The following is a 44,078-nucleotide window of genomic DNA, read 5'->3' on the forward strand; positions in this document are numbered from 1 at the left end:
AAATGGTGATGCAAGAGATGTTGTGGTGCACGCTGACACCGTAAACTTCGTTAACGGCGCAGGCACAACAGCTGTTGTAGACACAGACGGAAAAACTTCAACCATCAAATACGATGTGAATGTGGATAACGACACCATCACAACGAAAACAGATCCAAACGATCCGACTAAGACTGTGATTACCGTTAACACCACACCACTGACTAACACAGATGGTAAAGTGAATACACCTGTTGCGCCAACAGTATTAGTTACGGCACAAACTGTGGCTAACGCGATTAACAACTCAGGTTGGAAATTGGATGTATCACAATCAGAAGGCCAAGCAGTTGGCACAGGTGAAGAACTGATTAACCCATCAGACAAAGTGACTATTGATGCAGGTAAAAACATCAGTATTACCCAAAGTGGCGGTAAAGTCAGCATTGCAACTACTGATGATGTTAATTTTAGCAGTGTTACCACCAATAGCTTAGAAATACCAACTGACAACGGCAGCTCGGTGAAGATTGACAACAACGGCGTTGATGTTGGCGGCAATGTAATCAGCAATGTAGCGGATGGCGATATTAGCCCGGTAAGCACAGATGTGATCAACGGTAAGCAGTTAAACAACTATGCGAAAGTGAACGGCCAAAACGTGAATACTACGCCGGATGGTTCTATCAACATCGTAAAGGGTAACGGCACAACAGTTAGCACCAACCAAGCAGGTGAAATTGCAGTGAATATCGGTGAAACCGATTTAACAGTGTCTAACGGTTCACAAACCAATGCTAATGGCTCTATTGCAGCGGACGGTACTTTAGTGGTACAAGATCCGAAAGATTCAGGTGCAAACTTCGTGAATGCAACTAACCTTGCGAAAGCCGTGAACAACGTAAGCTGGAAAGTAGATTCTGAAAAAGATGAAACCACAGCAAACGCAGCAACCAAAAACACTTATACTGCGGATAACAATAAAGTGAAAGCCGGCGATACTGTAAAAGTAAATGCAGGCCGTAATGTGGAAATCAGCGGTTCAGGTAAGAACATCAACGTGGCTGTTTCTGACAATCCGGAGTTCGATACTGTTAAAGTAGGCAAAGGTGCAAATGCAACCACGATTTCTTCAAATCAAGAAGGATTACGTGTAGCTAAAGCAGATGGCTCTGCACAACGTATTACTAATGTGAGAGCTGGTGTTGCAGATACCGATGCAGTAAACGTAAGTCAATTAAAAGGTGCGGTAAATCATCTTGATAATAAGATTAACCGTAACAACCGTAACTTGCGTGCGGGCATCGCAGGTGCGAATGCAGCAGCTGGTTTACCACAAGTTTACATTCCAGGTAAATCAATGGTGGCAGCGTCGGCAGGTACCTTCAAAGGGGAAAGCGCACTTGCAGTGGGTTATTCACGTGCAAGTGACAACGGCAAAGTTATCTTGAAATTACAAGGTAATGCCAATACCCGTGGTGATGTAGGTGGTTCTGTTGGTGTAGGTTACCAATGGTAATTATGTTATAATGTGCTCAAATCCCCTTCTTCGGAAGGGGATTTTTATTTGTGATAAAAAATAAGTGCAAGCGGTTAAATTTTTTTGAAATTTTGCTACTATGTAGCCAATTGCAAAAAATTGATTAAATTTGACCGCTTGTAATAAGGAGAGCGTATGAAAAAAGAAGACATTCAAAAAATGCAAGATCGCTATAATCAATGGGTGGAATTATTACCTGAATTGGAAAAAGGATTAGAGCAATGGAAAAAGGCAAACGAGCTTTTAGAGCCGTTAAGCCAATTTTATTATGATCCAAAATGGCGTGAGTTACACGATAGTTTTGATGAAGAGCTGGATACTAAAGGTAATTATAGTGTGTTATCAGAAGATGCATTGTGGAACGCATTATCGGATCAACATCAATTAGCCTTAGAGTGGCTGAAATTATCCACTGCACATATTACAAAAGAGTAAAGGTGAAATTTTCGCCCCAAAGCTATTCTCAGCCGATGTTGATTTATGGGCGTAACGGTAGGGGCGAAATATTTTTCGCCCCAAAAATTGCCGCAAATAATATTAACTTTACGTTTAACTCTAGGACAAATTATCCGCAACCGAAATTGATTTATGGGGAGATAGGTTCTTTCCATGCGAGAAATTTTATGATTTGGCGGCGTAGTATGCCGAACCTCGAATTAGCATTCTAAGCTGCATAATTACTCGCTGCTTGAGCTTTTCTCGCTCTTGGTTACTCATGTCAAGTGCGTGAGAGCCTGCGGTAAATACTAAAGTAACAAGCCCTTCTGCTTGAATATAGGCAAGTTCTCGATTGCTATGGTTATCTTTTCCCATAATATAATCCGCTAATTCAGCCACAAAATGCTGAATTTCTCGTGAAGCAGCAGTTCTGAAGGCTTGCGATGTGCCTGAACTTTCTCGCAGCAGAAGTCGGAAGACGTTAGGTCTGTCAGCGATCAGTTCAAAGAAGGTTTCAACTGAGACAATAACCACGCTACCGCCACTGGCAATACGTTTACGGGCTTGTCGCATTAATTGACGGAGCAATAAGCCAGATTCATCAACCATTGCTAAACCAAGCTCGTCCATATCTTTAAAATGGCGATAAAATGAGGTAGGTGCAACACCCGCTTCTCGAGCAACTTCTCGCAAACTTAAGTTGGAAAAACTTTTTTCCGGGCTTAATTGGTTAAAAGCAGCTTCAACTAATGCTCTACGAGTTTTTTCTTTTTGAACTGCTCGTACACTAACCATATTTGCCATTTTAAACCTCGGTTTTAATAATTTGTGTGATGGCGTGTGCTAAACGCTCATAACGCACACGAAGTGGCGAACCCGGTCGATAAACCATACCTACAGTACGGAATGGTTTTGGATTATCAAATGGAATATAGCAAATACCTTTTGTTGGCTTGGCAGCAAGTTTGGGGATGAGTGCCATACCTACATCTGCTGCTACCATATTGCGTAAGGTTTCTAAATTCGTGGCTTTAAAGTGTGGATTTTCTTTTGCACCGATAGACAGGCAGTAATCTAGCGTGTGAGTGCGTAAACAATGCCCTCCATCAAGGAAAAGCAGCTCTTTATTTTTCAATAAGCCGATATCTAATTTATCTAATTTCGCCCATTCGTGGTTTTCCGGTACAACTAAATACATTTCTTCGTTAAAGATTGGTACTTCAATGAAAGGTTCGCTCTCTTTTACAAATGAAAGAATACCACAATCTAATTGTCCGGCTTCAAGCTGAGCTAGTAATTGATTGGTTTGCAACTCGTAAAGATAGAGGTCTAGGTCAGCAAAATCTTTTTTTAATGCGGGAATAATCATTGGAGAAAGGTAAGGTCCAAGTGTTGGAATTACCCCAATATGAAGCGGGCCGGACATATCTTTACCTTGGTTGCTTGCCATTTCTTTGAGAATTTTAACTTCTCGTAATACTACTTTAGCTTGTTCTACTAACATTAATCCTGCCTGAGTAAACAACACTTTACGGCTGGTTCTTTCCAGCAATATAGTACCGAGTTCATCTTCTAATTTGCGTATTTGTCCGCTTAACGTTGGTTGGCTGACATTGCAAGATTCCGCAGCACGGCGAAAATGTTTGTAGTCTGCTAGGGCAATCAGGTATTCTAAATCTCGAATGTTCAATTTATTTCTCCAATTTGATATGTTCCTATTAATCCGATAAGTAAATTATGCCATATTCGCACGCATAATGTTTAACATTTTATAATATAACGCTATTGTTTGATAGGATTTTACGATTGATTTTTGTTTTTAATTTAATTAAAACAAATAAATAGAAAATAAAATACAGTAGGGAAAAACGTCGGGCATAAATGCCCAACCTACGTATTCTTGTTTTTCTTTGTATAATTAATATACGATATTAATGAACATTGTAGGTTGGGCATTTATGCCCAACACATTATCTTCAGGAGTTGTAACTTATTTTAATAAGTAGGCTCGTAATGTAGCAAAATCTGCTGGCATTTCATCAGATAACAACGGTAATTTGTTGTGTTTATCTAATGCTTCCGGCAGCGGTAATTCAATTTCTAAAATACGTTCAACCGATTCTTTAAACTTCGCAGGGTGGGCGGTGCATAAGAAAATGCCTGTTTCACCTGCTTGTAGTTGGTCTTTTAGGCTTTGGTAGGCAATCGCACCGTGTGGCTCGCATAAATAATCTTCTGCATATTGAGCTTTTAAAGCAGCTTCGGTTTCTTCATCATTTAATGCTGCTGAGCCTAAGTCTGATAAGCTCCAGCCGTTACGTTTAAATAATTCTTCAACTCGTGGCCAGTTGTTCGGGCGGCTTACGTCCATTGCGTTTGAAAGAGTAGCAACTGTTGCGTTTGGCTCCCATTTGCCTGATTGTAAATAGCGTGGAACAGTGTCGTTTGCGTTCGTTGAAGCCACAAAACGTTTGATTGGTAAGCCCGTTGATTTTGCAATTAAACCTGCGGTTAAGTTACCGAAGTTACCGCTAGGTACAGAAACCACTACATTATCACGTTTCTCTTTCGGCAGTTGTGCCACCGCTTCAAAGTAGTAGCAAACTTGAGCTAACAAACGGCTGATGTTAATTGAGTTTGCAGAGTTCAAGCCGATTGCTTGGCGAAGTTCAGCATCATCAAAGGCTTGTTTTACTAATGCTTGGCAAGCATCGAAGTCTGATTCAATCGCTACCGTACGAATATTTCCACCTAATGTGCAGAATAATTTTTCTTGTAATGGGCTGATTTTGCCTTTCGGGTAGAGGATCACCACATTGATATTCTCTAAACCATAGAAAGCGTGAGCCACTGCCGCACCTGTATCGCCTGAAGTCGCAGTTAAAATGGTAATTTTACCATCGCCACGCACGTTTGCGAGAGCTTGTGCCATAAAACGACCACCGAAGTCTTTGAAAGCTAACGTTGGGCCGTGAAATAATTCTAACGCATAAATATCATCATTTACTTTGGCAAGTGGGGCAGGGAATGTGAACGCATTTTTTACCATTGCATTTAAAGTTTCTTGCGGTAATTCTTCGCCGATTAAGGCAGAAAGAATTTTTTGGCTACGCTCAACTAAAGGTAACGCTAATAATTCATCAATGTTGTCTAATTTGGGTAAGACTTCAGGGAAAAATAACCCCTGATTTTTGCCTAAGCCTTGGCGTACTGCTTGGGCAAAATTGACTTGTTCTTCCGGGTGTTTGATGTTGTATAAGTTCATTGGGGAAAGATCCTTTATTTAAAATAGAAATTTTTATTTGATTTTAGCCATAAGCGATGATTAGTCAATGCAAAACCGAAAAATAAGCGGTATGATTTAGGAAAAATTTTGCAAAGGAGATAAAAATGAAAACCACAACTCGAACAATCACAAAACAAAAACAGATTGCGTTGGTTGCCCACGATAGCTGCAAGCACGATTTAATTCGCTGGACACAAACTCATAAATCGCAACTCGCTTCCCATAAACTTTACGCCACAGGCACAACAGGGCATTTGCTTGCCAGAGAAACAGGGCTTGCAATCACCGCATTAATGAGCGGCCCGATGGGCGGCGATCAGCAATTAGGCGGACTAATTGCAGAAAAGAAAATTGATATGCTGATTTTCTTTTGGGATCCGATGAATGCCGCCCCGCACGATCCTGATGTAAAAGCCCTAATGCGAATTGCAACGGTGTGGAATATTCCTGTTGCCATTAATGAAACTTCTGCAAATTTCTTATTAAATGCGGATTTATTTAATCAAGAAGTTGAAGCCATTGTGCCGGATTACGATGGTTATTTGGCGGAGCGTTTAGGGTAACATTTGATGTTCAACAAGTGGTTATATTTACTCGCAATGCTCGCTCTTTTGGAGCCGCAGGATTGTCAAGTTCTAAATAAATAATGATTGTGTGTAGGGGCGGGTTCAGTGCCCGCTCGTAAATAAAAATTTGCAAATAAAATATGAACAAATTTTTTAAAAACCTGCAAAACAGTTGGCTTTCAGAAAGTGTGATTAAAACCTTGCCGATGTTTATTTCGCTCAATATTGCAGCGGTAAGCATTTGGCAGCTTGGCATTTCACACTTTGCAATGCCGCTGGTGTTAGGCATTATTGCAGGTGGTTTGGTTGATTTAGACAATAGCCTTATTGGGCGAGCGAAAAATCTGATTATCAGCCTAGTGGCATTTTCGCTCTCCTCCATTGGGGCAAGTCTTTCTCTGTATTTAGGCTGGCTTTTTATGCCTGTGCTGATGATAGGAACGTTCTTTCTAGTAATGCTTGGAGCAGTTGGGCAGCGTTATAGTACCATCGCTTTCGGCACGCTAATTGTAGCCGTTTATAACAGCTTAACCTATACCCCTGAAGTATTGTGGTATAATAATGTGGTAATGATTCTGCTCGGCACATTGTTATATGGTTTAGTAGGGATTTTAGTCTATCTGATTTTCCCAAACCGAACGGTGCAAGAAAATTTAGCTTCTGCTTACCTCGCCTTAAGCCACTATTTGCTGGCAAAGTCCGCCTATTTTGACCCCGATGACGACTATCTCAACGCCAAACAGCTTGCCCTTGCCAAAGCGAATAGTGAAGTAATGGCAGCCTTTGATAAAACTCGAGTGTCATTATTTTATCGGTTAAGACGACAACACAAACAGCAACGTACACAACGAATGTTGCGTTACTATTTTACCGCTCAAGATATTTTAGAACGAGCGAGTTCCAGCCACTATCAATATCACGAACTGTTCCAACAATTAAGCAATAGCGATTTAATGTTCCGTTTTCAGCGAGTGATGGAATTACAAGCGATGGCGTGCCAAAAAATTGCGGTGGCGTTACGCCATCGACAACAGTATGAACACAGCGTGCGTGGCGAAAAAGCCTTGCAGGGGCTGCTTAACTCTTTGGCGTATCATCAAGAACGAGGCTTAAAAAGCATTTACCGATGGGAATCCGTTGCGGAGAATTTAGCTAATATTGAACGTCAATTAGCTCAAATTGAGCAAGGGGCAAGTCGTTCAGAGCATATTGAGCCATTAAGTAAAAATTTCACAAAATCTAACCGCTTGGTAGCCGAAAATATTACGGGTTTAGACAATATTATCCAAGCGATTAAAGGGCATTTAACCTTTGAATCTCAACTGTTCCGCCACGCCGTTCGCCTTTCGATTGTGGTGCTTTTATGTAGTGCTATCGTGCCGCTTTTAGGCTTCGACAACAAAGGCTATTGGATTTTGCTCACTGCGGTTTTTGTCTGCCAGCCTAACTATACGGCAACCAAAACTCGCTTAATCTACCGTGTGATCGGCACAATTTTTGGCGTAATCGTGGGTGGAATGTTTGAGTTGTTTAATGTAACGCTCAGTCCGGAAGCTCAGCTTGGTATTATTGTATTGGCAGGCTCTCTTTATACTTTTTTCCGTTTAGTTCATTACGGTTTCTCGACTTTCTACATTACTGTGCTAGTAATGATGAGTCTTGATATTGCAGGTGTAAGTGTTGAAAGTGGAGTGTCTGCTCGGCTATTAGACACTTTATTAGGAACAGCCATTGCGTGGTTAGCTGTAACATTTTTATGGCCAGACTGGAAATACCTCAATCTGCAAAAGAATTTGCATAATAGCCTGAAAGCCAGCGGAAATTATTTACGACACATTATTGCTCAACTCCAATTTGGCTATAACGAGCAACTGCCTTATCGCATCGCTCGCCGTGATGTACACAATCATTTATCGGCATTAAGCAATACGATTACCAATATGTACAGCGAGCCACAAAAGTACGCCAATGATTTAGCCTTCGCCCCGAAATTATTAGGCATCGGCTATACCTTGCTAGGTTATATTTCAACATTAGGAGCTTACCGCATCGCTAGCCGTGAAATTAACCGACAAGTGGATTTTTCCGCAATGTTCTTTTCACACGGACGAGAAGTAGCAAATATTATCGACAAAATCGCCGACGACAGCCGTTCATTTGCAAAATTATCGGAAAAATTGACCGCTATCGACCAAGACCTCGCCCAATTCGAGCAAGAACACCAGCAAAAACAAGATGAGTTAGCGTTGGTTTTGATTCAACAACTGAGGTTGATTACTCAGCTATTGCCACAGCTGCAGAGTTTGTTGAGGGTGGAATTACAGAATCAAATTTAATTAAATGCGGACGGGTCCTGTGCCCGTCCGAAAAATCTTGAATTATTATGATCGAGCTTTCTCATTATCATAATGAATCTTCCACAACATTCGGGCATCTAAATTAGCCGAAGCGAACATTGTCAAAAAGACCGCTGCACCAAAATAGAATGCGGCTTCCCCTACAGAGAAACTTAAGATTTGCCCTCGTTCAAGTAAAGACATCATCAACGAAAGTACAAATAAATCAAGCATCGACCAACGTCCAACGAAGTGAACATAGTGGAGAAGTTTCATTTGTAAGTGAATCGGGTGTTTCCATTTGTAGTGAATAGCAAGCAGTAGATATAAAATAATCGTAATTTTACTGACAGGCACAGCAATACTGGCAATAAACACGATGGCGGCAACCGTATAGCTGCCCATTTCCATAAATAAAATCACCCCTGACATTAATGAATCCCCCGAAGTTTGCCCCACCATTTCAGTCAAAGAGATCGGGAAAATATTTGCAGGGATCATCATAATTGTCCCTGCAATTAAACACGCCCATACTCGTTGAATTTTAGTATTATCGGCAACCGATAAATTGCTCTCGCAACGAGGGCAGCGTTGTTGCCCTTTCAGATCCAAAATGGTTTCATCAAAACAGTATTCGCAAGTAGGACAAAGTGTTGGTTTGCTTGCATGATCGAAAGGTAGCGAATGATATTCAGGGTAAAATCTTTCCCACGCTTGCTTAGGCTCTATTTTGATAAAAAGCAGTGTAGTTAAGATCACAACCAAGACAAAAGCAAGAATATTAATATCAAAAGAGAGATCTGCATAATCTCGAATTTTAAATGCGGCAACGGCGAGGGCAACTAAATACACATCAAGCATCACCCATTCTTTGATTTTGGTAAGGAAAATCAACGTATAACGTGGGCGTTGGCGGAGTATGCGTTGCAGCTGAATAGTGAGAATTAACAGCACGAATGCCACCGGCATGATAACGGCACACACTAATACCATAAATGCAGTGTAAGGATAGCCTGAGGTCGCCATTTTCCAAATACCGTCCCATACGGTTGCATTGATTTTCACACCAAGTAAATCAATGCTAAGTAGCGGAAAGCTAAGTGCGAAGGGGAGCAAAATTAAAATGGCTAGTGCTAAAAATGCGCTACGATGTAAGCTCCAGGTATTGCCTTTTCGTATAACATTATTACAAACAGGGCAAAGGAAGTCTCCTTTTTCGCTCAACGGAACTCTCACACTTTGTCCGCATTCAAGGCAGGTTTGTAGAATGATGCTTTTTATCTTCATTTGTATATATATCTTCTGTGAATTTAAGTAGTTATTTTCTACTTTATGACAGAGATTGCAAGCGGTTACAAAAAGCATCGCTTTTTGAACATTGGCTTTGCCAACGGCAGTGAAGCTATGAACACCCCTTACAAAGGGTTATGAATAAATTTTCAAAAATTTGCAAAATGATAATTCGTTGCGTATTTTGCAATATTAAATACTAATATTTTCAATTTACGCAATAATGCTTTAGTGTATAATCACTTCAAATATCATTCATTGACTCATTATAAGGATCAAACAAATGTCTAACTATTTCAACACATTAAATTTACGTCAAAAATTAGATCAATTAGGATGCTGCCGTTTTATGGACCGTAACGAATTTGCAGATGGTTGCGATTTTTTAAAAGGCAAAAAAGTGGTTATTGTAGGTTGTGGTGCGCAAGGTTTAAACCAAGGTTTAAATATGCGTGATTCGGGCTTAGATATTGCTTATGCCTTGCGTGCAGAAGCAATTGCGGAAAAACGTGCATCATTTAAACGTGCTTCAGAAAATGGTTTCGTAGTAGGTACCTACGAGCAATTAATTCCGGAAGCTGATTTAGTGATTAACTTAACGCCAGACAAACAGCACTCAAAAGTAGTGGCTGATGTAATGCCATTAATGAAACAAGGTGCGGCATTCGGTTATTCACACGGTTTTAACATCGTTGAAGAAGGTGAGCAAATCCGCCCGGATTTAACGGTTTTAATGACAGCACCAAAATGCCCAGGTACAGAAGTGCGTGAAGAATACAAACGTGGTTTCGGTGTGCCTACATTAATCGCCGTTCACCCTGAAAACGATCCGAAAGGCGAAGGTTTAGCGATTGCGAAAGCGTGGGCAAGTGCAACCGGTGGTGATCGTGCGGGTGTGTTAGAGTCTTCATTCGTGGCTGAAGTAAAATCAGACTTAATGGGTGAGCAAACCATTCTTTGTGGTATGTTACAAGCAGGTTCAATCGTATGCTATGACAAATTAGTGGCAGAAGGTAAAGATCCGGCTTACGCAGGTAAGTTAATCCAATTCGGTTGGGAAACCATCACTGAAGCGTTAAAACAAGGCGGTATCACATTAATGATGGATCGCTTATCTAACAGTGCGAAATTGCGTGCATTCGAGCTTTCTGAGCAAATCAAAGAAGAATTAGCGTTCTTATTTGAAAAACATATGGACGATATCATCAGCGGCGAGTTTTCATCAACAATGATGGCTGACTGGGCAAATGGCGATGCTAACCTATTAAAGTGGCGTGAAGAAACAGGCAAAACTGCCTTTGAAAACGCCCCACAAGCAGACGGCATCAAAATTTCTGAACAAGAATACTTTGATAATGGTGTGTTAATGGTTGCAATGGTTAAAGCGGGTGTTGAATTAGCCTTTGATACGATGGTTTCAGCAGGCATCTACGAAGAGTCTGCATACTATGAATCACTACACGAATTACCATTAATTGCAAATACGATTGCTCGTAAACGTTTATATGAAATGAACGTGGTAATTTCAGACACAGCTGAATACGGTAACTACCTATTCTCACACGTTGCAACACCGATTTTAGCGGAAAAAATTATCCCAACTTTAGAGAAAGGCGATTTAGGTGAACCAACGCCAGCGGTTGAAATCGACAACATAACATTACGTGATGTAAACGATGCAATCCGTAACCATCCAATCGAGTTAATCGGTCAAGAATTACGTGGTTATATGACGGATATGAAACGTATTTCATCTCAAGGTTAATTTGATTACGCTATGGGCAAATGGTGATTTGCCCCTACAAGCGGTCAGATTTTCGGAAAATTTTGCAAAAGTGCGGTAGAATAACCGCACTTTTGTTTTTTTGATTATATAAAATGGTTAAAATCACAGAGCATTAATTAATGCTTCGGTAGTTAAGTTTTACTCAATGGAGGCACTTGTGAAGAGATTCTTAAAATTAGTGGGGATATTTTCTCTTAGCCTTATTGCTGCTGTTTATGCTAAGGAAAAATTCCAGTGCGAAGGAAAACGTACTTGTAGTCAAATGGATAGCTGTGAAGAAGCACGCTTTTATTTAACGCAATGTGGTGTGAGTAACCTAGATAGAGATAATGATGGAATCCCTTGTGAGAGCATTTGTGGTAGTAAGCGAAAAAAGAAATAATTTAATGAAATTGAGATAGTAAATAACCTGCAGTGAGTGCTACTTACAGCAGGTTATTTGCAAAAAATCAATGAAAAATGACCGCTTGTAACCACTATTTCGTTAATAAATCTAACGCTTCTTGGTATTTTGCCACCGTTTTTTCGATTACCTCAGCAGGCACTTTCGGCGCTGGAGCTTGTTTGTTCCAACCGCTGTTTTCCAGCCAATCACGCACGAATTGTTTATCAAATGAGGGCGGATTTGTGCCTTCTTGGTAAGTTTCTACCGACCAAAAACGGCTAGAATCTGGGGTTAGCACTTCGTCCATTAAAGTTAATACACCATTTTCATCTAAGCCAAATTCAAATTTTGTATCACAAATAATAATGCCTTTGGTTAGGGCATAGTCTGCCGCTTCGGTGTAAAGTTTTAATGCGGCATCACGCACTTTGGCGGCTAATTCTGTGCCGATTTGGCGTTCGCACTCTTCATAGCTGATATTAATATCGTGATCGCCTACTTCTGCTTTGCTTGATGGAGTAAAAATAGGTTCTGGTAGTTTGCTGGCTTCCATCAAGCCTTCAGGCAATTTCAAGCCACAAATTGTGCCGGTTTGTTGATAATCTTTCAGCCCTGAACCAGTTAAATAGCCACGCACGATAGATTCAATTTTCACCGGTGTTAAACGCTTACACACCACCGCACGGTGTTGAATGGCTTCTGCTTCTTCTTTCGGTAACACATCAAATACGCTATCGCCCGTAAAATGATTCGGCATAATGTGAGCTAATTTATCAAACCAGAAATTAGAAATTTGCGTGAGAATTTCGCCTTTGCGTGGAATAGGATCATCTAAGATCACATCAAATGCTGATAAACGATCGGTTGCAACCATTAACATTCGTTTATCATCAATTTCGTAGAGATCACGCACTTTGCCAGAGTAGATTTTTTTTAAGCTGATTTGCATTTTCGCTTTCCTATGTGGTCGGGATTGAATTTGTAAAAAATTACTGAAATTATACCGCTTTGCGCAAACGTTTGCTATTGCTTGTTTATAGAACCCAAAAATTTATGAAAAAAGACTTGCTATTGACAAAATTTAGGCGTATCTTTTAAATAATTCATTTGGAGAATTAAAAATGACATTTATTCGTACTCATCATCACCATCATTTCCCTGAATAATCTTTCGGGCATTTGGTGTGTGCGGAAGATAAATCTTCCGAGTATGCATAAAGGCAAAATCTAACCCTCTCGGAAGTTATTTCGAGAGGGTTTTTTTCATATTGAAAAGAAGGAAACGACAATGGCAACACAAAATCGATTAAGAATTGCAATACAAAAAAAGGGGCGCTTAAGCCAAGAGTGTAGCGAATTGCTTAAACAGTGTGGGGTGAAAATTATTTGGAATGATCAACGCCTCATCGCTTATTCCGAAAATATGCCGATTGAAATTTTGCGTGTGCGAGATGATGATATTCCCGGCTTAGTGTTTGATGGCGTGGTTGATCTCGGCATTTTAGGCGAAAATGTGTTAGAGGAAGAAGAATTAGGGCGTTTAGCCGCGGGCGAAGAGGTTCAATATAAAAAACTTCGCCAGTTGGATTTTGGTGGCTGCCGATTATCGCTTGCTCTTGATCGTGATGCCAATTACCAGAACATCAAAGATTTAGAAAATGCGGCGATTGCTACTTCTTATCCAAACCTTCTAAAACGTTATATGAAAGAGCAAGGAGTGCCATTTAAGAGCATTTTATTAACAGGTTCTGTTGAGGTTGCACCAAGTGCCGGCATTGCTAATGCGATTTGCGATTTAGTGTCATCAGGAGCAACATTAGAAGCGAACGGATTAAAAGAAGTAGAAGTCATTTACCGCTCAACTGCTTGCTTAATCCAACGCCAGGAGCCTCTTTCGGCTGAAAAACAAGCATTGGTAGATAAATTACTTACCCGTATTCAAGGCGTACAACAAGCCTCAGAGTCCAAATACATTATGTTACACGCCCCAAAAGACCGCCTCGCCGACATCACGGCACTTTTACCAGGGGTAGAAAACCCGACTATTTTACCGTTGGCAAGCGATTCCAGCCGTGTGGCGATGCACGTGGTCAGCCAAGAAAATCTGTTCTGGGAAACAATGGAAAAATTGAAAGAGGCAGGAGCGAGCTCGATTCTCGTCTTGCCGATTGAGAAAATGATGGAGTAAAAATCAACGTAGGGGCGGGTCCTGTGCCCGCCCTAAAAGACGTGAAATAACGGGCGGGCACAGGACCCGCCCCTACAAAGGAAAAAATATGCAAACCCTAATTTGGAACACTCTCACTGAAGCCGAACAACACGAAGCCCTCACTCGTCCTGCAATTTCAGCCTCTGACGAGCTGAAAAGTGCGGTAGGAAATATCTTAGATTTGGTGAAAGCTCAAGGCGACAAAGCCTTGTTTGAGCTGACAGCTAAATTTGATAAAACCGAACTCAGCGGCTTAATTGTTCCTGCTGAGCAAATTCAATCGGCGGTCGAGCGTGTCTCGTCTGAACTCAAAGTCGCCATTCAAAACGCCAAGGCCAACATCGCCGCCTTTCACCAAGCCCAAAAACTACAGGAAGTGGATCTGGAAACCCAATCCGGTGTGCGTTGCCAAGTCATTACCCGCCCGATAAATAGCGTGGGGCTTTATATTCCGGGCGGATCTGCCCCACTTTTCTCGACAGTTTTAATGCTTGCTGTGCCGGCAAAAATTGCAGGTTGCAAGCACATTGTGCTTTGCACACCACCACCGATTGCCGATGAAATTCTCTATACAGCAAATTTATGCGGTGTTGAAACTATTTATGCCATTGGCGGCGCACAGGCGATTGCGGCGATGGCATTTGGTACGGAAAGTGTCGCCAAAGTGGATAAAATTTTCGGGCCAGGCAATAGTTTTGTGACAGAGGCTAAACGCCAAGTGGTGCAAGAAGGAACGGCAATTGATATGCCAGCTGGTCCGAGTGAAGTATTAGTGATTGCAGATGAATTTGCTGATCCTGCATTTGTGGCGAGTGATTTACTCTCTCAAGCAGAACACGGGGTAGATTCTCAGGTTATTTTAGTCACCCCAAGTAACTCATTAGCCAAAGCGGTTGATGAAGAATTGGAAAAACAGGTTGCGGTACTGCCTCGTGGTGAGACAGCAAGGAAAGCACTTGTTCACAGCCGTACTTTTATTGCAGAAAATCTGCAACAAGCGGTCGAAATTAGTAATAAATATGCACCTGAGCACTTAATTGTGCAAACTGAAAATGCTCGCTCATTGTTAGCAGAGTTAGATAATGCAGGCTCAATTTTCTTAGGAGCATATTCACCAGAAAGTATGGGAGACTATGCAAGTGGCACGAATCACGTTCTGCCAACGTATGGCTACACGAAAACTTACTCCAGTTTAGGCTTGGCTGATTTTAGTAAGCGAATGACGGTGCAAGAGCTAACGCCACAAGGTTTTTTAGCGTTAGCAGAAACTGTAGAGAGAATGGCAAGTGCTGAATTGTTAGAAGCCCACCGTAATGCAGTTAGCTTGAGAGTAAAGAAATTACAGGGCTAAAAGAAAAATAAGCGAACAGATTTGTTCGCTTATTTTATTTCTGTTTGACTTAAACCTTGCAAAATTTTATTCGGAATATCGCCCTTAATTTGCTGAATGGCATAATCAATCGCATAGTAAAAGGCATTAATGTTTGCTCCGCCGTGGCTTTTTACAATCACTTTTGATAAGCCGAGCAGTGTTGCCCCATTGTGTCTGTCTGGGTTGATTTCTTGCAGTTTGCGGTAGTAACGATAGAAAATCAATTTAAGCAAGTATCGTTTAGTATTGCGGCAAATGCTTGAGTCTGCTTTCTCTTTTTTAAATAAGGAAATAATATTTTTTGCCGCACCTTCCAACGCTTTGAGGGCGATATTGCCTGTGTAACCATCACAAACAATCACATCTGTTAAGTAACTGGTGAGTTTGTCGCTTTCAATAAAACCGATGTAGTTTAAATCTTGTCTATGTTTGAGCTGCTGGTGAACAGCTTGAAGTTGTGCTGTGCCTTTGTTCTCTTCTGTACCAATATTCAACAAGGAAATGCGAGGGTAAACTAAACCTAGCATTACTTGTGCAAACAGATTACCCATTTCTGCAAATTGTTGTAGCTGGTAGCCGCTTACTTCGATATTTGCCCCTAAATCTAACATTACCGTTGATTTTCCGTTCATTGTAGGAATGAGTGAGGTAAGTGCAGGGCGTTCAATGTTAGGGAGTGGCTCAATGAGTAATTTAGCTAGCCCCATTAATGCACCTGTATTTCCTCCACTTACACAACCTTGGGCTTTTCCCTCTTTTACTGCCTCAAGTGCTAAACGCATAGAGCTGTTTTTACTTTGGCGGATTGCTTTAGAAAAAGGAATATCAGCATCAATGACCTGTTCGGTATGATGAAATTGAATTTTAGGGTGATTCTGTAGAGTGTATTTTTGTAATAATGGAATTACTTGGTGCTGATTACCAAATAATAAAAATGTGAGATTAGCATTTTTTTGAAGAGCTTGTGATATAGCAGGAATAGTAACACGGGGACCGAAGTCCCCGCCCATCACATCTACTGCTAGAGTGATATCATTCAAGATAAACCTCGAAAGGAATTACTTGTTGATTACTTTACGACCACGATAGTAACCGTCTGCAGTAACGTGGTGACGGAAGTGTGTTTCGCCACTTGTTTTATCTACTGAAACTGCTGCAGTTGTTAATGCATCGTGTGAACGACGCATATCACGACGTGAACGAGATTTCTTATTTTGTTGAACAGCCACGGGCTTTCTCCTAGATCTAGTTTTTCTTTAAATTAGCTAATACTGCGAACGGATTTGGTTTGCTTGCCAGTTCTTCCGGCAATTCGCCAAATACACGTTCACTCACGGACACTTCACAGTGTTCTTCACTATGCATCGGGACTAGAGGTAATTCAAGAATAAATTCATCTTCAATCATATCTAGTAAATTTACTTCACCGAACTCGTTTACTTCGATAGGTTCATAAATTTCGGGCAAGATGTCCGCCTGATCCATGTTAGACACCGGACTGAAACAAAATGAACAGTCTAGCGTGTGTGTAAACGGGTTATCACATCGTTGGCAATCAAATTCCACATCAATTTTCGCTGTGCCTTTAATCACAGTTAAACGTTGTGGATCGATATATAACGAGAGTGTCACTTGTGCATCACTTAGCACATTACATACTGATTCACCCAAGCGTTTTAGAAGCTCACCTGAAATGTAACCTTCATAATCCACTCGACGCTGAGCGTCTTTGTAAGGGTCAATCGTAAGGGGTAGTTTTACCTTTTGCATAGGGTGTGCATATTACAGATAGAAAGCAAATTAGTCAAAGGAAAATTATTTTTTTGATGTAGAATATTCACTGAAATGAAGCGGCTTTTTTGACTTAACATAAAAAGCAATTACATTTCGGAATAATTTTTCATCTAGTTATCGCAAAAACTAGCTAAAAAGCCGACTTTTGATTAAAATTCTGAAAGTTATTATTATTTGACGAGATTCGAGAAAATATGTTACTTCCTATTTTAGCTATTGCAGCTTATGCCTTAACGTTGCTTTGGGTTGCCCCCACCTTAGTGAATTTGGAAAGTGCAACGGAAAATAAAAAGCCGAATATCACCCTTGTTTTTGGACTAGGTCTATTAGCGATTCTTCTGCATTGTGCCGTGTTATACAACCAATTATGGCTAATAGAAGGGCAGAATTTTACGGTAACGAATGTGATCTCTTTAATGAGTTTCATTATGGCGATTTGTGTAACCTTTGCGTTACTTAAATGGAAAACTGCGTGGTTTCCTCTGCTTGTTGTATATGCCTTTGCAATTTGTAGTGTGGCGGTAGCCAGTTTTGTGCAGGGAAGTTTTATCCGCAATATCGAAGAAAATGCTGGGTTTATTTTCCACTTAGGCATTGCATTATTTTCTTATGCGTTATTTTTCCTCGCCTTAATTTATGCATTCCAATTAAAATGGCTAGACAATAAACTCAAAAGCAAAAAAATGTTCTTTTGCTCAATTCTTCCACCTTTAATGTCAGTTGAACGTCATTTCTTTACCTTAACACTAGCAGCACAAGCAATGCTTACACTCACACTATTTTCGGGAGTGATTTATTTACATAACTTTTTTGAGCCGGAACATATTCACAAAGCCATTTTCTCGTTTTTAGCGTGGATTGTGTATAACATACAAATTCTCGGTCAATGGAAATTACGTTGGCGAGGAAAACGGGTGCTTATTTATTCGATTTCGGGTATGATGTTGCTCACAATCGGCTATTTCGGTAGTCGTTTGATCGTCCACTAATTGCTACAAGCGGTTAAAAAAGCCCGATTTTTTGCAAATCGGTTTTTTTAGGCGAAGTGAGTGATAGCAATTATCGAATAGCAATCACTTTATGATTAATTTATATAGGAATTGAATTTTGGACAGTATTCCCCTGAGTAGTTTATTTATTACCTTAGCTATTCTTTTAGTACTTTCAGCTTTTTTCTCAGGCTCAGAAACGGGCTTGATGTCTTTAAACCGTTATAAAATGCGTCATCTTGCTGAGCAAGGGCATAAAGGGGCAAAATTAGCGGAAAAACTCTTAGCACGAACGGATGTTCTACTTAGTCTCATCTTAATTTGTAATAACCTTGTTAATATTGCTGCTTCCGCGATCGCAACGATGATCGGTATGCAACTTTCCGGAGAAAAAGGAGTTGCGGTTGCAACAGGGCTGCTAACTTTCGCAATGTTGGTATTTTCTGAAATTCTACCTAAAACAATTGCTGCTACTTATCCTGAGAAAGTGGGGTTTTTTGCTAGCTTTATTCTTACGCCACTAAAAAAGTTATTAAATCCAGTTGTCTTTTTAATGAATTTAATTATTGCGGGGTTATTAAAATTACTGCGTATTCAACAAAAGGATAAACAAGGGTTAAGTGCTGAAGAATTGCGTAGTGCTGTGCTAGATGCAGGGAAGTTTATTCCTGCCGAACATCGTGAAATGCTCGTCTCTATTTTAGATATGGAAAAAGTAACGGTTGATGACATTATGGTACCTCGCAATGAGATTAGTGGCATTGATATTGATGATGATTGGAAAGCAATTATGCGTCAGCTTAATCATGCTCCTCACGCTAGAGTGCTAATTTACAAAGGCGATATAGATAACAATATTGTGGGTATTTTGCGTGTGCGTGAAGCATTTCGTTTAATGTTGGAAAAGAATGAATTTACCAAAGAGATGTTAGTGCGTGCAATTGATGAAGTTTATTTTATTCCTGAAGGAACTCCATTAACGACGCAATTAATGAATTTCAAAGCTAATAAAGAGCGAATTGGTTTAGTGGTTGATGAATATGGCGATATTAAAGGCTTAGTCACCCTTGAAGATATTTTAGAGGAAATTGTTGGCGAGTTTACCACTTCATCAGCTCCAACGCTTGAGCAAGAAGTTCAGCAACAATCAGATGGCACAGTGATTATTGAGGGTTCAGCAAATTTAAGAGATCTGAACAAACTATTTGCTTGGGATTTACCTATTGATGAAGCTCGAACATTTAATGGCTTGTTATTGGAGCATTTAGAAAAAATTCCTCATGAAGGAATGGAGTTCGAGCTATATAACTTAAAAGTTACTATTCTTGAAGTGAGTGAAAATATGGTGAAACAAGCGAAGGTCGAACCTTCCTCTATAGAAAAAAATGAGGCAGTAGAGTAACCTATCCCTTATAAAAATAACACATCATTGTAGTAATGGTGTGTTATTTTTTTGTTAAGAATTTAACCAAATTATTATGCTGGATGAATATATTCTTTTCAATTCATTTATCTAACAAATGCCATTTTTTAGATTTTATATCTGATAAATTTATACATATTGAAGTTTTATCCTGTTTTTGTGGCGTTTTTTACCTGTTTTTATTTTATTTTTCTGCTTTACTTTCATTTGGAATTTCGGCATATTTTGCTTCCAAAGTGTGAATAATCACATTTTATACAATTTAAAGTTATTTTTTATATAAACCGTTATAAGTTTGAGGTATCTACCGTGTCTATTCAATCATCATCTGCTCCACAAAGAGAGACCTTTGCCGGTCGTGGGGCATTTATTATGGCGGCGATTGGCTCTGCCGTAGGCTTAGGAAACATCTGGCGTTTCCCTTATACCACTTATGAAAATGGTGGTGGTGCATTTATTCTGCCATACATCATCGCATTATTAACCGCAGGCTTACCGCTGTTATTCTTAGATTATGCTATCGGGCATAAATATCGTGGCGGTGCACCGCTTTCTTTTCGCCGTTTCAGCCCTAAATTTGAAACCTTCGGCTGGTGGCAAGTGTTAATCAATGTGATTATCGGTATTTACTATGCAGTGGTTTTAGGTTGGGCTGCAAGCTACACCTATTTCTCGCTGAGTGGTGCGTGGGGCGATAAACCTGTTGATTTCTTTATCGGTGAATTTTTGAAAATGGGCGACATCTCTCAAGGTGTTAGCTTTGAATTTGTCGGTGCGGTAACGGGGCCATTAATCGCGGTGTGGTTAGTGGCAATTGTAGTATTAGCACTTGGTATTAAAAAAGGGATTTCTGCTGCTTCAAACTTGTTAATGCCATTATTAATCGTAATGTTCCTAGTGTTAGTGGGCTATTCATTAACTCTACCGGGGGCAGCAAAAGGTTTAGATGCACTATTCACACCAAACTGGGATAAACTTACAGACCCAAGTGTGTGGATTGCTGCTTATGGTCAAATCTTCTTCTCGCTCTCTATCTGTTTCGGGATTATGATCACTTACTCTTCATATCTCAAACCAAAAACAGACTTAACAGGTTCAGGCTTAGTAGTGGGTTTTGCTAACAGTGGTTTTGAATTATTAGCAGGTATCGGTGTATTTGCAGCACTTGGCTTTATGGCAACAGCGGCAGGTCAAGAAGTGAATGAAGTAGCGAAAGGCGGTATCGGCTTGGCATTCTTCGCATTCCCAACCATTATTAACCAAGCACCAATGGGATCGTTAGTCGGCGTGTTATTCTTCGGTTCACTAACCTTTGCTGCATTAACCTCATTTATTTCTGTGGTTGAGGTAATTATTTCTGCAGTACAGGATAAATTGAATGCAGGACGTGTAAAAGCAACGCTATTAGTGGGTATTCCAATGATGGCTGTATCAGTAACTTTATTTGGTACAACTACAGGCTTACCAATGCTTGATGTAATGGATAAATTCGTGAACCAATTTGGTATTGTAGCGGTAGCGTTTGTTTCATTAGTGGTGATTGTAACCAGTGAAAAACTCAGCACGTTAGAAAGACATATTAACGAAGTTTCTTCATTCAAAGTTGGCTTTATCTGGCGCTTATGTATCGTAATTACCGCAGGTGTACTGGCATTTATGCTATTCAGCGAAATTGCAAAAGTATATCGTGAGGGTTATGAAGGCTACCCAAGCTGGTTTGTAAACACCTTTGGTTGGGGTATGGCGATTGGTTTAGCGGTAGTTGCTTACCTACTTTCAAAATTAGCGTGGAAAAATGAATCAAAAGGAGAACTATAATGAGTACCGCAGCAATTATTACGATGGTAGTTGCAATGACGATCATCTGGGGCGGTTTAATTTTTGCAATTAAACGTTTGCCGAAAGAAGAGCAATAATTTGTAAAAAACTAACAAAGAAGACCGCTTGCAGGCGGTCTTCTTTTCATTAAATAATGCCAAATTTTTCTTTCACAAAAGCTTGGAAATCAGTACAGCCACCAACGTGAGCATCATCAACAAAAATTTGTGGTACGGTGGCAACAGGCTTGCCAACACGAGGTTCTAAATCTTCTTTTGATAAACCCTCTGCGATCATATCAATAAATTTAAAATCAAAATCGCTTAATTCAGTTTTCATTTTCTCGGCTAATTGTTTAGCACGCACGCAGTACGGGCAAGATAAACGCCCATAAATTTCAACAAACATCTTTTTTCCTCTCTAAGTTGTGAATAACAAGAAGTCATATTTTACCAGTTTTTTGCAAATCAAGCATTGTTTTATTCGCCTCACGCCAACCTTTTAATGTGATATACTTTACCAAAATTATTGATGAGAACAGAATATGTCCCAACTAATGACCTTTGAGGAGCTTGATTTAAGCCCTCAACTTCTAAAAGCCTTAGCGAAAAAAGGCTACAGCCGCCCTACCGCAATTCAACAAGCAACTATCCCTGCAGCCCTTGAGGGGCTTGACTTACTCTGTTCTGCTCCAACAGGTACGGGGAAAACAGCCGCATTCTTACTGCCTGCTATTCAACATTTATTAGATTACCCACGCCGCAAACCGGGGGCTCCTCGCATTTTAGTGCTAACACCAACCAGAGAGCTGGCAATGCAAGTGGCGGAACAAGCTGAAGAGCTGGCACAATTTACCAACTTGAGTATTGCGACCATCACAGGTGGCGTGGCGTATCAAAATCACGGTGAAGTGTTTAACAGCAACCAAGATATTGTGGTGGCAACGCCAGGTCGCTTAATGCAATACATCAAGGAAGAAAATTTTGATTGTCGAGCGGTTGAAGTACTGATTTTTGACGAAGCAGATAGAATGCTGCAAATGGGCTTTGGGCAAGATGCGGAGAAAATTGCGGCAGAAACCCGCTGGCGCAAACACACTTGGTTGTTCTCAGCCACGCTTGAGGGCGAATTGCTAGAAGATTTCTCTGAGCGATTATTAAACGAACCCATTAAAGTAGATGCAGAGCCAAGCCGCCGTGAGCGTAAAAAAATCCAGCAATGGTATTATCATGCCGATAACGTAGAGCATAAAACTAAATTATTGGCGAGACTGATTAGCGAATTTTCGATTGAAAAAGCGATTGTGTTTGTCCGCCGCCGTGAAGATGTGCGAGAGTTAAGTGAAACCTTGCGTAAACGGGGCTTGCGTTCTACTTATCTGGAGGGCGATATGGCACAAACCCAACGTAACCAAGCGATTGCTCGCTTAAAAGAGGGCATTGTGAATGTGCTGGTAGCAACGGATGTGGCGGCTCGAGGTATTGATATTGATGATGTGGATTTCGTCATTAACTATGACTTGCCATATAGTGCGGATACTTACCTCCACCGCATTGGACGTACCGCTCGTGCAGGCAAAAAAGGTTCGGCTGTTTCTTTAGTTGAAGCCCACGACTACAAGCTACTCGGTAAAATCAAACGTTACACCGAAGAAGCGTTAAAACCTCGTATCATTGAAGGCTTAGAACCTCGCACCAAAGCCCCGAAAGACGGTGAGTTGAATGTCACCAGCAAAAAAGAAAAAGCCCGTATCAAAAAGAAAAAAGAGGCAAAAAAAGAATCTGCGAAGCAAAAAGTGAAAGTTCGCCACAAAGATACTAAAAATATCGGTAAACGCCGTAAACCAAGTAGCGAGTCGGCATCGGTTAAACAGGCATAATGAAACAAGCGGTTATTTTCTGAAGATTTTTTGCAAAAAGTTCATCAAAAATAACCGCTTGTTTCATATCTATCTTACCGCCATTTGAAATAAGATTACTTCTGCTTGGCAACTGAAAGTTATCCACATTTTCATCAGAAAGCCATCTATAATGGGTGTGATTTCACTTTGAATGTCGCAAGGCTCGGTTTCTACCGATTTTGCTTTTTGTGTGAAAAATTCGACCGCTTGTACAGCTATTTCTTCACTATCATACACTGCGTCAAAGGCAATTTGGCGGTCTGAGTTATCTAACATAGAGTCGCCTTTTAGCTTACACATATTATGTGCATCAGCGGCTTTTTGTTGCATTGTTTTGCTCATATCACACCTTATCTGCAATCTCTTTTAACCAAGTATAGGATTGATGCTGTTTTTGCTCATCGAAAATATAACTCACCGCCATAATTTCATCAATTTCAATGCGTGCTTTTAATGACTTGAGCTGTTGTTCAACGCTCTCTCGGCTACCGATAAGTGAACAAGCAGTCATTTGGCGAACAACGGTTTTCTCTTGGTTGTATAACGCATTTTGTTGGAACGCAACAGGCCCGAAATGCGGTACGATTTCCGCTTTCACAAAATTTTCCCACACTTTATCATCGGATTCGACGGGCGGTTGTAAATAGTTTTGGGCATTGGTAACAACATTTAAGAAAAACTGAGTCTGAGTGGTAGCAAGCTGTTCTGCCTCTTGGTCGGTTTCTGCCGCAATCGCATTCACACCTAAAATCACATAGGGTTTATCTAACACTTCAGACGGCTTAAAGTGTGTGCGATAAATTCGCACCGCATCGTCCATAAAACGAGGAGCGAAATGTGAAGCAAAGGCATAAGGCAAGCCACGTTCTGCTGCTAAATAGGCACTTTCAGGGCTTGAGCCTAAAATATAAAACGGCACACTCAACCCCTGTGCAGGGTAGGCAGACACAGGATTTGTGCCTTCAAAATAACCTTTTAGTTCACTGATTTCATCAGGAAATGGCAGACTTTGTGCATTACGGCGTAAAGCGGTAGCGGTTCGCATATCGGTGCCTGGTGCTCGCCCAAGCCCAAGTTCTACACGGTTAGGGTAGAGTGTTTCAAGCGTACCGTATTGCTCTGCCACAATATAAGGACTATGGTTAGGCAACATCACGCCACCTGATCCCACTCTTAATTTTTCAGTGTGAGAAAGGGCATGCTGAATGAGGAGCTGTGTTGCCGAGCTGGCAAGGTTTTTCATATTGTGGTGCTCTGCAATCCAATAGCGTTCAATGCCGATACTTTCCGCGTGTTTTGCTAATTTCATCATAGAATCAACCGCTTGTTTGGCAGTTTGCCCTTCACGAATAGGTACAAGGTTTAGGATAGATAACTTTGTCATTTTGTTCTCCGAGTTTGCATATAAAAAATGCTGAATAGGATTTACCTACTCAGCATTGTAAAACCCTAACTATTTTAAGGGGTTATTTCTTACTTAAGAACACAACCGCATCAACATAACGTTTGATGAAATCATTCGTTGATGAAGAATCTGCAAAGCCTTCTAAGTTGAGTTGGTATTGACCATTTACGAAGAATGCAGGCACACCACGAATTTGGAAGTCTTCCGCTAATTGAACTTGTTTATTCACTAAGCCATTTACCGCAAAGCTATTAATGCCGCTATCAAACTGTTCAGCTGTAATGCCGTTTGCTAAGAATACAGAGCGAATATCGTCCATTGATTTGAATGCGTCTTTTTGAGCACCTTCAAATAATGCGGTTTTTACTTTATCTTCCGCACCTAATGCCATTGCTAATGCCCAAGCACGAGTTAAATCTTCAGATTGGCGACCTAAGAAATTAACGTGATATTGCACTAATTTGCTATCGCTTGGTAATTTTTCTTTGATTTGGCTTGGGATTTTGTAGCTTAATTCAAAATCATAACAGTGTGGGCAGTAGAATGAGAAAAATTCCACCACTTCTTTTTGTGCAGAAGGTGCTTTACGCACTTCGATATATTCTTTGCCTGCGGTTGGATCAGCAGCGATTGCCGTTGAGTTAAATGTAAAAAGGGCAGAAAGTGCAACAAATGCCGTTTTTAATGCCAATTTTTTCATAATGATTCCTTCAAAATGTTGATAAATAATAAATGCTAAACTAGTTAACGGATAAGACAATCTTAATCGTTTAAAATTCCACGAGCTCGCAATAAAGCCGTTTTAAAATCATCTTCATAATCTTTTTTTATGCCGGGAATAGGCTCAAATTTGCCTGCATTTCGCATTTTAAGCTGATAGATTAACACCTCATCGCTTAACGCTTTGAAATTATCAGGCTCGCCCACTTCAACAGAAAGCTGCTGCAAAATATCAATGAGGTGTAAGTCAGGATTTTTACGCCAATGTTCGCCAAGTAACTCTAATAACTCTTCTAAACGTTCGCATTTCATCTTTTACCCCTTAAAAAACTTGTTGGAAATTAAACGAAATAATATACTTTTACTCCTATTTTTGCAAAATTTTAAGGGATAAAGCTGTGAGTAAAACAATAGAAGAACGCATTTCAGCCGTGATTTTAGCGGGCGGTTTAGCTCGTCGAATGAATGGGGTAGAAAAAGGGTTACAACTTTTTGAAGGAAAACCGCTTATTTCACACATTTTAGCCCGACTTTCACCACAAGTTAGTGACATTTGGCTTAATGTCAATCGTTCTATTGAGCAATATCAGCAGCTTTATCCTGCTTTTTCTTACTATCAAGATAGCTTGCCTGATTTTCAAGGTCCACTCAGTGGAATGCTGGCAGGATTTGAGCAAATTGAAAGTGACTATTTGCTTTTTGTGCCTTGCGATACGCCCTTTATGCCTGAGCTGTTATTGCAAAAATTAAAAACTGCTTTGCGGATAAATAACGTACAAATTGCATATGCCCATGATGGAGAACGTCCACACCCAACTTTTGCATTAGTTCATCGTTCTGTTAAGGAGAAACTTATTGCCTATTTAGCATTGGGCGAACGCCGATTACTTTGGTTTTTTCAATCGCAAAAAAGTGTGGCAGTCGATTTTTCCGAACAAAAATCGGCATTCACCAACGTGAATACATTGGAAGATTTAAGCCGAGTAAGCCAATTCCCTGTAAAAAACCTTGCAATTACAGGCTACAGCGGCACAGGTAAAACCACCTTATTGGAAAAATTAATCCCAAAATTGACCGATTGCGGTATTCGGGTTGGGCTGATTAAACATTCCCACCATAACGTTGATGTAGATAAAAAAGGCAAAGACAGCTACCGCCTACGTGAAGCGGGAGCAAATCCAACAATGATCGTGTGCGATGAACGTTGGGCGTTAATGACAGAAACCAAACAAGCGGTCGAATTTTCTCAATTAATTGCAAAATTCAACCCACAAGAGGTTGATCTCGTTTTCGTAGAAGGCTTTAAACACGAAACCCTACCGAAAATTCAACTCCACCGCAAAGACATTGAAAAACCATTGCCAGAGCTAGACCAATGGACGATTGCCACCGCAACGGATTACCCGCTTGAGAGAGAAAATTGGTTGGATATTAATGATGTGGAGCAAATTGCGGAATTTATAAGAAACTGGATTAGGTAAAATTAAGGCGAACTTGATGTTCGCCTTTTGTTTTAGATAGCGTTCTATTTCGCAAATTCTTGCATAAATTCGTCCGCTTGTTTTACCATTGAGCTTGAGCCTACAAAGAATGGTACACGTTGGTGGAGTTCGGTTGGTTTGATGTCTAAAATTGGGTTAAAGCCATCGGTTGCCATTCCGCCTGCTTGTTCTGCTAAGAAGGCAATAGGGTTGCATTCATAGAGTAAGCGTAATTTGCCTTTTGGGTAAACGGTTGAAGTTGGGTAGATGTAGACTCCGCCTTTTAATAAATTGCGGTGGAAATCTGATACCAATGAACCGATATAGCGTGATGAATATGGGCGTTTGGTGGCTTCGTCCGTTTCTTGGCAATATTTAATAAAGCGTTTTACTCCTTGAGGGAAGGTGACATATTGTCCTTCGTTGATGGAGTAATATTTCCCTTCCGTTGGGGTTTTGAGATCTGGGTGGGAAAGAATAAATAAGCCTAATGATGGATCGTAAGTAAAGCCGTTCACGCCATTGCCCGTGGTGTAAACCAACATTGTTGATGAGCCATAAGTGACATAGCCTGCGGCAACTTGTTTACGTCCTTCTTGCAAGAAATCTTCTTTGGTTACAGGTGTGCCAATAGGCGAAACACGGCGGTAGATCGAGAAGATCGTGCCAACAGATACATTCACTTCAATGTTAGAAGATCCATCAAGCGGATCGGTCATTAAAATATATTTTGCATTGCGACCACGTTCGGTATCAAAAGCAACAAAGTCATCATCTTCTTCTGAGGCAAAACCAGCTACATCTTCACGGGCAAGCAAGGCTTTTTTCATTGTTTCGTTTGCGAAAACATCAAGCTTCATTTGAGCTTCGCCCTGCACATTTTCAGAACCTGCGGTGCCTAAAATATCTTGGCTTAAGCCCGCACGGTTGATTTCACGATGAATAATTTTGGCGGCTAAACGAATTGATGACAAAATACCACTTAATTCGCCTTTCGCTCCGGGATATTCGGCTTGTTTTTCAATAATAAATTCGCCGAGGGTTTTCATAGTTTTCTCCTTATCTATGTTAGAATATAGGATATTATAGCGACTACCTAAATGGGGTAGAAAATTAATGCTTGATTTTGTGATCTAACTCACATTTTTGTTGCTTTTCAATCATTTTAGTCATCAAAGGAAAATATTATGAACTTGAGCAATGAATTAAAATTAACCAAATATAATGAATTGGACGTGCTGGAAGTGAATCACAGCAAAGTCAAAGCCAAAATTGCGTTGCAAGGGGCTCAACTGCTAAGTTGGCAGCCATATAATGCGGAGCAAGATGTATTGTGGTTAAGTGAAATTGAGCCTTTTAAAGCAGGCTCAGCTATTCGTGGTGGCGTGCCGATTTGTTACCCTTGGTTTGGAACAGTAAAAGAACCTGCCCACGGCACGGCTCGTATTCGAGAGTGGAATTTAGTTGAACATTCTTGTTCTAGTGAAAGCGTTCGTTTAGTGTTCGCTTTAGAACAGGAAGCCAAAATAGAGATGATTTTAGGAGAAACTTGCGGGCTATATTTTACACATTTAGGCTCAGAGGCTGCACAGTTAGCATTGCATACTTATTTTAATGTTGGCGATATCACAAAAGTGGAAGTGCAAGGCTTGCCAACGCGCTGTTTTGATAAGCTAACCGATCAAGAAGTTGAAGTGCCATCTCCTCGCCAAGTCGATCAAAACATAGACTGTATTTATGCAGCGAACCCAACAAATATCATTCAGGATTTCACTTACCAAAGAGCTATTGTGGTTGAACATCACAATGCAACAGAAACAGTTTTATGGAATCCTTGGCATAAACCAATAGGCGGAATGAGCGAAAATGCTTATCAGAAAATGGTTTGTGTTGAAACTGCTCGGCTGAATATCTTACTTCAGCCACAAGAAGTGGTAAGTGTTAAAATTTCGGTTCAATAAATTCACAAGCGGTTGTTTTTAGTAAAAAAGTTACCAAAAACAACCGCTTGTAAAGTCTATATATTTCTCTATTTTCACGCTATAATAACGGATTACTATTTTAATCGATTGAGAATAATCAAAAATATGAACAGCAAGATTTTAGCAACGGGAAGCTATTTGCCGGGTCAAATTCGCACCAATGCTGATTTAGAAAAAATGGTGGACACTTCTGATGAGTGGATTGTAACTCGTTCGGGCATTCGTGAACGCCGTATCGCCGCAGCTGATGAAACTGTTGCAACAATGGGTGCAAAAGCGGCTCAACAAGCGTTAGAAATGGCAAAAATTGATGCTAATGAAATTAGTTTAATCGTGGTGGGTACAACCACCAATTCTCACGCTTACCCAAGTGCGGCTTGCCAAATTCAAGGCTTATTAAATATTCAAGATGCGATTGCCTTTGACGTAGCCGCAGCTTGTACAGGTTTTGTGTATGCGTTAAGCGTTGCCGATCAATTTGTGCGTAACGGGCAAGTGAAAAAAGCATTAGTAATCGGTTCAGACATCAATTCTAGAATGCTAGATGAAACTGACCGCAGCACCGTTGTGCTATTTGGCGATGGAGCAGGGGCAGTGATTTTAGAAGCGAGCGAAGAGCAAGGAATTATTTCCACCCACTTACACGCTTCACCAGATTTGGATAATAACCTGACGTTAAAAGGTCAAAAACGTGGCGAAGAGCGTTCGGGCTTTATCGAAATGCAGGGCAATGCGACTTTCAAAATTGCGGTTAACCAGCTTTCAAGCGTGGTAGAAGAAACGCTTGAGGCAAACAATTTACAAAAATCTGACCTTGATTGGCTCATTCCACATCAAGCGAATTTACGCATTATCACTGCAACGGCGAAAAAATTAGAGATGGAAATGGATCAAGTGGTGGTTACCCTTGATAAATACGCCAATACCAGTGCGGCAACTGTGCCTGTTGCCCTTGATGAAGCGGTACGTGATGGGCGTGTGAAACGTGGTCAATTATTACTCCTCGAGGCTTTCGGCGGCGGCTGGACTTGGGGTTCTGCATTAGTGAAGTTTTAAGGCGAGAAAATGTCAGAAAAGCAAACTTTTGCAGATAAAAAACGTAAAACGGTTGAGCAAGCTGAATTTACCGAAGATGGTCGTTATTTAAGAAAAGTGCGTAGCTTCGTGTTGCGTACTGGTCGTTTAAGCGATTATCAACGTGATATGATGAACAACAACTGGGCGAATTTAGGGCTAGATTATCAGCCAACCCCGTTTAATTTTGAGCAGATTTTTGGTAACAACAACCCTGTTGTGTTAGAAATCGGTTTTGGAATGGGCAAATCGCTAGTTGAAATGGCAGAACAAAATCCAGATAGAAACTATATTGGTATTGAAGTGCATACCCCGGGCGTTGGGGCTTGTATTGCTTATGCACTAGAAAAAGGGATAAAGAATTTAAGAGTGATTTGCCACGATGCAACCGAAATTCTACGAGATAGTATTGCCGATGGCTCATTGGGCGGATTACAGCTCTATTTCCCCGATCCTTGGCAGAAAGCAAAACACCACAAACGCCGTATTGTTCAACCTGAATTTATCACACGAGTGATTGAAAAATTAAGCCCGAACGGCTTTATTCATTTTGCAACCGATTGGGAAAATTACTCAGAGCATATGCTCGACGTGTTACGCCAATTTGAAGATAAATTGCAAAATACATCAGCAACCAATGATTTTATTCCACGCCCAGATTTTCGCCCTCTAACCAAGTTTGAAGAAAGAGGACATAAGCTAGGACACGGTGTGTGGGATTTATATTTTGTAAAAAAATAGCAATAGTTTATTTAATAGAGGAGAGAAAAAATGGCAGTTCAACGTAATGCTCGTCAGCGTAAAAAAATGCACTTAGACGAATACCAAGAGTTAGGTTTTGCAATCAAATTCAGCTTTGCTGAAGGTACGGGTATTGACCAAATTGATGAAACGGTTGATCGTTTCATTGATGAAGTTATTCGTCCAAACGGTTTAGCCTTAGAAGCAAACGGCTACTTAAATTGGGAAGGTTTAATTTGCTTAGAAAAATTAGGCAAATGTGATGAATCTCACCGCCAATTAGTGAAAACTTGGTTAGAAAACAACGGCTTACAAAATGTACAAGTAAGCGAGTTATTCGACATTTGGTGGGATTACCCAGCACAAGCTTAATTGATTAACACAGATACAAGCGGTTATATTTTTCTGAAAATTTGCAAATTTTTTCGTAAAAACGACCGTTTGTTTTTTAATTTTAAGTATAAAAGAGAGAAATAAATGGAATTTTTAGCCCCTGTTATTTCATTAGTTGTTGGCTTCTTTAGTTTTATTTTAGTGTTAAGAACGTGGTTACAATTTTGCCGCGTTGATCCACGTTTACCTATTTCACAAACTTTGCTCAAAATCACTGAGCCTTTAGTCGCTCCAGTTGGCAAATTAATTCCAACGGTTAAAAACATCTGCTTTCCCGCACTCTTCATTGCAGCGGCATTAGTCACGTTACAATTTATCTTATTTGGCGTTGATGTACCTCGCTCCGTTTTAATCGGCTTATTAAGTTTAGTGAAAACCTTTGGACAAATTCTCTTTTTCACTACCTTAATTCGAGCATTAATGAGCTGGGTTACACAAGGCAACCACCCACTTGATTATACCGTTGCCCAAATTACTGAACCTGTGCTTGGCTTTATCCGCAAACTGCTACCAAGAACAGGAATGTTAGATTTCTCGGTAATGGTGCTAGGCTTCGGCTTATTACTGCTAAACAGCTTGTTCTACCAAGTTTTTGGCGGGTTATGGTCTGCAGCTTAATAAAAGCTACAACTATAAAATTTAACTCAAGGGCTATTTTTAGTTATCCAATAGAAATAGCTCTTGATTTTTAGTTTTAGAAAAATAACTTTCTTCTTTATCTAATCTTTTCTATTTCCCTCTCTATGCTCATAAATTTCAGAATATTAATCAAATGGAGTATTTTCTGCATTTATGAGTATTTCACTCTCTCTAAAAAATAGATTACGAAATTCACTATTTCCAGAAACTTGATAATTTACTGTACATCAAAAACTTTCACATAAGATCCATTATCAGAAGTTCGACAATCTAGGCAGGGTTCGTGAGGTGTTGGTGGATAACGATGCCAATAAAAACACCGAAGGTAAAATACGCCCAACCGATAATAGCGGCAAAACCGTACAAGGCATAGACCAAGTATTGAAGTACAGCTATAACGAAAAGGGCGAAAGAGCCTCCCTTGAGCGTGATAACAACGTAGATGATAAATTTGATTATCGTGAAGAATATACCCTAGATGCAAATGGTCGTTGGGTTGGTAAAAACATCGACTTAACTAACGATGGTACTTTTGATAGAAAAGAGATTTACACCAAATCGCCTTCGGACGCTTATGTGAAAACGGAATTCTATAACCTTGTGCCAGAAGGCAGCGGTACAAAAGACATCTTAACCAAGATTGAGCATTATGAAAATAATGCTAATGGTCAACGCACTGCATTAAGAGGGGATATGCAGGGTGACGGCTCAATTGATTATGTTTCTACTTATGACTTAGATGCATCAGGTAGAACGTATAAATCCTATGCTTATGAGAGAGATAATATCACTGTTGCACAAGTGACTACTTATACTCGTGATGCGAATGGGGATGTAACCCGAAGCGAACTCACTGATGCAAATGGTTTATTGTTGTCTTCAACTAACTATGAAAGAGATGCGTTAGGTCGTACAGTAGTCTCAAGAGTAGATAGCAATGGTGATAATGTAGTAGATAGAAAATATGAGTATACTCACGACGACTACGGTCAAGGAATTTTGAGAAAAGAGTATGCTTATAATCAACCTAATCAAACATTAGAACTTTCATCTACGACAGAACAAACGTTCAATTCAAGTAATTACGTTATTAGTAATAAAATAACTGCAGCTGATGGCTCTTTCATAGCAAACGTATATGAGCGTGATGAATATGGTCGAATCGCTAAAGGAACGGTAACGGGAAGAAGTAATTTCTCATGGGAAAATACTTATAATCCGGATAATACAATAGATATACGGACAGAATATCGTCTAGATGGTACTTTTGCTTCTAAGTTAGCTTATTCTGACTATGATCTTAATGGTCGAGCTAGTACGGTTCATCGATACAATGCTAAAGATGAATTAACCCAAATAGACTCAGTCATAAGAGATACTCAAGGTACCCAAATTCATACTATTATTGATACTGTGAGTAATGGTATTGGTGCAGATCGTTTCACATTTGGTACAGTAGGTGCAGGTTTATCCTTCCACTTTACACAAGATTTAACAACGTGGAAAGAAGAAGAGCTTGCTAGACTGGGAACATCTCTGAAACAGATAAACTTAGCCATAAACTCTATCTCGACACTTACACTCAATGCTGAAACTGTAGCGAAAATCAGTGAAGGTGGATTAAGAGTAGTAGGTGGTACAGATAACAACGATATTCTGAACCTCTCCGGCTTTGAAAAAGCAGCGAGCAGCACAGTTCGTAACTACGACCTGTATACTGCAACGGTAGATGGGGAGGCATTGAACTTGTATGTTCAAAACAACGTTGATGTGAATATCATCGGTGGTTAATCGTTAATCTTTTAACTTCAAAATGAAATAAAGCCTCAGCAGCAATGCTGAGGCTTTTTTATCTTTTAAATTCTTCGTATTATTTCCAAAAACAAGCGGTTAAATTTCCCTTGTTTTTGCAAAATTTTCAGGAAATTTAACCGCTTGTCACCATATTATAAGCGAGCAATATCAAACGCGACTTCTCGGCTATCTTTATTAAACTCCACCCCAATTTGGTAAATCGTTTTGCCTTGTCCTTGATATTTCTTCGCATAATCTCGGTCGATAATCTGTGCTAACGCTAACCCAAGCGGGCTTTCTTTCACATCTTTCCCTACTACTTTAAACTCAAAAATATAGACGTGGTTGTTCACCAGTAATGTCATATCAATATTCCCCACGCTGGTTGCATCTTCGGTAATAATCGGCAACCCCAGGCTGGCAAAATAGGCATAAAACACACTCGCCCAATAGCCCTCATAATAAGCAATATTGTTATTTCTATGCCAATCGTGCGGAATACTGGCGAAAAAGGCTTTGAGAACAAGCTGCATTCTGGTTATGTCGTGTTGAATTAAGGTATCGTATAAATAAGAACTTAGCTCTAGTCCTGAATCGTTTTTATGTAAAAAGCGTCTCAACAATAAGGCATTCAGGCTCTGCTGCACCTCTTTATTAGGGAATTTTAGCGTATAACCCGCTCTGCCCATTTTTTCAATTTGTTGGTTAATCGTAAGATAACCAGTCTGGAACATAAGGGCGATAGGGCTAATATCGCCCACATCGAATTTGGATAACAATAAATTATCCGAAATTTGCTGGGAGATTCTACCCAAATCCACATTTTCATTGATGAGTTTGTCAATCAAAAAGGTGGGCGACCCCGTTTCAAACCAATAAGGCTCGTAAATCCGTTTTTGGAAAAACAACAAAATATCAAACGGATTATACACACTCTCACCAGACCAGTTATAGCCGTTGTACCAATTTTTCAGCTCGTTTAAATCCACGCCTGATAATTCAGGAGCAAACACCGCTTCAAGCTCGGATTGGGTATAGCCGCAGAGGTTGGAGAACTGTTTGTCTAATGTGGCATCGTAGAGGTTATTCAAGCCCGAAAACAGGTTGATTTTACTGAATTTGGACACGCCGGTGAGCATTGCAAAGCGGATATTCGCATCTTGCCCTTTAATTACCGAATAAAAATCCCTTAGAATATCCCGCATTTGTAGGGCGGTTTCGGCGTGTTCTAAATTATCTAAAATCGCTTTATCGTATTCATCAATTAAAATAACTGCTTTTTGTTGGTGCTTTTCGGCAATTTTATTAATTAAGTCATCAAACAACGTCCCCAACCCCGAAAAATCAGCCAATTCCACCCCATATTGTTTGGCATTTTGTTGTAATTGCGAGGTGAGTAACTCTGTTATTGTAGCTTTGGATTTTGCTACCCCTTTGGCAAAATTAAAGCGAATAACAGGAAATTTAGCCGACCAATCCCAATGCTTTTCAGCATACAACCCAGAAAACAATGCCTTATTCCCTGAAAACAGCTCGGCAATGGTATCCAACGTTAAACTCTTGCCAAACCGACGGGGACGGGAGAGGAAAATAAATTTTCCGGTTTCAATCAATTCCAAGATTGGTCGGGTTTTATCCACATAGTAATAGCCCTCTTGAACCAATTGGGCAAAAGTTTGAATACCGATAGGCAGTTGTTTTTTCATCTTTTCTCTCCGAAAAAGGGCGTGTTGATGAGCCAAATTATAGCAGAATTGCAAATTTTTAGGAAAAAATGACCGCTTGTAACGGCTTTAAGGTAGGAAAAAAGCCCCCATATTTCTATGGAGGCTTTGGCTTGGACATTCTTTAGACAAGGTCAGAAATGTTAATATCCGCATCAATAATTAACTTGTAAGTTGAATTATCAATTTGCGTTGAATATTGATTATAGAGTTGCTTATCAATAGTTATTGGGCTATTGAGATTTTTTAATTCAATGTCTTCTAAACGTACAGTATCTGTTGAATCACCTAGAATACGCACCTCTTTTGATAATGCTTTTAGTGCATTTTTATCTAATGTTAAAGAAGATTGTGTTGATTCATCAGATAATTGAATGAACCTTACATTAGCGAGTTTAGACAGTTTTTCAGCTGTCCAATCACTACTGTCCGTCATATCTAAATGGAAGGATTTATCCGCTTGACCTCCTGCATTACCAATAATTATTTGATCAATACGACCATTTCCTCCAAAATCTATCATTGTTAATTTTGTACTACCAAATGCATCATGTTCAAAATACTCAATGCGAGAAGTTTTCCCTAAGCCATTAACAACTTTCCACGAGGTTACTTTATTAAACGCCTGAGAATTCAAGTTATTGCCATCGTAATCATATGAGAAATACCTCGTTGAATCTCCTTCTTTATTAATCTTTCCGTCTCCATCCCTGTCCACTTCCCAAATTGTTAATCTTCCAAAGTCATCGTAGTGATTTGTACGGATATAGCGTAATGCTGCTTTATTTGGGTTATCAATTTCTAATGGTGACTTGATATACGTTCCGGCTCGTGAAAGATCATACTCAGTAACGGTATAGAACTGACCATAGTTCGTAGATGTAAAGTGATATAAAGCATCATCAGCAGTAACACCATTGCCCGTTCTATCAACATAAACTCGTTCACGATTACCTAACGTATCATATGTTATTGTCTCAATATAGTCAGGAGTATCTAAGTTGTTATCTGAATCTCTACGTTCACTGGTTACTCGACCATAATTATCATATGTATAATGAATGGCTGAATCCGTAGAGCCATTATTATCACTATCTTTTTGTAACATAGTAATTCTACCAAGAGCATCTCGGATATAGGTTTCGGAAGAATCTATAGAACCGGTGTTACCAGTGTCTATTTCTTTTTTCTTCAAGTTTCCATCAGGATAATACTGATAAACTTCCCTACGGTCGATTGAACCATTTCCATCAACATCAAAGAAAGCTTCGGAAGCACGACCATACTCATTCAGCCTATATGTTGTTTTACTATTAATGGTAGTGTCGCCGAGAAGATCTGTTTTAGTTACCTCAGTTTGATTATTTGCATTTAAGCTATACTCCTCAATCTTCGCTATAACTTCTTCCAAAATCTCATATTTATTTTTAATGAGATTATAGAAGTGGGTTTTCTCTATAGCACCATCAGCCTGTAAGGTGTAAACCTCTTTCTTATCAAATTGATCATCATTTGTTAAATCAATCTCTTTTTGAGTAACTTTACCGTTCGCATCTAAGGTATAGACTTCACGGTAATCAGGCTCGTCGTCTACGTTATTATCCCGTTGCATAGAGATTTTTTCGCCTTTCACGTTATAGTCATACTTCAACACTTGGTCGATGCCGGCAACAGGTTTACCGCTGTTATCAGACTGTGGTTTACCTGTAGTTTCTTTAGCGTCATTGTCCACTAATACCCTTACAACCCTGCCTAAACTGTCGAAGATCTGATAATGGATCTTATCAGGAAAACTGACCATTATTCCTTTCTAGATTTATATACTCAAAAATAGAATTTTTCCCTACTGATCATTTTTAGCTATTTTTTCCATTTTTACTCAAATGGAGTATTTGATTGTTTTTTGTGCTAAACAATCAACAACTTAAATTGGTTATATTTTAGCCTTTTTAGTGCTTGGCTTTATGCGTTAAAAATAAGATGGTTTTCCTGATAAGATCCATTATCAGCAGTTCGATAATCTGAGCAGGGTTCGTGAAGTGTTGGTGGATAACGATGCCAATAAAAACACCGAAGGTAAAATACGCCCAACCGATAATAGCGGCAAAACCGTACCAGGCATAGACCAAGTATTGAAGTACGACTATAACGAAAAGGGCAAAAGAACCTCCCTTGAGCGTGATAACAACGTAGATGGTAAATTTGATTATCGTGAAGTTTATACCTTAGATGTGAACGGTCGCCAAACAGCGAAAGAAATCGACTTAACCAATGACGGTAAGTTTGACCGCAAAGAGGCGTACACCAAAGAAGCGGATGATGGTTTAGTGCAAACCCACTTCTACAACTTAGTAGATGACAAAGAGGTCTTAACGAAGATTGAGAATTATGAGCTGAATGCGAATAATCAGCGCATACATCTTTTAACTGATGTATTTGGTGATGGTTCATCAATAAACGGTGTATCTTATGAGTTAGATGAATATGGACGTGTTGCGAAAGCTTATTTTGATATGGCTAATGATGATGTGATTGATAGAATCGAGACTTACACTCGTAATAGCAATGGTGCTGTAACTCAAATCGTTAAGACTGATAGTCAAGGTAAGATAACTGAGATTCAAGACAGGGAATTGGATGCTTTAAATCGTATCACGAAATACACCTATGATTATACTGGTGACGGCCAGCCTAATCGTATTGTTGAGCAGAAATTCAACCAATGGAATCTAGTAAGTGAGCAATTTACCGATAGAACAGGTAATGGGCTCACAAACGATGATATCATTTATGTTCGTGAATATAATCCGCAAGGGCAGATTGCTATTCAAAAGGGTATTAATCCTGTTACGAATAAAACAGTGTCGGTTACATATATGGAGTATGATGAAACAGGCTTTACTACTGTAAATAAAAACGACATAGATTTAGATGGTAAGATTAGTTCAGCACGTGATAGGATTGTTCTCTTTACTCAAGATCCTGTTTCGGGTTCGAAAAATGGAGAGACTGTATACGACGGCACAAATAAACTCTTACATAAAGAATTTGTTGAGCGTGATAATAACGGTATTATCACACTAACCTTCCGAGATAATTTCAATGATGGCACAATTGAACGTATGGAATTCGGTAACTATACTGGACAATATACGAAAAACCATGCGGAAGATTTAACAAATTGGACTCCTGAGCGTATTGACTATATCAAAGGATTAAACTTGATTATGTTAAGTAGTGCTAGCTTTGAATCCACTTTAACCTTAGATCGTGAAACGATTGCTAAGATTGCTCCAGCGAATAATTCAATTCGAATTATGAATGGGGATGCGAACGATACAGTGAATTTACTTGGTTTTACCCAATCAGAGACCAGCTCTCGTGTGGGACATAACCAATATACTACTGATATTGATGGCACAACTTACATCGTACATGTGAATGATGGCACAGAAGTGATTCTTGGCTAATAGCTAGAGAAGCAAGAATCCTGCTTATAAAGGTGGGATTCTTGTTAATCAGGTGAGCAATCACCATTTTACAAGCGGTTGATTTTTATAAGAAATTTGTAAAATTCTCTATAAAATCAACCGCTTGCTACATTTAAATTATCTGACAAAAAGATTATTTGTAGAAGATCAAGTCTGATCTTCTACAGCTAAACTCAACCGCTTGTCACCACATTATAAGCGAGCAATATCAAACGCGACTTCTCGGCTGTCTTTGTTAAACTCCACACCAATTTGGTAAATCGTTTTGCCTTGTCCTTGATATTTTTTAGCATAATCTCGGTCGATAATTTGGGCAAGAGCTAACCCGAGCGGGCTTTCTTTTACATCTTTACCCACCACTTTAAATTCAAAAATATAAACGTGGTTATTCACAAGCAATGTCATATCAATATTGCCGACATTGGTGGCATCTTCGGTAATAATCGGAAAACCAAGACTAGCAAAATAGGCATAAAACACGCTCGCCCAATAGCCTTCGTAATAAGCAATATTGTTATTTCTGTGCCAATCGTGCGGAATACTGGCGAAAAAGGCTTTGAGGACTAACTGCATACGGGCGATATCGTGTTGGACTAGGGCATCGTATAAATGAGAACGCAGCGTTGAGCCTGATTCATACTTATGTAAGTAACGGCGTAGCAACATCGTATTTAGACTTTGTTGCACCTCTTTGTTAGGGTATTTAAGGGTATAACCCACGCCATCAAAGGTATTTACCACCTTATCAATGGTTAAATAGCCCGTTTGGAACATCAAGGCAACGGGGCTGATATCGCCCACATCAAACTTGGAGAGCAAAATATCATCAGAAATATCTTGCGAGATTTTGCCTAAATCGATGTTCTCATTGACTAATTTATCAATCAAAAAGGTTGGCGAACCCGTTTCAAACCAATAAGGCTTGTAAACTCGTTCTTCATTAGAGAAAAAAAACAACACATCAAAAGGGTTATAGACACTCTCCCCCGACCAATTATAGCCGTTGTACCAATTCTTCAACTCGCTTAAATCCACACCCGATAATTCAGGGGCGAACACAGTTTCTAATTCAGACTGAGTATAGCCACATAAATCGGAGAATTGTTTGTCGAGTGTCGCATCGTACAGATTGTTTAAGCCTGAAAAGAGGTTGATTTTGCTGAATTTGGAGACGCCTGTGAGCATTGCAAAGCGCAGATAGGCATCGCTTTCTTTTAGCACGCTATAAAAATCTCTTAAGCGGTTTCTAGCTAAGATAGCTTGTTCTGGGGTGGAGAGGTTATCTAAAATTGGCTTATCATATTCATCAACTAACACCACCACTTTTTGCTCTGTTTGCGTGTAAATATGCTTGATAATCCGCTGAAAACGAGCCGCTTCCGATAAATGTGATTTTTCAGACAAACCGTGAATTTCTTCAAGTTCCTCGAGCTTTTCATTCAGAATTTGAATTAAACGCTCTTCATCAAAGGTCACATTTGTACCAAAGCTAATACGGATAACAGGATATTTTTTCCCCCAATCCCAATGCTTTTCCGCATAAAGCCCATCAAATAAGGCTTTGTTGCCCGAAAACAGCTCGGCAATGGTATCTAAGGTTAAACTTTTGCCAAAACGACGAGGGCGGGAGAGGAAAATAAACTTCCCCGTTTCAATTAATTCAAGGATTTGGCGTGTTTTATCTACATAGTAATAGTTTTCTTGAACTAATTGCGAGAAAGTTTGAATACCAATAGGGAGTTGTTTTTTCATATTCTCTCCAAAAATGGGCAGTAAGGGTTGATTGGAATTATAGCAGAATTGCAAATTTTTCGGGAAATTTGACCGCTTGTAGGGAGTTTGAAGCGAAAAAAAGCCCCATATTGCTATGGGGCTTTGTTATGTTACAAACTCAATAAATTAACCTAAAACAGTATCAACAGTATCCGTTATAAATACGGTGTAAGTTGTACCATCTACATCAGCGGTATATTGGTTATGTCCTGCTTGGCTACTGCTATCTGCTTTAGTAAAGCCTTCAAGGTTTACCGTATCAGTACTATCTCCTGTAATACGAAGAGTATTGGTTTTAGAAACTAAATTTGCCAGTGTTTCTTTATCCAAAGTTAGCTGACTGCTAGTAAGCGTATTACTTAATACAACGGTTTCTAACCCTTTGTTAAATCGAGCAACTTGATCTGCAGACCAAGCACTCATATCGACGTGGTGATTATTTACCGCTATATTTCCTGAATAGTTACCGAAAGCAAATAGGTTAATTGTACCGTCAGCACCATTATCACGATAATAATGTAGTGGATTGCCAAGATCACCCACCTCAATCTCTGCGACTGTTGTTTTGATACCTTTATCATTAAAGACAGTTATCTTAGATACAGCTCTTGACCAAACTTTGTCATACTCAAGATGCTCAAAAGTTTCACCATTATCCACAATACCATTCTTATTTCTGTCTAGATGTTGATAACTTCTACTGCCTTTATCATCGTATTTAACAAGCAGATCGTAATTTTGCGAACTACTAATATGATAAATTTTAGGATTTCCATATTCATCATATTCTACGGTTTCGTAATATTCATTGCTATCAGGTTTGCCATTAAGAGGTTTATTCTCATCAATCCAATAAACAATCTGTCTATTTGAACTATCAAATTCACGATAAGCTACTCTTTCAAAAATACCATCTCCGTCATAGTCTGTGCTATACTCCTGCGGATTACCATATACATCGTATTTATAATAATCGGTTCTATCTATACTACCGTTGTTATCAGTATCGTGTTTTATAGATATTCTTCTACCTAGATTATCATAGGTGTAAGTAACTACTGAATCAATCGACCCATTATTGCCGATATCAACTTCCATTTTAATGATATTGCCTTGCATATCACGAGTATAGCTTTCAGCACGGTCAATGGTTTTATCGCCATCTGTATCAAAATACGCCTTCGCTATTCTGCCTAAGTTATCTAGGTCATAACGAGTAATTGAGTTGATAGTGTTATCGCCTAAGATATCTACCCTAACTTCAGTACGTTGATTATTCACATTATTTTCATAATGCTCAATCTTGGTTAAGATGTCTTTTGTACCGCTGCCTTCTGGCACAAGGTTATAGAATTCCGTTTTCACATAAGCGTCCGAAGGCGATTTGGTGTAAACCTCTTTTCTATCCATTGTGCCATCATTGGTTAAATCGATTCGTTTTTCCTCAATATTACCATTCGCATTTAAGGTATATTCTTCACGATAATCAAATTTACCATCTACGTTGTTATCACGCTCAAGGGAGGTTCTTTCGCCTTTGACGTTGTAGTCGTATTTCAATACTCGGTCTATGCCTTGTACGGTGTTGCCGCTATTATCGGTTGGGCGTATTTTACCTTCGGTGTTTTTATTGGCATCATTATCCACCAACACCTCACGAACCCTGCCCAGATTATCGAACTTCTGATAATGGATCTTATCAAGAAAACAAGCTACTAACTTATTCAGATTTGATTTGTTAAAAAGCGACTGTTTTATCCATTTTTACTTTGAGTGTTTTTTCTTCTAATTTTTATCAAATGGAGTATTCGATTATTTTTTAGACTAAATAATATAGGAAACAAGTTGGCTAGATTTTAGCCTTTTTAGTACTTGGTTTTATACGTTACAAATGAGATGGTTTTCTTGATAAGATCCATTATCAGCAGTTCGATAATCTGAGCAGGGTTCGTGAGGTGTTGGTGGATAACGATGCCAATAAAAACACCGAAGGTAAAATACGCCCAACCGATAATAGCGGCAAAACCGTACAAGGCATAGACCAAGTATTGAAGTACGACTATAACGAAAAGGGCGAAAGAACCTCCCTTGAGCGTGATAACAACGTAGATGGTAAATTTGATTATCGTGAAGAATATACCTTAAATGCAAATGGTAATATTCTTGAAACTGGGGTTGATTTACTCAATGATGGTAAGATTGAGAAAATAACAAAAAATACCTTAAATGCTCAAGGTAATATAGTTTCATCAGAATACTACAACCAAACAGCAGATGGTACACAAATTTACACTGGTAAGGGTGTGTATAAATTAGATAATAATGGGAACTATACTGAGAAATCTACATATTCTGCTATAGATGCATTACATCAAATTGAAACATATGAACTGGATGCAAAAGGTAACATAGTGAAGAAATTCATTGATAACTATGGTGATGGTACAATTGAACGCGCAGAAATCTATAGCTTAGATGCTTATGGACGTATTGCGAAGATCGAAAATGATGTTGGAAACGATGGCATAATCGATAGTCAATCAGTTTCAACATATAATGCATTAGGCAGAAGAACCAAATTATCTGCTGATAATGATAATAATGGTGTATTTGACCGTATCTCTGAGTATAAATATGATGTTTATGGTAATAACTATCATACTATAAACTTTAATACCCTAGGAGATAAAATCTCTGAAACTATAGTTTACTCTTATGACTCTCATGGTAGAAGGCTAGAGCATTATATTGATAGACTTGGTGATGGTCCTTCAAGAGATGACACTTTCTATAAGTCAAGTTATAACGATGTTACTGGCTTATCAAGAGTTGACTATTATCGAGGCGATAGTAAAGAATGGTATGGTGCAGATATTCAGGTAGGGAAAGACAACTATGGTAGAGTAAATGTGATCGCTAGCCCAGTAGCTGAAAATAGTCAAGAAATAGCATCTTACTATAATATCGCTCATGAAAATCCAATTTATATAAATGCCGAAACTCAAATGAAGAATTTCTTGGGTGGAACTATGCAAAGTGATGGTTCTATTTCTGGCGGACAACTTAATTGGACTGCTGATTTCATTATCTCTGAAACAGGTGGTACTCTAAAAACCTTTATCGATAATGTTGGCGAAAAAGATGGAAGTCAATATGAACAGCTCATTTATGGCAATCGCCAAAATAATGGTGCTCTAGACTTTATTGATGATTTCACAACTTGGTCTACTGAAGATGTTAATCGTCTCAAAGGTTTAAGAGTTATAACATTAAGTAAGTCAGATGCTTCTACTGAGATTACTTTAGATAGTGCAATTATTGGAAAAATGGCACCTACAAATAGTGTTGGTACTGTCCAAGATGCATTGATTATCAACGGTGATGCAACCGACAAAGTTAATCTTAAAGGCGATAGTTTTACAAAATTAGCAACTACATTTACAGGCAGAGATGAAGAATTCGATATGTATTCAACAGAAGTTGATGGCAAAACTTACACGTTGTACATTGATAATGACATTCAAACTGTTATTGCTTAAACAAGCTAGATAAATCAATGTTATAGCAATGTCCTAGCTCTAAAAGTTAGACTGGCTTAATTAAAGTTACTTTCAGTTAAGTGTTTAACTGTAGAAGATCAGACTTGATCTGACAATTCACTCTAAAAAGTGAGAGTTTCCCGTTTAGAATATGAGTGTCAAAAATCAATCTAAACAAAAAGGAAACTCTCATGTTTTATTACTTACAACCC

Annotated in this window: 40 protein-coding genes and 1 other annotated feature; of the genes, 22 read left to right on the forward strand and 18 right to left on the reverse strand. The window is 39.4% G+C overall.

From position 1 onward, the window contains the following. Positions 1–1,498, forward strand: a 1,498-nt coding sequence (locus ACERCG_RS09410; RefSeq protein WP_373611787.1) for a YadA family autotransporter adhesin, incomplete at its 5' end; no start/stop codon positions are given. A gap of 156 nt (positions 1,499–1,654) precedes the next feature. Further along, positions 1,655–1,954, forward strand: coding sequence for a DUF4298 domain-containing protein (locus ACERCG_RS09415; protein WP_373611788.1), 300 nt, complete (start codon positions 1,655–1,657; stop codon positions 1,952–1,954). Between the two features lie 186 nt (positions 1,955–2,140). Here ACERCG_RS09415 and fabR read toward each other — a convergent pair whose 3' ends face one another. From fabR to thrC, 3 genes are all read right to left on the reverse strand, one after another. Continuing rightward, complete coding sequence (fabR, locus tag ACERCG_RS09420) at positions 2,141–2,761, reverse strand: HTH-type transcriptional repressor FabR (RefSeq protein ID WP_373611790.1); 621 nt, start codon at positions 2,759–2,761, stop codon at positions 2,141–2,143. Position 2,762: 1 nt separating this feature from the next. Further along, on the reverse strand, positions 2,763–3,647 hold the full coding sequence (oxyR, locus tag ACERCG_RS09425; protein WP_373611791.1) for a DNA-binding transcriptional regulator OxyR: 885 nt from the start codon (positions 3,645–3,647) through the stop codon (positions 2,763–2,765). A 300-nt stretch (positions 3,648–3,947) separates the two neighbouring features. After that, positions 3,948–5,222 (reverse strand): threonine synthase, encoded by a 1,275-nt coding sequence (gene thrC, locus ACERCG_RS09430; protein WP_373611792.1) that lies wholly within the window; start codon positions 5,220–5,222, stop codon positions 3,948–3,950. 125 nt (positions 5,223–5,347) lie between these two features. Here thrC and mgsA point away from each other — a divergent pair, with 125 nt between their 5' ends. Further along, positions 5,348–5,806, forward strand: a complete 459-nt coding sequence (gene mgsA, locus ACERCG_RS09435; RefSeq protein WP_373611793.1) for a methylglyoxal synthase — start codon at positions 5,348–5,350, stop codon at positions 5,804–5,806. 143 nt (positions 5,807–5,949) lie between these two features. Next, positions 5,950–8,145, forward strand: coding sequence for a YccS family putative transporter (yccS, locus tag ACERCG_RS09440; protein ID WP_373611794.1), 2,196 nt, complete (start codon positions 5,950–5,952; stop codon positions 8,143–8,145). A 45-nt stretch (positions 8,146–8,190) separates the two neighbouring features. Here the strand turns inward: yccS and ACERCG_RS09445 are convergent, their stop codons facing one another. Continuing rightward, entirely contained in the window at positions 8,191–9,432 is a 1,242-nt protein-coding gene (locus tag ACERCG_RS09445) for a PqiA/YebS family transporter subunit (protein WP_373611795.1), read from the reverse strand. A 286-nt stretch (positions 9,433–9,718) separates the two neighbouring features. On the opposite strand from ACERCG_RS09445, the gene ilvC reads away from it, so the two are divergent. Together ilvC and ACERCG_RS09455 are read left to right on the forward strand one after the other, a co-directional pair. Then, on the forward strand, positions 9,719–11,200 hold the full coding sequence (ilvC, locus tag ACERCG_RS09450; protein ID WP_373611796.1) for a ketol-acid reductoisomerase: 1,482 nt from the start codon (positions 9,719–9,721) through the stop codon (positions 11,198–11,200). A gap of 178 nt (positions 11,201–11,378) precedes the next feature. Then, positions 11,379–11,603, forward strand: coding sequence for an excalibur calcium-binding domain-containing protein (locus tag ACERCG_RS09455; RefSeq protein WP_373611797.1), 225 nt, complete (start codon positions 11,379–11,381; stop codon positions 11,601–11,603). Positions 11,604–11,697: 94 nt separating this feature from the next. On the opposite strand, the gene ACERCG_RS09460 is transcribed toward ACERCG_RS09455, so the two are convergent. Further along, a complete protein-coding gene (locus ACERCG_RS09460; RefSeq protein ID WP_373611798.1) occupies positions 11,698–12,555 on the reverse strand; it encodes a phosphoribosylaminoimidazolesuccinocarboxamide synthase in 858 nt (285 codons plus the stop codon). 192 nt (positions 12,556–12,747) lie between these two features. Then, positions 12,748–12,871, forward strand: a sequence feature (His leader region). Positions 12,872–12,893: 22 nt separating this feature from the next. Here ACERCG_RS09460 and hisG point away from each other — a divergent pair. Continuing rightward, positions 12,894–13,793: an ATP phosphoribosyltransferase gene (hisG, locus tag ACERCG_RS09465; protein ID WP_373611800.1), complete on the forward strand. Its 900-nt coding sequence runs from the start codon at positions 12,894–12,896 to the stop codon at positions 13,791–13,793. Between the two features lie 88 nt (positions 13,794–13,881). Then, positions 13,882–15,165: a histidinol dehydrogenase gene (gene hisD / locus ACERCG_RS09470; protein ID WP_373611801.1), complete on the forward strand. Its 1,284-nt coding sequence runs from the start codon at positions 13,882–13,884 to the stop codon at positions 15,163–15,165. A 29-nt stretch (positions 15,166–15,194) separates the two neighbouring features. Here the strand turns inward: hisD and plsX are convergent, their stop codons facing one another. The 3 genes from plsX to yceD are packed head-to-tail and all read right to left on the reverse strand — an operon-like array spanning position 15,195 to position 16,956. After that, positions 15,195–16,226, reverse strand: coding sequence for a phosphate acyltransferase PlsX (plsX, locus tag ACERCG_RS09475; RefSeq protein ID WP_373611802.1), 1,032 nt, complete (start codon positions 16,224–16,226; stop codon positions 15,195–15,197). An 18-nt stretch (positions 16,227–16,244) separates the two neighbouring features. Next, entirely contained in the window at positions 16,245–16,415 is a 171-nt protein-coding gene (gene rpmF, locus ACERCG_RS09480) for a 50S ribosomal protein L32 (protein ID WP_006251723.1), read from the reverse strand. Between the two features lie 16 nt (positions 16,416–16,431). Then, positions 16,432–16,956 (reverse strand): 23S rRNA accumulation protein YceD, encoded by a 525-nt coding sequence (yceD, locus tag ACERCG_RS09485; protein ID WP_373611803.1) that lies wholly within the window; start codon positions 16,954–16,956, stop codon positions 16,432–16,434. Between the two features lie 218 nt (positions 16,957–17,174). Here yceD and ACERCG_RS09490 point away from each other — a divergent pair, with 218 nt between their 5' ends. The 4 genes from ACERCG_RS09490 to ACERCG_RS09505 all read left to right on the forward strand — a co-directional run bounded on the left by ACERCG_RS09490 (position 17,175) and on the right by ACERCG_RS09505 (position 21,308). Then, positions 17,175–17,969, forward strand: coding sequence for an inner membrane protein YpjD (locus ACERCG_RS09490; RefSeq protein ID WP_373611804.1), 795 nt, complete (start codon positions 17,175–17,177; stop codon positions 17,967–17,969). A 118-nt stretch (positions 17,970–18,087) separates the two neighbouring features. Next, positions 18,088–19,371: an HlyC/CorC family transporter gene (locus tag ACERCG_RS09495; RefSeq protein ID WP_373611805.1), complete on the forward strand. Its 1,284-nt coding sequence runs from the start codon at positions 18,088–18,090 to the stop codon at positions 19,369–19,371. A 330-nt stretch (positions 19,372–19,701) separates the two neighbouring features. Next, a complete protein-coding gene (locus ACERCG_RS09500; protein WP_373611806.1) occupies positions 19,702–21,210 on the forward strand; it encodes a sodium-dependent transporter in 1,509 nt (502 codons plus the stop codon). After that, complete coding sequence (locus ACERCG_RS09505) at positions 21,210–21,308, forward strand: methionine/alanine import family NSS transporter small subunit (RefSeq protein ID WP_373611808.1); 99 nt, start codon at positions 21,210–21,212, stop codon at positions 21,306–21,308. The genes ACERCG_RS09500 and ACERCG_RS09505 overlap by 1 nt, the downstream gene beginning before the upstream one ends. Positions 21,309–21,357: 49 nt before the next feature. Here the strand turns inward: ACERCG_RS09505 and ACERCG_RS09510 are convergent, their stop codons facing one another. After that, complete coding sequence (locus ACERCG_RS09510) at positions 21,358–21,618, reverse strand: GrxA family glutaredoxin (RefSeq protein ID WP_373611809.1); 261 nt, start codon at positions 21,616–21,618, stop codon at positions 21,358–21,360. A 136-nt stretch (positions 21,619–21,754) separates the two neighbouring features. Between ACERCG_RS09510 and srmB the strand changes: the two genes are divergently transcribed. After that, positions 21,755–23,089, forward strand: a complete 1,335-nt coding sequence (srmB, locus tag ACERCG_RS09515; protein ID WP_373611810.1) for an ATP-dependent RNA helicase SrmB — start codon at positions 21,755–21,757, stop codon at positions 23,087–23,089. Between the two features lie 69 nt (positions 23,090–23,158). Here the strand turns inward: srmB and ACERCG_RS09520 are convergent, their stop codons facing one another. From ACERCG_RS09520 to ACERCG_RS09535, 4 genes are all read right to left on the reverse strand, one after another. After that, positions 23,159–23,452, reverse strand: a complete 294-nt coding sequence (locus ACERCG_RS09520; protein ID WP_373611811.1) for a YfcZ/YiiS family protein — start codon at positions 23,450–23,452, stop codon at positions 23,159–23,161. A gap of 1 nt (position 23,453) precedes the next feature. Then, positions 23,454–24,494, reverse strand: a complete 1,041-nt coding sequence (locus ACERCG_RS09525; RefSeq protein WP_373611812.1) for an LLM class flavin-dependent oxidoreductase — start codon at positions 24,492–24,494, stop codon at positions 23,454–23,456. Positions 24,495–24,576: 82 nt separating this feature from the next. Next, positions 24,577–25,215, reverse strand: a complete 639-nt coding sequence (locus ACERCG_RS09530) for a DsbA family protein (RefSeq protein ID WP_006248321.1) — start codon at positions 25,213–25,215, stop codon at positions 24,577–24,579. A 62-nt stretch (positions 25,216–25,277) separates the two neighbouring features. Further along, on the reverse strand, positions 25,278–25,547 hold the full coding sequence (locus ACERCG_RS09535; protein WP_006248320.1) for a DUF1040 family protein: 270 nt from the start codon (positions 25,545–25,547) through the stop codon (positions 25,278–25,280). Positions 25,548–25,633: 86 nt separating this feature from the next. Here ACERCG_RS09535 and mobA point away from each other — a divergent pair, with 86 nt between their 5' ends. After that, positions 25,634–26,716: a molybdenum cofactor guanylyltransferase MobA gene (mobA, locus tag ACERCG_RS09540; protein ID WP_373611813.1), complete on the forward strand. Its 1,083-nt coding sequence runs from the start codon at positions 25,634–25,636 to the stop codon at positions 26,714–26,716. Positions 26,717–26,760: 44 nt separating this feature from the next. Here the strand turns inward: mobA and fbp are convergent, their stop codons facing one another. Further along, on the reverse strand, positions 26,761–27,765 hold the full coding sequence (gene fbp / locus ACERCG_RS09545; RefSeq protein WP_373611814.1) for a class 1 fructose-bisphosphatase: 1,005 nt from the start codon (positions 27,763–27,765) through the stop codon (positions 26,761–26,763). Positions 27,766–27,903: 138 nt separating this feature from the next. Here fbp and ACERCG_RS09550 point away from each other — a divergent pair, with 138 nt between their 5' ends. From ACERCG_RS09550 to ACERCG_RS09575, 6 genes are all read left to right on the forward strand, one after another. Then, entirely contained in the window at positions 27,904–28,677 is a 774-nt protein-coding gene (locus ACERCG_RS09550; protein ID WP_373611815.1) for a D-hexose-6-phosphate mutarotase, read from the forward strand. A 126-nt stretch (positions 28,678–28,803) separates the two neighbouring features. Beyond that, positions 28,804–29,754, forward strand: coding sequence for a beta-ketoacyl-ACP synthase III (locus ACERCG_RS09555; RefSeq protein ID WP_373611816.1), 951 nt, complete (start codon positions 28,804–28,806; stop codon positions 29,752–29,754). A 9-nt stretch (positions 29,755–29,763) separates the two neighbouring features. After that, a complete protein-coding gene (trmB, locus tag ACERCG_RS09560; protein WP_373611818.1) occupies positions 29,764–30,513 on the forward strand; it encodes a tRNA (guanosine(46)-N7)-methyltransferase TrmB in 750 nt (249 codons plus the stop codon). Positions 30,514–30,543: 30 nt separating this feature from the next. After that, on the forward strand, positions 30,544–30,885 hold the full coding sequence (locus tag ACERCG_RS09565) for a YggL family protein (RefSeq protein ID WP_373611819.1): 342 nt from the start codon (positions 30,544–30,546) through the stop codon (positions 30,883–30,885). Between the two features lie 105 nt (positions 30,886–30,990). After that, a complete protein-coding gene (locus ACERCG_RS09570; protein WP_373611820.1) occupies positions 30,991–31,524 on the forward strand; it encodes a YggT family protein in 534 nt (177 codons plus the stop codon). A 315-nt stretch (positions 31,525–31,839) separates the two neighbouring features. Next, complete coding sequence (locus ACERCG_RS09575) at positions 31,840–33,336, forward strand: hypothetical protein (protein WP_373611821.1); 1,497 nt, start codon at positions 31,840–31,842, stop codon at positions 33,334–33,336. 155 nt (positions 33,337–33,491) lie between these two features. On the opposite strand, the gene ACERCG_RS09580 is transcribed toward ACERCG_RS09575, so the two are convergent. Beyond that, on the reverse strand, positions 33,492–35,045 hold the full coding sequence (locus tag ACERCG_RS09580) for an AAA family ATPase (protein WP_373611822.1): 1,554 nt from the start codon (positions 35,043–35,045) through the stop codon (positions 33,492–33,494). Between the two features lie 142 nt (positions 35,046–35,187). After that, positions 35,188–36,864, reverse strand: coding sequence for a hypothetical protein (locus tag ACERCG_RS09585; protein ID WP_373611823.1), 1,677 nt, complete (start codon positions 36,862–36,864; stop codon positions 35,188–35,190). Between the two features lie 238 nt (positions 36,865–37,102). Between ACERCG_RS09585 and ACERCG_RS09590 the strand changes: the two genes are divergently transcribed. Beyond that, entirely contained in the window at positions 37,103–38,533 is a 1,431-nt protein-coding gene (locus tag ACERCG_RS09590) for a hypothetical protein (RefSeq protein ID WP_373611824.1), read from the forward strand. A gap of 213 nt (positions 38,534–38,746) precedes the next feature. Here the strand turns inward: ACERCG_RS09590 and ACERCG_RS09595 are convergent, their stop codons facing one another. Both ACERCG_RS09595 and ACERCG_RS09600 read right to left on the reverse strand, forming a co-directional pair. Continuing rightward, complete coding sequence (locus ACERCG_RS09595) at positions 38,747–40,306, reverse strand: ATP-binding protein (protein ID WP_373611825.1); 1,560 nt, start codon at positions 40,304–40,306, stop codon at positions 38,747–38,749. Between the two features lie 147 nt (positions 40,307–40,453). Next, on the reverse strand, positions 40,454–41,980 hold the full coding sequence (locus tag ACERCG_RS09600; RefSeq protein ID WP_373611826.1) for a hypothetical protein: 1,527 nt from the start codon (positions 41,978–41,980) through the stop codon (positions 40,454–40,456). Positions 41,981–42,288: 308 nt separating this feature from the next. Between ACERCG_RS09600 and ACERCG_RS09605 the strand changes: the two genes are divergently transcribed. Then, positions 42,289–43,866, forward strand: coding sequence for a hypothetical protein (locus ACERCG_RS09605; RefSeq protein WP_373611828.1), 1,578 nt, complete (start codon positions 42,289–42,291; stop codon positions 43,864–43,866). Positions 43,867–44,078 lie beyond the last annotated feature (212 nt).

Source organism: Mannheimia sp. E30BD (assembly GCF_041807785.1).
Lineage (GTDB): Bacteria > Pseudomonadota > Gammaproteobacteria > Enterobacterales > Pasteurellaceae > Mannheimia.

Coding starts and splice junctions, on each gene's coding strand:
- ACERCG_RS09415 (WP_373611788.1), top strand. CDS start 1,655: ATGAAAAAAGAAGACATTCAAAAAATGCAAGATCGCTATAATCAATGG.
- fabR (WP_373611790.1), bottom strand. CDS start 2,761: ATGGCAAATATGGTTAGTGTACGAGCAGTTCAAAAAGAAAAAACTCGT.
- thrC (WP_373611792.1), bottom strand. CDS start 5,222: ATGAACTTATACAACATCAAACACCCGGAAGAACAAGTCAATTTTGCC.
- mgsA (WP_373611793.1), top strand. CDS start 5,348: ATGAAAACCACAACTCGAACAATCACAAAACAAAAACAGATTGCGTTG.
- yccS (WP_373611794.1), top strand. CDS start 5,950: ATGAACAAATTTTTTAAAAACCTGCAAAACAGTTGGCTTTCAGAAAGT.
- ACERCG_RS09445 (WP_373611795.1), bottom strand. CDS start 9,432: ATGAAGATAAAAAGCATCATTCTACAAACCTGCCTTGAATGCGGACAA.
- ilvC (WP_373611796.1), top strand. CDS start 9,719: ATGTCTAACTATTTCAACACATTAAATTTACGTCAAAAATTAGATCAA.
- ACERCG_RS09460 (WP_373611798.1), bottom strand. CDS start 12,555: ATGCAAATCAGCTTAAAAAAAATCTACTCTGGCAAAGTGCGTGATCTC.
- hisG (WP_373611800.1), top strand. CDS start 12,894: ATGGCAACACAAAATCGATTAAGAATTGCAATACAAAAAAAGGGGCGC.
- hisD (WP_373611801.1), top strand. CDS start 13,882: ATGCAAACCCTAATTTGGAACACTCTCACTGAAGCCGAACAACACGAA.
- yceD (WP_373611803.1), bottom strand. CDS start 16,956: ATGCAAAAGGTAAAACTACCCCTTACGATTGACCCTTACAAAGACGCT.
- ACERCG_RS09490 (WP_373611804.1), top strand. CDS start 17,175: ATGTTACTTCCTATTTTAGCTATTGCAGCTTATGCCTTAACGTTGCTT.
- ACERCG_RS09505 (WP_373611808.1), top strand. CDS start 21,210: ATGAGTACCGCAGCAATTATTACGATGGTAGTTGCAATGACGATCATC.
- ACERCG_RS09510 (WP_373611809.1), bottom strand. CDS start 21,618: ATGTTTGTTGAAATTTATGGGCGTTTATCTTGCCCGTACTGCGTGCGT.
- srmB (WP_373611810.1), top strand. CDS start 21,755: ATGTCCCAACTAATGACCTTTGAGGAGCTTGATTTAAGCCCTCAACTT.
- ACERCG_RS09520 (WP_373611811.1), bottom strand. CDS start 23,452: ATGAGCAAAACAATGCAACAAAAAGCCGCTGATGCACATAATATGTGT.
- ACERCG_RS09525 (WP_373611812.1), bottom strand. CDS start 24,494: ATGACAAAGTTATCTATCCTAAACCTTGTACCTATTCGTGAAGGGCAA.
- ACERCG_RS09530 (WP_006248321.1), bottom strand. CDS start 25,215: ATGAAAAAATTGGCATTAAAAACGGCATTTGTTGCACTTTCTGCCCTT.
- ACERCG_RS09535 (WP_006248320.1), bottom strand. CDS start 25,547: ATGAAATGCGAACGTTTAGAAGAGTTATTAGAGTTACTTGGCGAACAT.
- fbp (WP_373611814.1), bottom strand. CDS start 27,765: ATGAAAACCCTCGGCGAATTTATTATTGAAAAACAAGCCGAATATCCC.
- ACERCG_RS09550 (WP_373611815.1), top strand. CDS start 27,904: ATGAACTTGAGCAATGAATTAAAATTAACCAAATATAATGAATTGGAC.
- ACERCG_RS09555 (WP_373611816.1), top strand. CDS start 28,804: ATGAACAGCAAGATTTTAGCAACGGGAAGCTATTTGCCGGGTCAAATT.
- trmB (WP_373611818.1), top strand. CDS start 29,764: ATGTCAGAAAAGCAAACTTTTGCAGATAAAAAACGTAAAACGGTTGAG.
- ACERCG_RS09565 (WP_373611819.1), top strand. CDS start 30,544: ATGGCAGTTCAACGTAATGCTCGTCAGCGTAAAAAAATGCACTTAGAC.
- ACERCG_RS09570 (WP_373611820.1), top strand. CDS start 30,991: ATGGAATTTTTAGCCCCTGTTATTTCATTAGTTGTTGGCTTCTTTAGT.
- ACERCG_RS09580 (WP_373611822.1), bottom strand. CDS start 35,045: ATGAAAAAACAACTGCCTATCGGTATTCAAACTTTTGCCCAATTGGTT.
- ACERCG_RS09585 (WP_373611823.1), bottom strand. CDS start 36,864: ATGGTCAGTTTTCCTGATAAGATCCATTATCAGATCTTCGACAGTTTA.
- ACERCG_RS09595 (WP_373611825.1), bottom strand. CDS start 40,306: ATGAAAAAACAACTCCCTATTGGTATTCAAACTTTCTCGCAATTAGTT.